The organism is Ruegeria sp. N4, from assembly GCF_056531425.1.
In genome coordinates this window covers 169,514-226,103 of record NZ_JBQFLT010000006.1, presented here as the reverse complement: position 1 = coordinate 226,103, position 56,590 = coordinate 169,514, and the positions used below count along the sequence as shown (strand labels likewise).

Sequence of the window (56,590 nt, the reverse complement as noted above, 5' to 3'; positions counted from 1 at the left end):
CTGTCGACAAGCTGGGCCATCCGACTGGACCGGCTGACCGCGATCATGCTGATTGTGGTGACGACGGTCTCGGCGCTCGTGCACCTCTATTCCTTTGGCTACATGGACCACGACCCGCAATGGCGTGAGGGTGAGAGCTATAAGCCGCGTTTCTTTGCCTATCTTTCCTTCTTCACCTTCGCCATGCTGATGCTGGTGACGGCGGACAATCTGGTGCAGATGTTCTTTGGTTGGGAGGGCGTGGGCGTCGCGTCCTACCTGCTGATCGGATTTTATTACCGCAAATCCAGCGCCAATGCGGCGGCGATGAAGGCGTTTATCGTCAACCGTGTCGGGGATTTCGGCTTTGCACTGGGCATCTTTGCGATCTTCTTCCTGACCGACAGCATCAATTTCTCGGACGTGTTTGCCTCGGCCCCGACGCTGGCTGAAACGCAACTGACCTTCCTGTGGGGGGAGTGGACGGCGATTGAGGTGATCTGCGTCCTGCTGTTCATCGGCGCGATGGGGAAATCGGCGCAGTTGATCCTGCACACCTGGTTGCCCGACGCGATGGAAGGCCCGACACCTGTCTCGGCCCTGATCCATGCCGCGACCATGGTGACGGCGGGCGTGTTCCTGGTCTGCCGCATGTCGCCGTTGATGGAGTTCGCGCCGGGCGCCACCGCGTTCATCACCTTCCTTGGGGCCTCGACCGCCTTCTTTGCGGCGACCGTGGGTCTGGTGCAAACCGATATCAAACGCGTCATCGCCTATTCGACCTGTTCGCAACTGGGCTATATGTTCGTGGCGGCGGGCGTCGGCATGTACTCGGCGGCGATGTTCCACCTGCTGACGCACGCCTTCTTCAAGGCGCTGTTGTTCCTTGGCGCGGGTTCGGTGATCCACGCCATGCATCATGAGCAGGAGATGACCGAATACGGCGGGCTGCGGAAAAAGATCCCCTATACCTTCTGGGCGATGATGATCGGCACGCTGGCGATCACCGGTGTGGGGATCCCGCTGACCACGTTCGGCTTTGCCGGGTTCCTGTCCAAGGACGCCATCATCGAAAGCGCCTTTGCCGGTGGAACGGGCTATGCCTTCTGGATGCTGGTGATTGCCGCTGTCTTTACCTCGTTCTACAGCTGGCGTCTGATCTTTCTGACCTTCTATGGTGAGCCGCGCGGTGACAAGCACACGCATGACCACGCCCATGAGAGTCCGATGACCATGCTGATCCCGCTTGGCGCGCTGTCTATAGGGGCCGTCTTTGCCGGGATGATCTGGTACAGCAACTTCTTTGGCCATACCGATAAGGTTGGCAAGTTCTATGGCATCCCCGTAGCCGAAGCATCCGAACACGCCGAAGGGCATGATGATGGGACTCATGCCGAGCACGTCGCCGACGGCACCGCTGATGCGCATCATGGGGACGAAGGCCACGCGGATGACGCACATGCAGATGAGAGTCATGCGGATGGCAGCCATGGAGAGAAAGACGCCCATGGCGGCGACCATCACTACGTGTTTGCGGGTGAGCCGGGCGAAGGCGCGCTGTATATAGCACCCGACAATACCGTGCTGGACGATGCCCATGCGGTTCCGAAATGGGTCAAGGTCTCGCCCTTCGTGGCAATGCTGCTGGGCTTTGTCGTGGCCTATTGGTTCTACATCGTGAACACCACGTTGCCCGCGCGCTTGGCTGCAAACCAGCGTCCGTTGTACCTGTTCCTGCTGAACAAATGGTACTTTGACGAGATCTATGACGCGGTCTTTGTCAAACCCACCGTGGCCCTTGGCCGGTTCCTGTGGAAACGTGGCGACGGCAATACAATCGACGGTTTCCTGAACGGAGTAGCCATGGGCGTTGTTCCCTTCTTCACCCGCCTCGCAGGCAAGGCGCAGACCGGGTACATCTTCACCTATGCCTTCTGGATGGTGCTGGGCATCGCAGCCCTTGTGACCTGGATGTCGATCGGCGGAGGGGCGCAGTAATGGACAATATCCTTTCCATCGTCACCTTCATCCCGGCCATCGCAGCGGGCATTCTGGCTCTTTTCCTGCACGGCAACGACGCAGCGGCGCAACGGAATGCCAAATGGGTCGCCCTGCTGGCAACCACGGTAACGTTCCTTGTCTCGATCGGCATCTACACCGGCTTTGACCCCAACGACACCGGCTTTCAGATGGTGGAAGAGGGTGAATGGCTGCTGGGCCTGAAATACAAGATGGGCGTGGACGGGATCAGCGTTCTGTTCGTGCTGCTGACCACATTCATCATGCCGCTGACCATTCTGGCCAGCTGGCAGGTGACAGATCGGGTCAAGGAATACATGGTGGCCTTCCTGCTGCTGGAAACGCTGATGCTGGGCGTGTTCATGGCGCTGGATCTGGTGCTGTTCTACCTGTTCTTCGAGGCAGGCCTGATCCCGATGTTCCTGATCATCGGCATCTGGGGCGGCAAGGACCGTATCTATGCCAGCTTCAAATTCTTCCTCTATACCTTCCTCGGCTCGGTGCTGATGCTGGTGGCGATGGTGGCGATGTATGCCGATGCGGGCACCACGGATATCGAGGCGCTGATGACCCATCAGTTCTCCTCCGAAGGGTTCAGCGTGTTGGGCGTCTATATCGTCGGCGGCATGCAGACGCTGATGTTCCTTGCTTTCTTTGCCTCGTTCGCGGTGAAGATGCCGATGTGGCCGGTCCACACCTGGCTGCCGGATGCGCACGTGCAGGCCCCGACGGCGGGTTCCGTGGTGCTGGCGGCGATCCTGTTGAAGATGGGCGGCTATGGCTTTCTGCGGTTCAGCCTGCCGATGTTTCCGGTTGGCTCGGCCGTGATGACCGATCTGGTGCTGTGGATGTCGGCGATTGCAGTGGTCTACACCTCGCTGGTCGCGCTGGTGCAGGAGGATATGAAGAAGCTGATTGCCTATTCCTCGGTCGCGCATATGGGCTTTGTCACCATGGGGATTTTTGCGGCGAACCAGCAGGGTATTGACGGCGCGATCTTCCAGATGCTCAGCCACGGGTTCATCTCCGCCGCGCTCTTCCTGTGCGTCGGCGTGATCTATGATCGGATGCACACCCGTGACATCGAGGCCTATGGCGGTCTCGTGATCCGAATGCCCGCCTATGCATTGGTCTTCATGCTGTTCACCATGGCCAATGTCGGCCTGCCGGGCACGTCAGGCTTCATCGGAGAGTTTCTGACCCTGATGGGCGCCTTCCAGGTCAACACGTGGGTGACGGCCGTGGCCGCGACCGGTGTGATCTTCTCGGCTGGCTATGCGCTGTGGCTGTACCGCCGGGTGGTGTTTGGCGATCTGATCAAGGAAAGCCTCAAGGCGATGACGGACATGAGCTCGCGCGAGCGGCTGATCTTTGCGCCACTGATCGTGATGACCATCCTGCTGGGCGTCTACCCATCGCTGGTCACGGATGTGATCGGCAACTCGACCGCCGCGCTGATTTCGAACTATGACACGGCTCTGGCCGCGGCTGAGGCTGCGACCCAGACGGCCGCCTCGCATTAAGGAGGCTTTGGAGACATGATCCAGGCTGATCTGACAATAATCCTGCCGGAAATCGTTCTGGCCGTATATGCGATGGTGGCTCTGATCGGGGCCGTCTATACGACGAAAGACGGGCTGGCCCCGGTTCTGGTCTGGACCACCGCTGGCCTGATGGCGCTGCTGGCGATCTGGATTGCCACCAACGGCGACGGCACCAACGTGGCCTTCAACGGCATGTTCGTCGATGACGGCTTTGCCCGCTTTGCCAAAGTCGCGATCTTGCTATCCGCCGCCGCCGTTCTGGTCATGAGCCAGGAATACATGGCCCGCCGGGGTCTGCTGCGCTTTGAGTATCCGTTGCTGGTGGCCCTGGCCGCTGTGGGCATGATGATGATGGTCAGCGCAGGCGATCTGATGTCGCTGTATATGGGGCTGGAGCTGCAGTCTCTGGCCCTTTACGTCGTGGCCGCGCTGCGCCGCGACAGTGCGAAATCGACCGAGGCCGGTTTGAAGTATTTCGTGCTGGGCGCGCTCAGCTCGGGCCTTCTGCTATATGGCGCGTCGCTGGTTTATGGCTTCACCGGAACCACCCTGTTTTCGGGCATCATCGCGACTGTACAGGCCGGAGATGTCTCGGTTGGCCTGCTGTTTGGTCTGATCTTCCTGATCTCGGGTTTGGCCTTCAAGGTCTCGGCGGTGCCGTTCCATATGTGGACGCCGGACGTGTACGAGGGCTCTCCGACCCCGATTACCGCGTTCTTTGCAACCGCGCCGAAAGTGGCGGCGATGGCCCTGTTCGCGCGGCTGCTGCATGACGCATTTGGCGGCATCGTGAAAGACTGGCAACAAGTGATCGTGCTGCTGTCTGTGCTGTCGATGCTGCTGGGTGCGGTCGCCGCCATTGGGCAGCGGGACATCAAGCGCCTGATGGCGTTCTCGTCGATTGCGCATATGGGCTATGCGCTGATCGGTCTGGCCGCAGGGACCGAGTTGGGCATCAAGGCGATGCTGATGTATCTGGCCATTTACGTGACCATGAATATCGGCACCTTCGCCTTCATCCTGATGATGGAACGTGATGGCAAACCCGTCACCGACATTGACGCCTTGCGCCAGTATTCCAGGCATGATCCGGGCAAGGCGCTGGCGGTTTTGATCCTGATGTTCAGCCTTGCGGGCGTGCCGCCGATGCTTGGGTTCTTCGCCAAGTTCGGAGTCTGGCAAGCGGGCGTCAGCGCGGGTCTGACGGGTCTGGTCATCGTCTCGGCCATCGCCTCGGTCATCGGTGCGTTCTATTACCTGCGGATCGTGTTCTACATGTATTTCGGGACCGACAACGAGGAACCAATTGAAACGCGGTCATCGCCCGTATTGTGGGTCGCCCTGATGGGATCGGCAGCCCTGATGCTGATCGGCGTATTCTATCAGTTCGGTGTCGAGGGCGCAGCGGCGGCTGCGGCGGCAACGCTTGTCAACTGATCGTCTTGAACACTGTGAAGGAGGGGCTCGGTCGCGCGACCGGGCCTTTTTGATATGACCAAATGGCCCCAAGGCTACGGCCTGCACGAAGTGCAGGAAGTCGATAGCACACTGAACGAAGCGACGCGCATCGCCCCAAACGCCAGCGGTCCGGTGTGGATCATGGCGCATCACCAAACGGCAGCGCGCGGACGGCGCGGGCGGGCCTGGGCGAACCCCATGGGCAATCTGGCCGCGACCTTGCTGATGCGTCCGCAAGGCGCGCCGGAACAATCGGCTTTGCGCAGCTTCGTGGCCGCGCTGGCCCTGTTTGACGCCTGTGTGGCTGTCACCGGGCGGGCGGACGGTCTGTCGCTGAAATGGCCCAATGACGTTCTGCTGAACGGCGGCAAGCTGGCGGGAATCCTGTTGGAAAGCACCGGGCAGGGGCGCGGCGTGGCCCATCTGGCCATCGGCATTGGCGTAAATCTGGCCTCGGCCCCCGACCCCGAGGCGGTGGAACCCGGTGCAATGCGCCCCGTCTCATTGCTGTCCGAAACCGGGGCCCATGTCACACCCGAGGATTTCCTGACCGAACTCGCCGCCGCCTATGCCCGTTACGAGACCCAGTTTGTCACCTATGGGTTCGAGCCAATCCGCACCGCCTGGCTGGCCCGCGCGGCGCGTCTGGGTGAGGTCATCACCGCCCGTACCGGAACGTCAGAGACGGTCGGCACCTTCGAAACGGTGGACGCGGGGGGCAACCTTGTCCTAAACACCGCGAAAGGTCGCGTGAGCATTCCCGCGGCGGATGTGTATTTCTGAAAGGGGCGCAGATGCTTCTGGCCATCGATTGCGGCAACACGAACACCGTATTCTCGATCTGGGATGGCGAAACCTTCCTGTGCACCCTACGCACGTCGACCCATCATTCGCGCACGGCGGACGCCTATTTCACCTGGTATTCGACGCTGGTGAAACATTACGGCATCGAGGCCGAGATCACGGATGTGATTATCGCCTCGACCGTGCCGCGCGTGGTGTTCAACCTTCGTATATTTGCGGATCGGTTCTTTGGCTGCCGGCCATGGGTGGTGGGTAAACCCGATTGCCTGTTGCCTGTGACGCCCCGCGTGGATGAAGGCACCGTGCCTGGCCCGGATCGTCTGGCCAACGCGGTCGGGGCGTTTGACCGGCATGGCGGCAATGTGGTGGTGGTGGATTTCGGCACCGCGACCAATTTCGACGTCGTGGCCGCCGATGGCGCTTATGTCGGCGGTATCATTGCGCCGGGGGTGAACCTCAGCCTGGAGGCTTTGCATCAGGGCGCTGCGGCGTTGCCGCATATCGACATTACGCGGCCGGACAAAGTGATTGGCACGAATACGGTTGGCTGTATCCAATCCGGCGTGTATTGGGGCTATTCCGGTCTGATCGAGGGGCTGATCGCCCGCATCAAGGCCGAATACGGAATGCCGATGAAAGTCGTTGGAACCGGAGGGCTCGCACCCTTGTTCGATCAGGCCGACGTGGGGTTCGACGCAATCGAAGATGATCTGACGATGCACGGCCTGACCGTGATCCATCGCTATAACAAGGAAAATGGCTCGACATGAGCAGCGAAAGACTGATCTACCTGCCGCTGGGCGGGGCCGGTGAAATCGGCATGAATGCCTATGTGTATGGCTATGGTGAGCCGGGCAAAGAACGCTTGATCCTCGTCGATCTTGGGGTGACGTTTCCGGATATGGATACCACGCCGGGGGTTGATCTGATCCACGCCGATATTTCATGGCTGCAGGACCGCGCCGACCGGCTTGAGGCGATCTTTATCACCCACGCGCACGAAGATCACGTGGGCGCCGTGGCCCATTGTTACGAAGCACTTGGCGCGCCGGTCTATGCACGTGCTTTCACCGCCAATATCGCCCGCCGCAAGATGGACGAACATGGCCACCCCGAAGACGCGGTGCGCACCGCCTCGGCCTGGCCCGAGCAGGTCTCGGCTGGTCCGTTCACCGTGGGTTTCCTGCCGGTCTCGCATTCGATCCCCGAAAGCGCGGCGCTGGTGATCGACACGCCTGCGGGCCGGATCGTGCATTCGGGCGATTTCAAACTGGACGCGAACCCGGTTGTGGGGGAACCGTTTGACCCGGACCTGTGGACCGAGGTTGCCAAATCGGGCGTCAAGGCGCTGGTCTGTGACAGCACCAATGTGTTTTCAGCCCATCCCGGACGATCGGAATCCGAAGTTGGGCCCGAGATCACAAAACTGGTTGAAAGCGCCCAAGGTATGGTTGTGGCGACCACCTTTGCGTCGAACGTGGCGCGGGTGAAGACATTGGCAGAGGCCGGGCAGCGCGCCGGGCGGTCGGTTGTTCTGCTGGGCCGCGCCATGCGCCGGATGATCGAGGCGGCGACGGAAACCGGCATCCTGTCGGACTTCCCCAAGGTGATCAGCGCCGAAGAGGCGGTGGACCTGCCGCGCCAGAACCTGATGCTGATCGTGACCGGCAGTCAGGGTGAACGCCGCGCCGCCAGCGCGCAACTGGCGCGTGGCAAGTATCGCGGGATCGAACTGAAAGAGGGCGATCTGTTCCTGTTTTCATCCAAGACCATTCCCGGAAACGAGCGCGGCGTGATCTTCATCATGAACCAGCTTAGCGAAAAGGGCGTGGATGTGGTCGATGACAGCTCGGGGCTGTATCACGTCTCGGGCCACGCCAACCGGCCTGATCTTGAGAAGGTGCATGCGCTGACTGACCCTCAGATGGTCATCCCGATGCACGGCGAACATCGCCACCTGCGCGAACATGCGAAACTGGCCGAGGCTGGCGGGCGGACCGGTATCCTTGCGGTCAACGGCACCATGTTGGACCTGACCGGCAATGCGCCCAAGGTTGTGGATTATGTCGAGACCGGACGCACCTATCTGGACGGCACCGTCAAGATCGGCGCGCTGGACGGCATTGTCCGCGACCGTATTCGCATGGCGCTGAACGGGCATGTCACGGTCACAGTCATTCTGGATGAAGAGGACGAGCCGCTGGGCGAACCCTGGTGCGATATGATGGGCCTACCGGAAACCGGAACCTCGCGGGCCGCTTTGGTCGAGGTGCTGGAGGAAGACCTGAACCAGTTCCTGATGCGGGCCGAGGCCAAGACCCTGCGCGACGATGACAAGCTGGAAGAGGCGATGCGCCGGATCGTGCGTCAGACCGCCAAGACCGAGATCGGCAAGAAGCCCGAAGTTACCGTTGTGATCAGCCGGATGAAGTAAGCCCGGCGTCAGTCGGCATCCGGCATCGGGTATCCGCGCAGGCGCAGAAACAGGCTGGCCTCATCCTGGTTCTGGTAGAAGGGAACCGATGCCGGTGGCGTCGGATCGGTCACGCGCGCTGCGATTTCGGCCAGAACAACTTCGGTGATGAAGGGCAGGTCCAGATCACGGGCGCGGTCCAGCTGGACCCATTGCAGATGCGACAGCTCGTCCGAGGCGCGGCTGAAATCGTCCAGATCGCCCTGAATCTCATCCGCATCGACCAGAAAGAACCGCGCATCAAACCGGCGTGGGCGGCCGGGCGGCGTGACCGCGCGAAAAACGAACTGTAAGCCTTTGGCGGATGGCAGAAATCCCATGTCGGCAAATTCCGCCCAATCCTCGGGCACGGTCGCGGACCAAGTGCCGGGCTGCCCCAGAACCAGTCCGGTTTCTTCCCACAATTCGCGTATCGCAGCGGCGGCCAGCGCGGTTTGCAGATCGGGCGCGGATTGTTCGGCAAGCCGGTCTTGACACAAACCGGGCAGCGGCGTGGCCAAAGGAACACTCCCGTCCGACGGGTCAACCGCGCCGCCGGGGAAAACAAACTTGTTGGGCATGAACACGGCATTGGTGCCGCGTTGCCCCATCAGAATCGACGGATCCGTCAGGCGATTGCGCAAGACAATGACTGTCGCCGCGTCCCGTATTGCTGTTTTGTCGATGCTCATGCGTGGCCGGTTCCGATGGATGACCTCATGAGGCTTTCTCGAACCCGTTCATCCGGCGTGCCCATTGATAGGCCACCATGGCCCCCTTCAGGCGGGGCAGCAGGTACAGCGACAGCGCCACACAGGCAATGGAAAAGCCGATTGCCATGGTCCACGGATCCGGCCGCCAATGCACGTACGAGACGTGCAGCGCGGGGGCCAGCAGGTGCCCGACCACCAGAATCGTCAGGTATGCCGGGCCATCATCGGCGCGGTGATGAAACAGCTCCTGCCCGCAGTTCGGGCAGTGGTCGTTCACCTTCAGATAGCTGTGCAGCAGCTTGCCCTCACCACATTTGGGGCACCGGCCACGAAAGCCTTTGACCAAAGCAGGCCATGTCGGGCGCTCATCTTCGGTCGGGGTCTCGATCGTCTGGTCCATAATATAACTCATGCGCTCATCTTTGCCGGATATTGCGCCTTGTGCCCGCGAGTTTAAAGGGGGGTGCGTCGCTTTGTGCCGATGCGGGCAACGACGCGCCCAAGCCAAATATCAAAAAAAGTTTGACCTTTGCGACGGAAACCCCGGCGCGCCCCGTTTGAATGGATATGAGCAGCGGTGATGAGGCCGCGTCAAACAAGGGAAACCAACCATGAAAAACTCAACTTTCATTGCGGGTATCGTACTTGCAGCAGTCGCCATCACAGGCACATCCGTTCTGGCGGCGGGGCCCAAAGATCGTGAGCCCGTTTCGTTTCAGGAACTGGACGCAAACGGAGATGGGCAGATCACCAAGGACGAGATGACCGCCCATCGCAATGCCCGGTTCACGACTGCAGATACTGACGGGGACGGCCAATTGAGCGTAGAAGAAATGCAGGCGGCGGCCCAGAAACGGTCGGACGAGCGTATCACCAAGATGTTCGAAGAGCATGATGCCAACGCCGATGGCTTTCTGAGCCAGGATGAGTTGCCGAAACCACGCCGGGCTGACAAGATGTTTGACCGGATCGATGCGGATGACAGCGGCAGCATCTCGGAACAGGAATTTGCCGATGCAAAAGACAAAATGGGCCGGCATCACAAAAAGCGTCACAAGGCGGGCGCCGACAATAACTGATGCGGGATGGAGGATCTGACCTCCCATCCAGATACAGGTTGCGGCGGCGATGCCGCTGCAACCGACCTTGGCGACGATGTGTTGCTAAGGCAGTTTGCCGACGGCGATGCCGGGGCCGCGCGGCTTTTGACCGACCGTCTGGGGCCGCGCAGCTATTCGGTGGCTTTGCGTATGCTGGGAAACCAGGCCGAGGCGGAAGACATCACGCAAGAGGCGATGATGCGGCTGTGGCAGATGGCACCGGACTGGGTGCCGGGGCAGGCCAAGGTCTCGACCTGGCTATACCGGGTGACGCTGAACCTGTGCGTGGATCTGCGGCGCAAGAAACGGCCTGAGGCCTTGTCCGATGTGCCCGAACCCGAGGACGACGGTGTCAGCGTGGTTGAACGCATGCAGCAAGAGGCGCGCAAGGATGCATTGCAGGCGGCCTTGTCACAATTGCCGGATCGGCAAAGACAGGCGGTTATCCTGCGTCATATCGAGGAATTGCCCAACCCCGAGATTGCCGGGATCATGGGGATATCGGTAGAAGCGGTCGAAAGTCTGACCGCGCGGGGAAAACGCAGCCTGGCTGCCAATCTGGCCAGACGACGGGATGAACTGGGGTATGAAAATGGCTGATGACGACATGGAACTGGATGATCTGTTTGCCCAGGCAAGGGCGCAGCGCGACGACCTGCCGGATGGTCTGGCCGTACGCATTCAGACCGATGCCGAGGCGGTTCGCCTGCAACGTCTGAATGCCCGGACGCCGGTCGGCCCCCGACCATGGGTCCGTTTTCTGGAACAGATCGGCGGCTGGCAGGGGTTTGGCGGCCTGATCGCGGCCAGTGCCGCGGGTGTCTGGATCGGGTTTTCCGCTCCTGCCTTTCTGCCCGACCCGGCCAGTTTGGTGACGTCACAGGACACGTCCTATTTGATAGCGGATTTGGGCTTTGACACGAGTTTTCTGGAGGCCACGGAATGAGCGCGGAAACCAAACCAAAACGGCGTTGGATGCCGATTGTTCTGGTCCTCTCACTGGCCCTGAACCTGTTGATTGTCGGGATTGCTGCGGGGACGGTTCTTCGGTTGAAAGGCGGTGACCACGCCAAGGGCCCACCGGGTTTTGGCCCCGCCTTGTATCGCGCTTTGCCGAAAGACGACCGCAAATCCCTGCGCGGGGAATTGTCGGGGTTGCACCGGGAACGTTCAGGCAACCGGGCGCGGGATTTTGCAGCGATCAGCCAGGCATTGCGCGCGGCACCGTTCGATCCGGCGGCTGTTGAGGCCCTGCTGCAGCAACAGGCGCAGGAGACGGCCCAGTTGCAAGCCGCGTTACAAACCCAATGGTTGGCACGTGTCTCGGCGATGTCGGATGCAGAACGTCAGGGTTATGCCGACCGGCTGGAAGAGGTTGTTCAGCGTGGCCACCGCAAGCACAAGAAGCACGATTGATTCATGCCGCGCTTTGGCGGATCCGAACCTGATTGCGGCCTGCTCTTTTCGCGGCATACAGCGCCTCATCCGCTGATTTCATCAGCCTGTCCACAGGCTCGGGCCGTGTATCTTGCGACGCATAGCCGGGCGAGGCGTGTTTGAGGCCGATGCTGATCGTAACCGGGATCGGGTCCTGTTTGTCGGATAGGTGAAAGGGTTGTTGGCAAATACTGTCACACAGCGCCTCTGCCAGTTTTACGGCCCGTGCGCGGGTCATGTTTGAGGCCCCGATCATGAACTCTTCACCGCCGATGCGGGCGACAAACCCGGTGTCCCCCAGAACCCGCTGCATCCGGGTCGCGGCCTGCGTCAGCACCATGTCGCCGCTGGCATGCCCAAAGCGGTCATTGATCGTTTTGAAATGGTCCAGATCGGCCAGCATGATCGCAAAGCCGCGCCCGGACCTCAGCGATTGGCGGGCGATCTGTTCCATCGCATGCATCCCGTAGCGTCGGTTGTGCAGCCCGGTCAGCGGGTCGATCCACGAGTCGGCGATCCCGCGTTTCAGCGAGGCGCGCATCTGATCGATACGTGTTTTCCGGGCAAGCTGGTTTGCCAGTCGCAACTGAATTTCCTGCGGGCAGAAGCCGCCAAGGCAAACGGCATCCGCGCCGCGATCCAAAGCCTCGGACGCCATGGCGGCATTGGTGTCGTCCAGCACCCCGATCAGAACTGTGTGGCGCGTCGCGCTGCGAGATCTGAGGTCGGCGAGAATATTCAAACCGCTCGGGCTGGCATCCAATTCGATCACGACGGCGTCCGGGGTCGGGCCGGACAAAAGCGACTGTAGATTGGATTGCGTGTGCCAGCCGACAATGTGCCGTGTCTGATGGGACAGGGCCTTGTTCCATATCGTGCCGGTTCGGTGTGTCAGCGACAGAATATCGACGCGCGCTGGCTTGTGTGGGGTGAGAAATGCCGTGGCTTGTTCCGCGAATCCAATGGTCTGAGGGGTGTCGTTGACGTGAAGATCCTGCGTGTCGGCCCGCGCCCGCAACAGGCTGCGAATGCGGGCCAGTAGCAGCGTATCCTTGAACGGATGGGTCATCACATCATCCAGCCCATCTTCCAGCGCGCGCAGGCGGGCGGCCTTGTCATTCTGCGGCGCAAGCGCCACCACGGGCACATCGCCCAGCTCGGGCTCATTCAGGATCAGCTTTTTGACGTCCGCGGCCGTCCCGTCTGGCAGGGTCTGCGCGGTCAGAACAAGATCGGGCCGCACCCGCCGCAGCAAAGCCCGCAGTCCCTTTAGCTTTTCCCCCTGAACCACGTGATACCATGCCGCCGTCAGCTGAACCTTCAGCATAATGCGGTTGGTTGATACCCCGTCGAGGACAAGGATGGTTCCCTGCACGGACATAGTCGCTCACCGTTGATTGCATGCGTCAACAAAGTGTTTATGAGTCTGGTTAACAAACCCTTTCCAAGACCGAATCCAGGGCCGGTTTATGTCACTTTCTGCCGATTCTGCCGAAACGCTTGCGCTGACCGCCCTGGGCTGGCTGGTCGGAAATGAAGAGCTTTTGCCTGTATTTCTTGGCTCAACCGGCGCTGCGTCTCAGGATTTGCGGATCAATGCGGGCGACCCTACGTTTTTGGCATCCGTTCTGGATTTCCTTCTGATGGATGATTCGTGGATCATCGCGTTTTGTGACGCGCATTCGGTCCCATATGCCCAACCCGCACAGGCCCGCGCGGTGCTGGCGGGCGGTGAAATGCACTGGACCTAACCCTATCTCAGCAGGAGCCTGCGATGCCCATTGATGCAATCGTCTTCGACAAGGACGGCACTCTGTTCGATTTCGCCAATACGTGGGGGGCATTCGGGCGGTCGCTGCTGATGCGCCTGAGCGACGGTGACCATTCCCGCGCCGCAGAGTTGGGGGGATTGATCGGTTATGACCTTGAACAGGGAAAATATACCGAAGACAGTATCGTCATCGCAGCCACGGTCGAAGAGATTGCCGAGTTTCTGCTGCCTCATGTCGAAGGCTATACGCTTGCCGAATTGGTCGAACTTATGAATACCGAGGCCGCGGCGGCCACTCAGGCCCCCGCAGTGCCGTTGGAACCGTTTCTGGATGGTCTGCGGAAATCCGGCCTCAAACTTGGCGTTGCAACAAATGACAGCGAACACCCCGCGCTTCGGCATCTGGAGTCGGTGGGCATTCGCGATCATTTCGACTTTATCGCCGGGTATGACAGCGGCCATGGATATAAGCCCGGACCGGGGCAGTTGCTGGCTTTTGCCGCCCATGTCGGTGTCGATCCGTCGCGTATTGCCATGGTGGGTGACAGCCTGCATGACCTGCAGGCCGGGCGTGCTGCCGGAATGGTGACCATTGGCGTTCTGACAGGCCTGGCCAAGGCCGAGGTACTGGCCCCGATGGCCGATGTGGTTCTGCCGGATATCGGGCATATCCCGGTCTGGCTGGCGCAGAACTGACCTCGCCGACCCGAAATTCGGCATATCGGAATAAGAAACCGACATTTTCTGTCGCAGACAGAGCGGCTGTTGGACGGTCTTCAAGGCTTGCTTGGGATAAGCAAAGCAGGAGGGGACGATGGCCGACACAAGTACTCGCAAACGGCGCGGCGGCGGCCGCGCCGGGGCCGCCGCCCGACGCGGAAGCGCCGTTATAGATCAGATGCCATGGAACCCGCCGGTCAACACCGACCGACCGACCGAACCGCTGGGTCCCGAAGGGATCGAGGCGATCCATGATGGCGCGATGCGTATTCTGGAAGAGATCGGTATCGAGTTCTACAATGACGAAGCCGTTGAGATCCTGCGCAAGGCCGGGTGCACGATAGAAGGCGACAACGTTCGGATGGGCCGCGATTTCGTGATGGAGATGGTGGCCAAGGCCCCCAGCAGTTTCACGATCACCCCCCGAAATCCTGAACGCACGATTGAAATCGGCGGCAAGAATATGGTGTTCGGGAACGTCTCGTCGCCACCAAATTACTGGGACATGGAGATCGGCAAGAAGGTTCCCGGCAACCGCCAGATGTGTCGCAACCTTCTGAAACTGACGCAATATTTCAACTGCATCCACTTTGCCGGGGGCTATCCGGTCGAACCCGTGGATCTGCATGCCAGCGTCCGGCATCTGGATGTGCTGTATGACAAGCTGACGCTGACGGATAAGGCGATGCACGCCTATTCGCTGGGCAAAGAGCGGGTCGAAGACGTGATGGAAATGGTGCGGATCGCAGGCGGCCTGACCCATGAGGAATTCGATGCAGCGCCTCGGATGTATACCAACATCAACTCGACCTCGCCCCTGAAACACGACTATCCGATGATCGACGGCTGTTTGCGTCTGGCCCGGCGGGGGCAGGCGATTGTGGTGACGCCATTCACCCTCGCTGGCGCGATGGCTCCGGTGACGATGGCGGGCGCGGTGGCGCAATCGCTGGCCGAGGCCCTGTGCGCGATTGCGCTGTTCCAATATGTCCGCCCCGGCACGCCCTGCGCAATCGGGACGTTTACGTCAAATGTCGACATGAAAACCGGCGCTCCGGCTTTTGGAACGCCGGAATACATGCGCTCGACCCAGATGACCGGGCAGATGGCGCGGTTCTATAATCTGCCGATGCGATCCTCGGGCGTTTGCGCAGCGAATGTACCGGACGGGCAATCGGTTTGGGAGACGTCAAACTCGCTTTGGGCGGCGGTACAGTCGGGCACGAACATGGTGTATCATGCGGCTGGCTGGCTGGAAGGCGGCCTGATCGCAAGCCCCGAGAAATTCATCATGGATTGCGAGGTTCTTCAGCAAATTCAACGATATATGGATCCTGAAATTGTCGCGACCGGCCCGGATGAGATCGCCGTGGACGCCATCCGTTCGGTCGGGAATGACGGCCATTTCTTTGGCATCCAACACACACAGGATCGGTACACAACAGCGTTTTATCAACCCTTCCTGAGCGACTGGAAAAACTATGAAGGCTGGGAGGTCGCAGGCGGTATCTGGACTGCCGAACGGGCGCATCACATGTTCAAAGAGATCATCACCAGTTTTGAGCCTCCGGCGATGGATGACGGAATTCGCGAGGAGCTGGCCGAGTTTGTTGAACGTCGCAAAGCAGAAGGTGGGGCACCCACGGATTTTTGACCTTAGACCGTCTTGCTTGAGCGGATTCTCGGCAAATCGGGCAGATTTTGGCTATTTGTTAAGGATTGTCAGACCACAGTAGGGTGAAACCAATCTGGGGCACCTTATGCATGGTCTGATCAATCGGGCGATCCAATCCTTTGTCTGTGCGACTTATGGTCAATCGTGCTGGCTGCGCGTGACTGAGGCGGCAGGGCTGCGGTTTCACGAGTTCGAGCCCATGTTGATCTATGGCGAAGACGTGCTGGCGCAGGTTCTTGACGCGTTGAGCCACGATCTGGGGCGTCCACAGCCCGAAATACTCGAAGACGTCGGCACCTATCTGGTCTCGCATCCCAATATGGAAGGCTTGCGACGATTGCTGAGGTTTGGCGGCGTCAGCTATGTCGAGTTTCTGCATTCGCTGGACGATCTTGCGGATCGCGTCCGTCTGGCCGTGTCGGACCTGACCTTGCCCGCCTTGGAGTTGCGGGAACGTTCTGCGACCGAATATCAATTGCTGTGTTATTCGGGGTTGCCGGGCTATTCCAGCGTGATGGTCGGGGTCCTGCGGGCCATGGCCGACGATTATGGCGCGCTGGTGATGCTGTCGCATGACGGACAACAGGACACGGTCGAGGTTATCTCGATCATGTTGGTGGAAAGCGCCTTCGCGGAAGGGCGGCATTTCGATTTGGGGGCGCGAAACGGATGACAGAACCCGAGGATCTGGCGCATTTGCTGGAAACCCTGTGCCCGATGTTTCTGCTGCTGGATGAAGGCGGGAGAATCGAACGGGCCGGGCCTACCCTGCAAAAGCTGCGCCCGGACATGCCTCTGATCGGAAAAAGTTTTTTGGACGTGTTCCAACTGATCCGCCCGCGCACCGTCACCACCATTCCGGCGCTGATGTCCATGGCCGGGGCGAAGCTGCATCTGAAGTTTCTTGATGAACCCCGAACCGCCCTGAAAGGGCTTGTTGCGCCGTTACCGAATGGGCGTGGGGCGGTGATCAACCTGTCATTTGGCATCTCGATCCTGGACGCGGTGCGGGATTACGCCCTGACCAGTGCCGATTTTTCGGGCACCGATCTGGCCATCGAACTTCTGTATCTGGTCGAGGCGAAATCCGCCGCGATGGAGGCATCGCGGTCCCTGAACCTGCGGTTGCAGGGCGCGATGCTGGCCGCCGAGGAGCAAGCCTATACCGACACCTTGACCGGCCTGAAAAACCGCCGCGCGATGGATCATATGCTGGGGCATCTGGTATCGGCCAACGCGTCGTTTGCGCTGATGCATCTGGATCTGGACTATTTCAAAGCCGTGAATGACCGATTGGGTCACGCCGCCGGGGACTATGTATTGCAGCAAGCCGCCCAGATCATGGTCGAGGAAACGCGGGGCGACGACACCGTTGCGCGTGTCGGCGGCGATGAGTTTGTGATTATTTTCAAGGGCCTGACCCGAGAGGATGTGTTGGCCTCCATCGCCGCGCGCCTGATCGCGCGATTGAATGAGCCGATGATGTTTCAACAACAGCCCTGCCGTATTTCCGCAAGCATCGGAACGGCGATCTCCACCCAGTTCGATGCGCCCAAAGCGGCAGAGATTCTTCATGCCGCCGATCTGGCGCTGTATCAGGCCAAGCGGGAAGGGCGATCCTGCCATCGACTGTACTCAACGCTGTTGCAAGCGCAGTCGTGAGTTGACCCTTGTCAGGCGGCCTCGAAGGCGGCGCTCAGTTTCCGGGCGATCTGGAGTTGTATGGGCGGAAGCTCTCCGACCACGGGCAACAGCTGCCCTTGGAACCCGGCGCGGTCCAGTTCTTGCGGGACGTCTTCCAACACGTGCCCGCCTGTGCAGGCAAAGAAGGGCAGGCATATGGATTTCTGACCCACGCTGCTCGCTGCATCGGCAATTGAAGGGGGTTCCTCAACAAAGCCCACGTGAATTGATTTGAAGGCAAGAATCTCACCCAGTGTCTTTGCAAAATCCTGCGTCACGATCGCAGGATTGCGGCTGCGCCCCGATCCGTGGGCGGCGATCACCAGATCTGTTTTTGACGCCAGCCATTGGTTCGCGACCAACGCATCCTGCAGGGCCGAGGCCGCCAGATTGGCCAATTCCGGGTCAACGCCCAACGGGTCCAGAATCTGCAGGCCACGATTTCCGACACGTTTCGGCAGGGCGCTGGTGACGAACCAGCCCTTGGCCATGAACAAAGGGTAAATCACTGCGTTACCGGGCAGGCTATCCATCATGGCCTCAAGCGATCCGGGGGCCGCGAGGGTGGCAGAGTGCACCGATACACCGGTCGCCACGGCGTCTACCTGCGCGGCAAACCGCGCCAAAGAGGCCTCGGCCGGATCGGGATCCGAGGGTTGACCATGGGCAACAATAATGGCGTGCGGCATATCGGCTCCTGTTCTTGGGCGATAGCTGTGTCGCCGGGCCTGCAAGTCAAGACAGGTGTTAACCCAAAACGGCCAGCCAAAGCCAGACGGTCAGGATCGAAACGCCCGTTCCGATCAGAACGGATGAAGCGGCGACCCGTTTGGCGCGGCCATACATATTGGCAAAGATATAGGCATTGAAACCCGGTGCCATGGCCGCGTTCAAAACGCCCGAGCGGAACAGGTCCTGCGGCAGTCCGGTGGATTTGCCGAAGATCCAGACAAGGCTTGGGTGCAGCATCAGTGAGATGCAGCACACATAGGCAATCGTGCGCAAATCGCCTTCGGGCTTGTATTTGACCAGCACGCCGCCCAGTGCAAACAACGCCCCGGGCAAGGCCGCGCGGGTCACAAGGCCAAGCGCTTCATCGACCACGCGGGGAATGACAAGGCCCGAGAGGTTGACGACAAACCCAAGCGCAATGCCCAGGATCAAAGCGTTCTTGAACATCGCAGACAGGACCGAGCGTGCCATCCGCGCGCCGCCATGGCCGCGATTTCGGACGATCTCCATCACCGTGATGCCGACGCCATAACAGAAGGGCGAATGGAACGCGATGATCGCGTAGTTTCCGGTCAGGTTTTCAGGCCCATAGGCACGCTCGGTTATCGGCAGGCCCAGCAGGACAGAGTTCGAAAACAGGCAGCAAAAGCCGATGGCGACGCAGTCTTCCCACTCGCGCCCAAAGATCAGCCGCGCGCCGAACAGCCCGGCGGTGAAGCAAAGCGCAGCGGCAGAGTAGAAGCTGGCCAACAGGCGCGGATCGAAACTGGCGCTGAGGTCCAGATGCGCGATGGCCAAAAACAGCAGGCAGGGGATGGCGAAGCCCTGCGTGAATTTCATCAGACCATCGACATGCACTTCTTTGAAATAGCCCGATCGTGTGGCGGCATAGCCCGCACCGATGACCAGAAAGACCGGCAGGATGACATCAATCAGGCTTTGAAGCATTTCGCCCCCCGGCTTGGCGGTATCCGGATTGCGCGGGGCAGGTCCTTACAGCGCCTGATGGATCACCATCCCGTCATAGGCGGGGGTGATGTGGTCGGCGGTCTCGGCCTCGACGGTCGCATAGTCCAGATCGATATGCATATTGGTCAGTACCGCCTGTTTCGGTTGCAGCTTTTCAATCCAGCCCAGCGTCTTTTCCAGATGCGCATGGGTCGGGTGCGGCGTGCGGCGCAGGGCGTCGATGACAAGGCAATCCAGCCCCTCCATCGCAGGCCACGCGTCGTCGTAGACCTCGGCCACGTCGGGAAGGTAGGCAAGGTTGCCCATGCGAAATCCCAGCGCGTCGATCGAGCCGTGATTGACCTTGAACGGTTGAAAGGGGATCGGGCCACCGGGACCGTCTACTTCGAAAGCGCCGTCAATGGATTTCAGATCGAGGATCGGCGGATAGGGTGAGCCTTCGGGTTGGATAAACGCATATCCAAACCGTCCAAGCAGGGCGTTTTGCGTATCGCCATCAGCCCAGACCGGCACGCGGGATTTCATGTTGAAGACAATCATCCTCAGATCGTCGATGCCATGCACGTGGTCAGCGTGAGAGTGGGTATAGACCACCCCGTCCAACCGACCGGTGCCGGTATCCAGCAACTGGCTGCGCATGTCCGGCGTTGTGTCGATCAGGACCGATGTGGTGCCATCTGGTCCGTCCCGCTCCACCAGCATCGAGCAGCGGCGGCGGATATTGCGCGGGTTCGTTGGGTCGCAATCGCCCCATTGCCCGCCAAGGCGCGGCACGCCGCCCGAGGACCCGCAGCCCAGAATGGTGCACCGCAGCTGATTCATGCAGCGGCCTTGTACAAAGCGGCCTTCGAGAACAGGCGGTCGAAATTGGCCTGCGTTTGCGCGGCAAATGCGGCGTAATCCATGCCGAACACCTCGGCCCCCTTGCGGGCTGTGTGCGCGGTATAGGCAGGCTCATTGCGTTTGCCGCGATAGGGCGGCGGGGCCAGGTAGGGCGCGTCGGTTTCGACCAGAATGCGGTCCACGGGCGCGGCGGCGAAGATGTCGCGCAACTCCTGACTTTTGGGGAAAGCAGCGATGCCGGACATGGACAGGTAGAACCCCAAATCCAGAGCAGCCTTGGCCAACTCGGCGGAGGACGAGAAGCAATGCATGACGCAGGAATAGGGCGCGTTGCGGTATTCCTCGGCCAGAATGCGGGCCATGTCGTCATCGGCGGCGCGGGCGTGGATGATCAATGGCAGGCCGGTGCGCTGGGCGGTTTCGATATGGATGCGCAGCGATTGTTTCTGCACCTCGGCGCTGTCGGCGGTGTAGTGGTAATCCAGTCCGGATTCGCCGATGCCCACGAATTTTGGGTGTTGCGCCAAAGCGACCAGTTCATCGACCGTTGCCATTGGCTCGTCTGCGGCACTCATCGGGTGGGTGCCCGCGGCGTAGAAGACCGGAGCGTAGGCCTCGGCGATGGCGCGGACGGAAGGCTCGTTGCGCAAACGGGTGCAGATCGTGACCATGCGGGTCACGCCTGCCTCGGCGGCGTTGGCGATGATATGGTCCAGTTGCCCCTCGAAATCGGGGAAGTCCAGATGGCAATGGCTGTCGGTGATTTGGGGGGTGTCGCTCATCTGCTCTGACCGGCGGTTTCCTGTATCTTGAACACCGTATCTAGAACCAAAGCGGCAGGGTCAAGGTTCACCGCCTGACCATGGCGTGCGCGGGCCGTGATTGTCGCGGCGACCTCGGCCCAGCGCCGCGCCTGATCGGGTGAGGCCGACAGGCGCGCGAGCGTCGCGGCCTCGTTCGGGGCGGCCTCGGGCGCGGGTGGGGTGCCGGTGGCGCCGGTCAAGGCAAGGCGGGACAGGGCGACGTCAATCAATGTCAGCAGCAATTCGAACCGATCTGCTGCGCCGCGCTGGGCGGCGGCTTCGGCAAGTGCCAGCGCGCGTTGGCGGTTCATGCGGGGCAGGGTGCCCAGAATGGCGATCAGTTCGGCATAAATCTCCAGCCCGCCAAGATTGATCAGACGCACGGCATCGCCGACCGACCCGGCAGCCAGCGCGGCCAGATGATCCGGCTGCGCAGGCGGTTCCGCCCCGGTCTGCGCCAGTGCGGCCTGCATGTCCTCGGGCCCCAGCGGCGACAAGCGCAGGGTCCGACACCGCGACCGTATCGTCGGCAACAGGCGCGAAGGTTGGTGCGAGATCAGCAACAGCGTGGTCCGCGCGGGCGGTTCCTCAAGCATTTTCAACAGCGCATTTGCGGCGCTGACGTTCAACTCATCCGCTGAATCGACGATGACCACACGCCGTCCGCCATCCGCCGAAGACAGGCCGAAGAACTTGCCCAGCTTTCGGATGTCATCCACGACAATCTCGCCGCGCAACCGCCCCTGATCGTTTAGCGAACGTGTAATGGCCGCCAAACCGGGCTCCGCCCCCGCCATGATACGGTGCGAGACCGGATGATCCGGATCAATATCCAGTGTTTCAGGGGGCGGAGGCGCGCCAAAAAGCCCACCGTCATCAGCAGGGGGTGTTGCCAGCAGGAACCGCGCGATCCGCCAGGCCAACGTTGCCTTCCCAACCCCGCGCGGGCCGGTCAGAAGCCAGCCATGGTGCAGCCGGTCCGAGGTGTAGGCGGTCAGAAACGCCTGTTCCGCCGCGTCCTGCCCGAACAGGCGGGCGGTTTCACGCGGATGCGGCGCGCCGGGCGCCTGATCTGGGGTTGGGGTGTCGTCGCTCATCGTCTATCGCAGGGCTGCCTCGACGATATCTCTCACATCCTGTGCGACGCTGTCCATGTCGCGATTGCCATCGACGACGCGGAACCGGTCAGAGAATTCATCCGCCAAGGCCAGAAACCCGGCGCGCATCTGTTTTTGCAGGGCTGGGCCGAAATCCTCGAACCGTTCCTCGGTGCCTTGACGGCCTTTGGCGCGGGACAGGCCGGTATCCGGGTCCATGTCGATTAACAGGGTCATGTCCGGTTCGCGCCCGATCATCAGATCATGCAACTGATCCACCAGCCCGCGCAGATTGCCGCGCGACAGGCCCTGATACATGCGTGTGCTGTCGGCAAAACGGTCGCAGATCACCACCATGCCATCGGCCAGAGCCGGTTCGATGGTCCGCTCCAGATGGTCGCGGCGGGCGGCGGTGAACAGCAACAACTCGGTTTCCGCCGACCAGCGATCGGGGTCGCCTTCCAGCACCAGCCGACGGATTTCCTCGGCCCCCGGCGAGCCGCCGGGTTCACGCGTCAACACCACCTGATGGCCATCGTCGCGCAGATACTCGGCCAGCATCCGGGCCTGAGTTGATTTGCCTGATCCGTCTATGCCTTCAAAGGTCAGGAATAACCCGCGTTGCGTCACATCGACTCCAGCGGGTTATTGATCACGTCTTTCAGGACAATGCCGCCCACTGTCATCATGCGCACCACGAACCCGCCCAGCGGTACATCTTCGGCCGCGACCAGAGGGCGGCGGATTTCGGGCAGACCTTCGGGTTTGATCACCAGTTCGGCCAGTTGCTGGCCCTTGGTGACGGGCGCGTTGATCGGACCCTCATAGACCACCTCGGCCTCGACATCCTGTGCACCCAAAACGGGGAACAATACGTTCAGATCACCCTCGGGCACCAGACCCACGGTCTTTTTTTCGCCCATCCACAGCTTGGCTTCGGCTATCGGCGCTTCTTCGGTGGCAACTGTCCTCTCGACAAAATTTCGAAACGACCAGTTAACCACGGCCTCAGCCTCCTCTGCCCGCTGCGCGGTACTGTCGAGACCCGATAGCACGAAGATCACCCTGCGGTCGCCCTGTTTGGCCGAGCCGACAAGGCCATAGCCCGCCTCTTGCGTGTGGCCGGTTTTCAGCCCGTCGGCCCCGATGTCCAGCCGCAGCAGGGGGTTCCGGTTGCGTTTGTTGGACGGTGCGCGCCCGTCAAATTCAAACTCTTCTTCGGCGAACAGGGGGTAGTATTCCGGGAAATCCGTGATCAGCCTGTCGGCCAGAACCGCCAGATCATGCACCGACATCATATGCCCGGCAGCGGGCCAGCCGTTCGAGTTGGCAAAGTTCGAATTGTCCATACCGATCTGCTTGGCGCGCTGGGTCATGTAGCGGGCAAACCCCGCCTCGGTGCCATCGGGGCTGAGCGCTTCGGCGATCACCACACAGGCGTCATTGCCCGAAAGCACGATGATCCCGCGCAGCAGGTCCTCGACCGTTACGCGATCCTGCGTGTTCAGGAACATGGTCGAGCCGCCATAGCTCATTGCATGTTCGGACACCGGCAGGGTTTCCTGCAGGGTCAACCGCCCGTCGCGCAGCGCTTCGAACGCGACATACAGCGTCATCAGCTTTGACATCGACGCCGGAGGCAAGGGTTGATCGGCGTCTTTCGACAGCAGGACCGTTCCGGTCGTCTGGTCCATCACATAAGCCGCGCGCGCCGAAGTATCGAACGCGTGCGCGGGCAGGGCCAGAACGGCCAGCCCAAGGGTGAATACGGATGTTCGCAATGCGGATAGCACGAGGGCGCCTCCTGTTATCAGTTGGACACGGTGAACGCGTCGGTAAAGCCCAGAGCCTTCACGTCGCTCTGGATAGCCTTGCGTTCCGCGCGGGTCGCGGCGGGGCCGACCAGAACCCGCCAGACCGTTTTGTCTTCGGTTTTCAGTTCGCGCACGTCGGCCGTCATGCCGTTCTTGCGAACCTTGTCCGCTGCGGTCTTGGCATTGGCCTCGACGCTGAACGTGCCGACCTGAACGAAGGGTTTCGACAGGTTCGAGGGGGCCGCCGCCGTGGCCGCCGCAGCGGCTGCCGGTGTCGGCTCGGCTGCTTCAATCGCGGCGGCTGCGCCTTCGATCGGGTCCAGCGGCGTCTGGGTGATTTCGTCAGGCTGCTTTTTTTGCCACCACTTGCGCTTGGCTGGCTTTTCGGGCGGCGGCGCGACCGGAGCATCGGACAGGCCCGGCGCGGCGGCTGCGCTGGCTTCCGGTGCAGCGGCATCGACCGCCGTCTCTGCCGCGTCCTCAGCTGCGGACCCTACTGCTGCGGCGGCGGCACCGGCTGCGCCTGCCGCGGCTGCGGGTTCCTTGCGTTGCCACCATTTCCGCTTGGCGGGCTTTTCCTCGGCCGCGGTATCCGGTGCGGTTTCGGCTGCCGCGACCTCGGTCTCTTCACTGGTTGTTTCCGCTTCGGGGGCGGGTTCCTCGGCAGGTGGCTTCTGTTCGACCTCTTCGCGGCGCAGGGCAACGACACTGACGCGGGTTGGGGCACCGGCCAGCATTCCCAATTCCTCTGCTGCCGCCGAGGATACCTGCAGCGCCGGACCCGGCAAATTGCGTTCCCGCCGGAACAGCGCGCCGGTGATGGTTTTGTTGTTGGCGGTGTTCTTGATCAGCACGCGTTCGGGCTGCTTGACGTCAGGATGTGCGACCCAGATACCGCCCAGCGATGGACGCCCGTCCCACAAACCTGCCTCGGTGACGGAAAACACATCCGGCGCCTCGACATCACGTTGCGAGGCGCTGGTGACCTGAGGCAGCAACTCGATCTTCGAGTCGTCCCCGGATTTTGCGCCATCTTCAGACGCGTTCTGTGATTGTAAAACTTCCTCACACCCGGACAAAACGGTCAAAGTCACAGCCAAAACAGCCAGTCCTCGCGATCTTGCGCGTGTCTGTGTTGCTCGCTTCATCTTTTCATCCCTTGCCTGAAAGGGCCTCGTTTTTCCGAGCCCCGCCGCAGGGCCGGTTCTGCGCGCCAGCCTGCTACGGTCTTACCGCCAGAGCATAACGCGGGCGAGGTGTCATGGAAAGACTGCTGCGCAGGCTTCGGCAAGATTTCCCGATTTCGACTTGCCTCTGATTTCAGTTGGCCTTAGACCCTGCCTTCGACGGGGAGGTGGCAGAGTGGTCGAATGCGGCGGTCTTGAAAACCGTTGAACGTGAGAGCGTTCCCAGGGTTCGAATCCCTGTCTCCCCGCCACTCATAATCCGTCTGGGCATTCCACCCATCGGCCCCCCGCCCAGCACAGCACCTTTCGGGTATTTTTGATAATCCCCGACGCTTTTCTGCACTAACCTAACTCCACTTTGTGGAGGTCAAGGCATAGAGAAGGCCAATAGGTCCAAAGCGGCTGAGTCGAACGCAGGTCACAGCGTGCGCGCCAACACTCCGGCAAAGTCTGCAACAGGGGCGCAACGCGAGGGACTCCATGACTGCTTCATCTATCGGAACGCCAGAGCAACTTCGTGATCCGAACTATTTTCCTGCCATATATCGTGCCGTGCCGTTGGGCATTCAGCATGTGCTGGCGATGTTTGTCTCGAACGTCACACCAGCGATTATCGTCGCCGGGGCCGCCGGTTTCGGCTTTGGCTCGAACAGCCCGGATTTCCCGGAACTGCTGTACCTGATCCAGATGTCGATGCTGTTTGCAGGCGTTGCCACGCTGTTGCAGACGGTCACCATCGGCCCGGTCGGGGCGGCCTTGCCCATCGTGCAGGGGACGTCCTTCGCCTTTATCCCGATCATGATCCCGCTGGTCGCCGGAAAAGGTGTCGACGGTCTGGCTGCTTTGTTCGGTGGTGTCATTATCGGCGGTCTTTTCCATGCCTTGCTGGGCACTGTGATCGGCAGAATCCGCTTTGCCCTGCCGCCTTTGGTCACAGGTCTTGTGGTTACCATGATCGGGCTTGCATTGGTGAAGGTCGGCATCGAATACGCCGCCGGTGGTGTTCCGGCCAAGGCTTCGGGGTCTGAAACCTACGGTTCATTGTCCAGCTGGGCCCCGGCGTTGATCGTTGTGTTTGTCACATTGGGGCTGAAATTCTTTGCCCGCGGGATGCTGTCTGTCTCGGCTGTGCTGATCGGCATTCTTGTCGGATATGTCTATTGCATACTCGTCGGGAAACTGCCGCTCGAGGCGATTTCGGGTTCGTGGGAACGTTCTGAGGCTTTCGCGCTGCCACAGCCATTCAAGTATGGGTTCGAGTTCTCTCTGGCCGCTGTGATCGGCTTTTGCCTTATGGCCTTCGTTTCAGCCGTAGAAACCGTCGGCGACGTATCAGGGATCACGAAAGGTGGCGCGGGGCGCGAAGCGACGGATAAGGAGATTCAGGGCGCGACTTTTGCCGACGGTTTCGGCACCGCCATTGCCGGTATCTTTGGCGGGTTTCCCAACACCTCGTTCAGCCAGAATGTGGGCCTTATCGCAATGACCGGGTTGATGAGCCGACATGTCGTGACCATCGGAGCCATATTCCTGATCATCTGCGGATTGGTCCCGAAAGTCGGTGGCATCATTCGCACCGTTCCGATCGAAGTACTGGGCGGCGGGGTCATCGTCATGTTCGGGATGGTTGTTGCAGCGGGTGTTTCGATGCTGTCCGACGTGGTCTGGAACCGCCGAAACATGGTGATCTTCGCGGTCTCGCTGTCGATAGGTCTGGGGCTTCAGCTAGAGGTCATGAACGTCGCGCCGGGGTCGGTCAACGCGTTGCAACACCTGCCGGATACGCTGCGAATTCTGGGTGCGTCGGGGATCTTACCTGCGGCCCTGATCGCCATTGTCCTGAACCTGATCCTGCCAGAGACATTGGCGGATGAAGCGACCGAGGAGGTTTCTGGCGGTATGTCAGGACATGGTCGAGGCGAGTTGGTGAAGGACGATCACGCCTGACATTTGACCGGCGGGCGATGGCTTTGTTCCTGTTAGGGAACCGGCTGTCGCCCAATCCCTCTCAGTCAAGGCGCGGGGACTGCGACGATTGGGTGTTAGGAACCCTGCAAGAATTCGGTGTCAAAGCTGATGCGTTTGCGTGTTCCGCAATCCCCCAAAACCTCCAGCCCGTCACCATGCAGGTTTATGGAGTGAAGCGGAGAACCCGCAGGCCAGGCAATCGCGCCGATTACGTGTTTGACAACGGCAGAGCGGGCCGGAGACAGCTGCAAAGCACCGGGCCCGGACAGTGCCTTTTTGCGATCAGGTCCCAAAACATGCCCGGCCGTGCCTTCCTCGATGCCCAGGCAGCCAAAATGACGGCCCGACCACGGCGGATAATCCCGCCCTCCGTTCGAGTGCCACAGCATCGTCATGGGCAGGTGTTCAGATCGCTTGAGCGAAAGGAACAGATCACCCTCGACCGGTCTGGTGACGGCTGTCCAGCCCAACCCGCCACCGGGTGCATCCAGCCCGGCAACAAAATCCTCATGCCTTTGGAACCAGGGATAGCACGTCAGATCACAGGTGCCGTCCTGCGACGGGAAACGCGTTGGATCGTCACTGGACGCAGGGTAAACCAACCCCGACCTGCCGCGTTTCGGGTCGGTTTCCTGTGGTGTCGCAGGCGTCATCCAGCAGGATTTGGCAGAGGTCCGGATAAAGCCACCATTTGGCAGAGAGATATTCGCATGATTGGCCACCGGGACCGACCCGGACCCGCCCACAAACGTATGTTTTTGATAAACAAAGGGGTGATCCGGGCGCAGTGAAAGCGCTTTGATGACTTCCGCATCGTTGACGCGGTGATCCAACCGGGCTGACAATTGGTCCGGCGACAGATCAATGATCGACCAGCATGCGTTTGCAGGCCAACCATGCAGGGGTGCCCCGTCTTTTTCTTGCCCAAACGGTGCGCAGAAAAAATCTCCTCCCAGCTTGTATAGATGGGGCGCTAGCCCATCGGGAAGGGCCTCGTCCATTCCGACCCAAGGCGCGCGGTGCAACGGGGATATCCCAGCGTCGCCGTCCATCACCGTGAAGCTTTTGATCATGCCGATGCTGGTGTCGAACGACAGTCGGATGCCATCTGCATTCAGGTTGATCGTGTCTTCGGACATGGGACCGCCTTGTGGTTTTGGGCGCTGTTCGTCTTGAGGGCTGCGCGTCCGGTGAGATTATTCTTCAAACCAAAACGAAAACTCTGCCACCTTCAATCTTCGTCTCATAAGTTCCAAGTTTTGCACAGGCAGGGGCGCGCAAGGCTTGGCCCGAACGGTAATCGAAAATCCCGTTATGTTTGGGGCACTCGATCTCGTAATCCATCACCAGGCCATCGGCCAGATGAACCTGTTCATGAGTGCATAAACCGTCTGTGCAAAAGAAATCTCCGTCTGGGCCACGGACAATTGCAAAAGTTCGACCGACGTGGTCCCAGCGAATGACGTCCTCTTCTTCAACGTCATCAATGGCGATTGCTTCGATCCAGGGCATTTTGGCCTCCTACCTTTTTAATCGTCACTGCTCCGGTCTGGCACATGGGAATGCAGATGTTCCTTATAGGGCTGCGCCGTTGGTGGCAGCGTTTTCCTTAGCGCATAGCCGGGGTCAGAGCGTTGACGCATCACGGCGCTCATCATCTCTTTGTAGCCATCCCAGATTGAGGTGTTGGGCGCGGGAAGGTCGTCCTTGATTTCCTGGTGCAGGGCAGGAAGCGCGTAATAGGGGACCATCGGGAACATGTGGTGTTCGACGTGATAGTTCATGTTCCAATACAGCCAGCGGCTGATCGGGTTCATGTAGACCGTGCGGGAGTTCAGCCGGTGGTCAATGACGTCCTCGGGCAAGCCGCCATGTTGCAACAGGCCGGTCATGACGAAATGCCAGCACCCGTAAACGCGGGGCCCTCCGATCAGCAGGATGGGGATTGTCGATTTCCAGCCCATGCCGTTTGCCAGCATAAACTCGGATACCAGCAACACGACCGCGTAGATGAGCATATGGATCCGCGCCCAGAACACGGCCTTTGGCCATTCGGATTGCGGGATGTAGTCCTTCTCGTCTGGCGACAAATACTCCAGCGCATTGCGGAACAGGACCTTGAGTGACAGCCAGGTGTCGTAGATGCCGACAAACGCCAGTGCCTTCAGCAACAGGTTGATCGGATGCATCCAGGCGATTTCCGGATCGCGGCCCACGATTAGCGTGTCGGTATGGTGACGCGCGTGGCTCCACCGCCAGTTCACAGGGTTCCTCATGATCTGAAAGGACGCGATGTGATACACAACATCGTTCATCCAGCGCGTTCGAAAGGCCGTCCCATGACCGCACTCGTGCCAACGGCTGTCGCAGGCCGAGCCGTAGACCACGCCATAGGCCAGCCAGAACGGGACCGAAAGCCAGCTCCCCCAGAAGAAGATGCCCCCGGCCGCGAGCAAAATGTGAAGCCCAACCCACAATGCCGTGTCGCGCAGGGCAGGGCCGTCGCGGCGTTTCATCAGGGATTTCATCGTCTTGCGGGGGACGGTGCTGTGATACCACTCTGCTGCCGCAAGCCCGATCTCTTGCGCTTTTTTGCCGGTCTCGCCAGTCAGGGAATAATCCCGAACTGTTTCGGGCAAGGGCCCGTGTTGAAGCGTGTCAGTCATCGGTTTACGCCGCTGTTATGGTTCTACCAAGTGCAGGCCGTGTTGAGCGATCAGACGGCCTGTCCGGTCCACTGATAGCTTTGGCACATCACCCTGTCGCATCAAGTGCCATGCCCATCAGATTACATCAGCTATTTTAGGGTCATATCGCGCTAGGGCACAGCAGAGGCGTAATTTAGAAAAACAACACCGCCAAATTGATGTAATTTGATGCCTCAAAACAAGACGAGCGGCTTTTATCGTGCCAGTATGGTCCGCGACAAAGCAATCGATTGAGGTCTTTAAGGGCATGATGCGCGCCACAATTGCCGACATATCCAAACGGGCCGGGGTCTCGACGGCGACCGTGGACCGGGCGCTGAACGGGCGCAAGGGCGTCAGCGCCGCCAACCGGCAGCGTGTGATGCGGGCGGCCCGGCTTTTGGGGTATCTCCCGTCCGAGGGTATTCTGGCGCTGCCTTCGCGACCTGCGCGTCTGAGCTTTCTCATCCCGACTGGCGGCAATACGTTCCTGCAGGATATGGCCGGGGCCATCACGCGGTTCGCGGACGCTCAGCCCTTGGTCGAAAGTTGCAGAATACATGTCCTGGACGGCATCGGCCCAGACCCGCTGATCGAGGCTTTGGACAACCTGCCGCCAGACACCGACGGGATCGGTGTCGTGGCAACAGACGACCCGCGCAGCCGGGATGCCCTGCGCCGGATGTGTGAATCCGGTATTCGTGTGGTCACTTTAGCCTCGGATGTGCTGGCAACGCCGCGCTCAGGGTATGTCGGTGTTAACAACATGGTCGCCGGGCGCACGGCGGCTCAGATACTGGGTATGTCCGCCAGCGACCGCACCGGAGATGTCGCGGTTTTCTTTGGAACGCATGCGTATCACGGACACAGCGAGCGGGAATTGGGGTTTCGGTCCTGCCTGTCCGCGTATTGCCCGACGCTTACCGCTTTGCCATCAGTCGAGACCGGTGAGAATGGAGAGCGTTTGTATCGCGAATTGACACGGCTTTATCGTTCCGGCGCGCGTCTGGTTGGGGTCTATTGCGTGGGGGCGGGGCGGAAGGGTCTGGTGCAGGCGCTTGAAACCATCCCACAAGCCGAACGGCCCCTTGTCGTCATGCACGACCTGACAGAGGACACGCGGCGCTGGTTGGCCGAAGGGTTGATCCATGCGGTGATCGACCAGAACGCTCATCTTATCGGGGAACAAGCTGTCATTCGCCTGCTTGGGGCAATTGCGTCGGGGCCTGTCCAATTGCCGATGGAGCATATCGAGCCGAGGATCATTCTAAGGGAAAATATTCCAGCCGGTCGGGTGTCGGCATGAGTATCCGGCTGCAAGATATGGCGCTTGTCGTCACCGGAGCCGCCAAAGGCATCGGCCGGGCGATCGCATGCCGGGCCGCTGCGCAGGGCGTTCGTCAGATTTTGGCGACGGACAGAGATCAGGCCGGTCTTCTAAGCCTTGCAGATGAATTGTCGGGCGTTGCCCGGACCCAGACCTTTGTCGCGGATCTTGCCGAAGCTGGCGCTTGTGCGGATGTTGCAGCAGCGGCGCGGGCCGCTTTTGGTCGGATTGATGGCCTTGTGAATGCTGCGGGACTTACGAACCGTGCCAGTTTTCTTGACGGAAAAGCGCAGGATTTCGACAAGATTTTCTCAGTCAACGCCCGCGCGCCTTTTCTGCTGATGGGGGAAGCGATCCGGGACATGCAAGCGCGTGGGTCTGGCGGAGGGATCATGAACATTCAATCCATGAATGCCCATTGCGGCGCGGCGGATCTGGCAATCTATGCGGCGTCGAAAGGGGCGTTGCAGACATTGACCAAGAATGCGGCCAACGCGCATCTGCACGATGGTATTCGCGTAAACGGGATCAATCTGGGTTGGGCGCTGACTGAGTCCGAGCATGAAACGCAAACCGGTGCTTTGGGCCAAGCGCAGGATTGGGCAGAGCAGGCAGGGCAGGGGCTTCCGCTGGGCCGGTTGCTGATGCCCGACGAAGCGGCTCGGTTGGCCGTATTCCTTCTAAGCCCTGACTCTTTCCCGATGACCGGGGTATGCGTCGATCTGGAACAGTCGGTTCTGGGCGCGCCGCGCTAGGTTACCTACCGCCTGTTTTGGGCGGCGCGGTGCTGGCCCGTTCGATCAGTTCAACAGGAACCGGGGCTTCCGGTTCATTTGCGCCAAGCCCCGACGAGAGCCGACCAAGCAGCAGTTTTGCGGCCCGTTGACCCAAAAAGTGCCGGTTCTGACGGATCGTGGTCAGTGCGGGCACATAGTATTCCGACATCTCAATATCGTCGAAACCCACAACAGACATGTCCTCGGGCACCCGAACACCACCAGCCTGAAGCCCGGCGATCAGCCCAAATGCCACCATATCGGCCGAGCAGAATACAGCTGTGGGCCTGTCCTCCATCGCCAGAATGCGCGCGGCGGCCTCGTGTCCGGATTCGAGCGAGAAATCACCGCGGATGATCCACTCGGTCGGGGCAGGTAGGCCAAGACGTGCGCGCTCAGACACCATACCCTCCCGACGTGCGCTTGTCAGAACATTGCCCTGCGGCCCGGTGACATGAGCGATTTTTTCGTGGCCGAGGCCGTGCAGATGGCGGATTGCCAGCCGGGCCCCCTCGACATTGTCGCTTTTGACCACTGGAAAAGACTGGTCTTCGACCCATTCGCACAGGAACACGATTTTATCTCGGGCTCCGGCCTGAATGCACCTGTTCAGCACTGTATCCGACAACTGACCATCCAGCGAAATCGCGCCGTCTATACGCCCGTCCAGAAAATACTCGGCCAGAGTAGAATCGTGGATCGGATTGCTTTCCGTATCCGTAATCAGAACTGCATAACCGGTGCCGGAAAACGCCTCGCTGATGCCCGCCAGAATGCCGGAATAGAAGGGCTTGCCCAAATTCGGGACAAGGACCAGAACCGCATTCGCGCGCTGCATCCTGAGGTTTCTGGCCGCCTGGTTTGCCCTGTATCCCGTGCTCTGGATCGCCTGCATGACCGCATCTTTGGTGGATTTCTTGACAACATCAGGGTTGGACAGAACCCGGCTGACGGTGGCCGTGGACACCCTTGCTGCGCGGGCGACATCTTGGATGGTTGCGGGTTTCTGGATCATGGGTCCTGGTTGCAAAGTGAGATTTCGGTTGACTCGAATCCCTGACGCTGTCGATTATGTAATCGATTTCAAGGATTGAAAAGGGCGAATTTCTGCAAATGTAATCGTTTGCAGGTTCATAATTCGCAATCGGGGGAATGTAATGATCCGTGCTGCCAAAGCTGGCAACAACGACCTGTGGACCGAGGTGGCGATTTGACTGCCGCGGCTCGGTTCGACTTCTCCGGCGCGCAGGTCGCCGTGATCGGTGCCAGCCGGGGTGGCATTGGGGCGGCCATTGCCCGCGCTTTCAACGACGCCGGTGCCGAGGTCGAAATCACAGGGGCCGAGCCAGAGTGCCTTCCTGAGGATGCCGCCCGGTTCCCCTATACCCAGCTCGACGTCGTGGACACTGACGCGGTCGAAGCATTTGGCCGCAACCGCCTTGAATTGGATGTGCTGGTGAATTGCGCAGCGATCACGCGGCGGGGCGAGGAAATGGAGCCTGGATTCTTCAACCATGTGCTGGATGTGAATCTGGTCGGAACGATGCGATGCGCGCGGGCGTTGCATACCGCGCTTCTGGCCCGAAAGGGTCGGGTGATCAATATCGCGTCGATGTATGCCCGCTTTGGATCACCGCAAAACCCGGCCTATGGCTCGTCCAAAGCGGGGGTCGAGCAATTGACCAAATCCCTGGCGGTCGCATGGGCCGCAGACGGTATTCGCGTGAACGCCATCGCGCCGGGGTTCATCGTGACCGAACAATCCGCAAGGGCCAGACAGGATCCGAAATTCGTCGACGCAGTCGAGGCGCGAACGCCGATGTCCCGATGGGGAATGCCCGCCGATATTGTCGGCGCGGCGTTGTTCCTGGCCTCGGACGCAGCCGCATTTGTAACCGGCATCTGCATGCCCGTGGACGGAGGATACTCGGTTGTCTGAAGGAGGTGATAATGTCTGATGTCTCGGCCATCCGGGCCGCAGTGATTGGAACCGGCTTCATCGGAACGGTTCATGTGCAGGCCCTGCGCCGTCTTGGAGTGCAGGTTGTTGGCGTGCTCGGGTCGTCAGCGGAACGGGGATCGGCGCGGGCTGCTGAGATTGGTGTCCATCAAGCGTATCCTTCGTTGGAGGTCTTGCTGGCAGATGACAGTGTTGATGTGGTCCACGTCACGTCCCCGAACCACGCCCATTTCCCGCAGGTCATGGCGATCCTGAAAGCCGGAAAGCACGTGATCTGTGAAAAGCCACTGGCAATGACCAGCGCGCAATCGGCTGAGATGGTGGAGATGGCCGCCGCGTCGGGGAAGGTTTGCGCGGTATGTTACAACATCCGCTTTTACCCCCTGAACCAGCAAGCCCATGGAATGGTCGCTCAGGGAGAGTTGGGGCGCATCCGCTTTGTGACCGGCCACTATCATCAGGACTGGCTGGCAAAGCCAACGGACTGGAACTGGCGGTTGCAGGCTGACAAAGGGGGCGTGTTGCGCTCGGTCGGGGATATCGGGACGCATTGGGTTGATCTGACGAGTTTTGTCACAGGGCTGAAAGCTAAATCCGTATTTGCCGACCTGACGACCTTTCTGCCCGAACGGCAGCGGCCGACCGGCCCGGTTGAAACATTCTCCAGCGCCGAAGGGACAACCGAAACTGTGGCCGTCGATACCGATGATGCCTCGGCGATCATGATCCGGTACGAGGACGGCGCGAAGGGCGTAATGACCACCTCTCAGATCAATATCGGGCGCAAGAACTCATTGGTTTGGGATATTGCAGGTAGCGCGGCCAGTGCGGCGTGGAACAGCGAAACGCCGGATCACCTGTTCATCGGGCATCGCGACGACGCCAATCAGATATTGATGCGGGATTTTACGCTGATGAATGCCACGGGCACCCGCGCCGCGACCTTGCCGCCCGGTCATGTCGAAGGGTTTGCGGACAGTTTCTTCAACTTCTTCCGTGCCGTTTACACTGACGTCTGCGCAGGCAAGCGCGGGCCGGACAGCACCTGGGCGACGTTTGAGGACGGCCATTATGAAATGCGGTTCTGCGATGCCGTGGTGAAATCGGCCCGCGAAGATCGCTGGGTCGATCTGGACGAGGTTTAAGGGGGGCAACATGAAACTGGGACTGCTGACCGCGCCATTTGAAGATACGGACCTGATGGACGTTGCCACATGGGCGTCTGGCAACGGGTTTTCAGCGCTCGAGATCGCATGCTGGCCGTCCTCCGGCGGTGAAAAGCGGCGCTATGCGGGCACGAGCCACATCAATGTCGATGGGCTGACGGCCGCGCAGGGCAAGGAGATCGTGGATGCGCTGACCGGAATGGGTATCGAAATCTCGGGCCTTGGATATTACCCCAACCCTTTGCATGCGGACACGTCGCACCGGGACGAGGTGATCGAACACCTGAAAAAGGTAATTTCTACCGCAGGCACGATGGGCCTGTCGGTGGTCAACACCTTTGTCGGCGGCGACAGAACCCTGAATGTGGACCAGAACTGGGCGCGGGCGCAGCAGATCATCTCACCCATCGTCGATCATGCCCGGGGGCAGGGTGTTCGCCTGTGCTTTGAAAACTGCCCGATGATCTTCAGCTATGATGAATGGCCCGGCGGTCATAACATCGCCTATTCGCCGAAGATCTGGCGCAGGATTTTCGAGGAATGGGGCGAGGATGTCGGGATGAATTTCGACCCGTCCCACCTGATCTGGCAGTTCATCGATCAGACCCGGTTCATCAAGGAATTCGGCCCCAATATCGCGCATGTCCACGCCAAAGACCTGATGGTGGATCACGACGGGCTTTATGAACACGGGATCATGTCGGCGGGCATGGGGTGGCAGGTGCCACGCCTTTGCGGTCTGGGCGATGTCGACTGGTCCGACTTTTTCTCGGGCCTATACCGGGTCGGATACGATGGTCCCGTCATCATCGAGCATGAGGACAGGCTGTTTGAAGGGACCGACGAAAAGGTAAAGCGCGGGTTCTTGCTGGCACGCGACGTGCTGCAACCGTTCATCAAATAGAAGGGCGAAAAGCCCCGGACATATCACTGAGTGTTCAAATGGGAGGTACTACAATGAAAAAGCTACTTACAGGTGCGGCGGCCATAGCTGTTGCTGCGGCGTTCACACCGGCGGCGTTTGCTGCCGATTACACGATCGGTGTGTCCAACACCGTGCAGGGCAACGGCTGGCGCGAACAGATGATCTGCGCCATGCGGGCTCAGGCCCTGGTCGAAGAGGATGTGTCGAACCTGATCGTGGCGCATCGCAACACGGATTCAGCCGGACAGTTGGAGGATATCAACAACCTGATCGAAGCGGGTGTGGATGCGATTGTTCTGAACCCGTCAAACCCGGACGCGTTGAATTCGGCGCTGGATGCGGCGATGGAGAAGGGCATTGTCGTGGTCGCCGTGGATGCGGGCGTGACGGCGGATGGCGCGTACATCCTGTCGAACAATCAGGAAGAATACGCTTATCTGGGCGCGAAATGGCTGTTCGAGCAATTGGGCGGCTCGGGTGACGTCGTCTATATGCGCGGCATCGCGGGGGTGTCTGCCGATACCGACCGCGACAACGGGTTCAAGCGTGCCTTGGCCGAATATGACGGCATCAATGTGGTGCACGAGGTGTTTACCGGCTGGCAGCAGGATCAGGGCAAACAGCAGATGTTTGACTTTCTGGCCACGGGCATTCCGTTCAACGGTGTGTGGACCAGCGGAATTGACAACGTGATCGTAGATGCCTTTGTGGAATCCGGCGCGCCGTTGGTGCCGATTGTCGGCGCGGACAATGCCGGGTTCGTGCAGTACCTGACCGAAGTTGACGGTCTGCAAGGGGCCGCGGTGACCAATCCCGGATCTGTTGGCGGTGCAGGGATCGCTCTGGCTGTCGATATTCTGAACGGCAACGCGCCTGACGACAAAACCGTTCTGGTGGACCCGGTGCTCTGGGAAAACGCCACGGATGACGGCGTTGCAACCATCACTGCGGCGCAAAACCCCAACCTTGATCCCGAATGGCCCGTTTCGGTCACGGTTCCCGGTTGGACGGACTATTCGATGGAACAGATCATCGAATGCAAAGGGCCGGGCGACAGCTAAAAGCGGTCTGGCCTTGTGTGAATTCCCCCTGCCCGGATCGGGCAGGGGGCAACCAAGTTGGAATAGTGGGCACCGATGACCGAAACACACCTTCTCGACGCGTCCGGGATTGCCAAGAACTTTGGTGCTGTCCGTGCTTTGACCGATGCCAATCTGAGCGTCTCCAAGGGCGAGGTGGTCGCCCTGATGGGGGCAAACGGCGCCGGGAAATCCACCTTCGTGAAAATCATCACCGGCGCCTTGAGGCCGGATAGCGGCAAGGTGCTGATCCGGGGACAGGTGGCCCGCGTTGGCAGCCCGGCAGAGGCGCGCAAATCGGGCCTTGTTCCGGTTTATCAGGAACCCTCACTAATCCCCGATCTGGATGTGGCCGATAACCTTCGGCTGACCGATACACCGCTTGCGCCGTTCAGGCATTGGGTCAGTGAGCTTGGGATTGAACAGCTGAACCTCTCGGACCTGATCGCAGACCTGCCGCTTGCCACTTTGCGTATTCTGGACCTCGCGCGCGCCTTGGCGTCCGAGCCGGATGTGGTTTTGCTGGATGAGATGACAGCCGCGCTGCCAACCGATCTGGTTGAGCGGGTTCTGACGGTTGTGCGCGAGCAGGCAAATCAGGGCATGGGCGTCATCTACGTGTCGCACCGGTTCAGCGAAATCTCTGAGCTGTGCGACCGGGCCTCGGTTCTGCGCGACGGGATGACTGTTGGTGATCTGAGGATTGAGCCGGGCGTCGAAGAACGGGCCGTGGAACTGATGTTGGGTCAGAAACTGGACCTTGGGGATCGCGAAAACAACGGCGCGTGTTCTGTCGCGCAAGGCAATCCGCGCCTGTCTGTTCGAAACTTGGCGATTGCGCCGAAGGTGTCGAATATCTCGTTCGACCTTCATCCGGGCGAGGTGCTTGGCGTTGTCGCGCTTGAAGGGCAGGGGCAGGATGAGATGTTCGACTGTTTGGCTGGCTTTCTGCCTCCGACTGCCGGGGTGATCGAGGTGAACGGATCGCAGGTTGGGTTCAGGCACCCTGCCGATGCGATCTCGGCCGGGTTGACCTTTGTACCGGGTGACCGGGCCGATGCGCTGCTGGCGCAACGATCGGTCAAAGAGAACATCGCCCTGCCGTTCTCGGCGCGCCTGCGGGATTGGGGCCAACTGAACCTGCGGCAAGAGCGTGAGCGGGTCGATTACGCCATCGAGAAGCTACAGATCGATACACGCGCGCAGGGTGAGGTGCAGCGCCTGTCAGGCGGGAACCAGCAGAAGGTGACCATTGGCAGATGGCTCGCCACAGGGGTCGAGACGCTGTTGCTGTTTGATCCGACGCGCGGGATCGATGTGCGGACCAAACGCCAGATTTACCCTCTGGTGCGCGAACTGGCGCAAAACGGTGCCTCGGTCCTGTTCTATACCTCGGAACTAGAGGAGGTGCCGCTGGCCTGCGATCGCGCGCTGGTCATTTTCAATGGCCGTGTTGTGGACGTCATCGACGCCAAAGACGCAGATGAACAAACCCTGCTGCGCGCGGCTTATGGGCTAACTGAAAACGAGAGCGCAGCGTGACCAAGACCCTGCGCAAACACTCCTGGCTTCTGGGTCTTGTCGCGTTGCTGCTGGTTTTGCTGGCCGTCACCAAACTCATACAGCCCTCTTTTGGTGCGTCCGGGCTGGAAAGTGTTGCCCGCGCCGCATTGCCCTTTGCTTTCGCAACGGCGGGCATGGCGGTGGTGGTGATCGTCGGCGGGATCGATCTGTCAGTTGCATCGATGATGGCGGTGTGCGCCGTCTCCGCCGCTGTGCTGATGGAGCGGATGTCCGGACTACCGGCCATCGTGATCGTGCTTGGCATCGGATTGGCGATGGGGCTGATCAACGGAGCGCTCATCGTTCTGACCCGAGTGCCTGATATCGTGGTCACGCTGGCGATGCTTTTTGTCTGGGAAGGCGTCGCGCTCTTGATCCTGGAAACGCCGGGCGGGTCAACCACCGATTGGGTCCAGCAGAGCATTCGCGGCAGTGTCATTCCCGGAATACCCAGCGCCTTGGCCATCATGGTCGGATGCATTGCGGTGGTATGGCTGCCCCTTCGGCGATCCAAGCTTGGTATCTCGATCTATGCAACCGGATCAGACGAACGCGCTGCCTTTCGATCGGGGGTGTTCGTCGGGCGCGTCAAAATCGCAGCTTACGGAATTTGTGGGCTTTTCTGTGCTTTCGGCGGGCTCAGCCTTGCGGCGCTGACTGGCATTGGTGAGCCGGTGCCCGGACCCTATTTGTTGGCCTCGGTCGCCGCTGTTGTTTTGGGCGGCGTGGTTCTGGGGGGCGGGCGCGGCGGGCTGCTTGGGCCGATTGTCGCTGTGTTCATCCTGCGCATCGTGCGCACGATCCTGACATTTCTGGCCGTGGACCCCAATGTCACGACAATCATCGAAGGGACGATCATGGTGGCCGTCGTATTGCTTGGCACCGCAGCCACCGCGCGAGGAGCAAGACGATGAGCATGGCCGTGAATGACCCACCCGTCGTCCGCTTTGGACGGTATCTGCGGGATAATCCTGTGATACCGCTTTTGATCTTTCTGGTCTTGCTGATCGCTGTGCTGGAGTTCATGCGGCCCGGTATTGTCACGCCGTTCAGGGCGGGGCGCGACGGGGTGATCTCGACCTTCTGGGTCGGTAACCTGATCAAGTTTGCAATACCGCTTGCGATGCTGGCCGCTTGTCAGGTGTTGACGATGCTGACCGCCGGGATCGACCTGTCGGCGGGCATTGTCGCAACCGTCGCGGCCTTTGTCTGCGCCACCCTGACCTCGATCTGGGGCGTGACGCCTGCGTTGCTGGTCGCCTTGACCTCCGGTCTGGTTGTCGGGGTCGTCAACGGCCTTGGCGTCGGGTTGGTGCGGGTGCATCCGTTGATCATGACCCTTGGAACCGGCCTGATCGCCACGGGCTGTCTGCAGGTCTATCAGCGGATGGTGATCAATGCCGGGTCCGAGATCCCGGCCTTTCTGGCGTGGCTTGGAACCGGGCGTACCTTGTCCATGCCCAACGGGTTGTTTCTGTTCATACCCTTCGCCTTGTTCATCTTCTGGCTGATGCGGTTCACCGGCTTTGGCAGGTTGCTGTTCGCGCTGGGCTCGAACGAAAACGCGGCCAAGCTCTCGGGCGTGAAATCCTGGCAGGTCTATCTGGCGCTCTACGCGTTGTCGGGGGTGATCGCGGCGGTCGCGGGGTTGCTGTATCTTGGTATGATCCGGCAAACCTCGCTAAGCCTTGCCAATCCGCTGCTGTTGCCCTCGGTCGCGGCTGCGGTGATTGGCGGAACCTCGATCTTTGGCGGGCGTGGCAGTTTTGCGGGTGCCATTGTGGGCGCTTTGATCATCAGGGTTCTGGATACAATGCTGACGCTGATGCAAATGCCCGAAGGCGCAAGAACGGCGCTGTTCGGCCTGATCATCCTGGCGGTGACGGCCATCTATGTCAGGATCACGGGAAACCGGTAAAGCGGAGGACGCCCATGTTTCGGATTGTTGGAATAAGCTTTGACCACATGCATATGGGCGATCTGCTTCGCATGGTGCATGAACACCCTGAAGCGGAAATCGCCGGTATCTATGATCCCGACAGGCAGAAAATGGCTTCGGCGGTCCAGAATTTCGATATTCCGCCAGACCGGGTTTTTACCGATTTCGATGCCTGCATGGCCGCGGGAACCTATGACATGGCCGTTTTATGCGTCGCCACGGCAGACCACGCCGATTACACTGAAAAACTGGCAGCGCATGGCGTGCATGTCTTCGTCGAAAAACCATTCGCTGCGTCCTCGGATGACGCGCGCCGCATGATCGCGGCCATGGACGGGACCGGGAAACAACTGATCATCAACTGGCCTTTGCGGTGGGTGGAAAGCCACGTTACCGCCAAGCGCCTGATCGATGAAGGACTGATCGGCGAGTTGCGAGAGGTGCATTTCTACGACGGCAATCGCGGCCCGCTTTTTCACCTTGCCGACAAGGTCGAGGTCAGCCCGGAAGAGGTTGAACAGGAAAAGCCAACCTCTTGGTGGTACAAGAAATCCTCGGGCGGCGGGTCGTTGCTGGACTACCTCGGATACGGCGCGACACTGGGGACGTGGTACATGGACGGGGAAGCCCCGATTGAGGTGACATGCACCGTCGACGAAACACCCGGTATCGAAGTCGATCAACATGCCATTGCTGTCTGCCGCTATGCGTGCGGTTTGTCCAAGATGGAAACCCGTTGGGGAACGTTTACTGATCCGTGGACCACTCAGCCGCAGCCTACCTGTGGGTTTGTCTTTGTCGGCACGGATGGAACAATCTCGTCGCCCGACTATGCCGACCACGTGACCGTCCAAACCCGCGCCCGGCCAGAGCGGCATGAAATCCCTGCTGATCCGCTGCCCAAAGGCCAGACAAACGCAATCGAGTACGTTCTGGGCTGCATCAGCCGCGGCGAAGCGGTGGCCGGTCCGCTGAATCCGCAATTGTGCCTGACGGCGCAGAGGATCGTGGACACAGCCGTTCAATCCGCCGCCGAAAAACGCACATTGGAACTGCTGCCATGAGCGACGATGCCGCCGACACAGACACCTACGCGCTGAAATCCAAGGACTTGCCGCAGATCAACGCGCCCGAGGTCGATTACCTTCCACCAAACCCCCGAACCTATCGCCCTCGGATCGGCATGATCGGAACGGGAGGTATTTCGAACAGCCATCTGGATGCATACCGCACTGCGGGTTGGGATGTCGTGGCGCTATGGAACCGAAGCCGTGCAAAAGCGGAAGGCAAAGCGGCAGAGTTCTTTCCTGATGCCCGCATTGTTGAACGCTATCAAGACCTTTTGGAAGACCGCGAAATAGACATCATCGACATAACTCTGCCCACCGACATACGTGCGCCAGTAATCGAGGCTGCTCTGAATGCGGGAAAGCATGTTCTAAGCCAGAAACCCTTTGTATCCGATCTGACAACCGGAAAAACGCTGGTAGAACTGGCCGACAAACAAGGCGTGAAGCTTGCGGTTAACCAGAATGGACGATGGTCGCCGCACATGGCCTGGATGCGCGAAGCGTGTCGCGCTGGGCATATCGGAGATGTCCAGTCCGTCCACACCTCCATTCACTGGAACCATGGTTGGACCGCAGGCACGCCGTTCGACGAAATCGAGGATTTGATCCTGTATGACTTCGGGATTCACTGGTTCGATTTCGTGTCTTCTATTGTTGGCAACCGGGCGAAATCGGTGTTCGCCAGCGCCTCTCACGCGCGGGGGCAGGATAACAAGGTGCCGTTATTGGCGCAGGCCGTGGTCAGTCTGGAACAGGGGCAGGCCAGTCTGGTTTTCGACGGCAGCACGCAACACGGGCCACTGGACACGACCTATATCTCCGGCACCAAGGGAAGCATATCCTCAACCGGAGCAGACCTAGGGCAGCAAACGATCACCCTGACGACTGCAGATGGGTATAGCCGGCCCCCGTTGCAGGGCGCCTGGTTCAATGACGGGTTTCAAGGCGCAATGGGCGAGTTGCTTTGCGCCATCGAAGAAGATCGCTCACCGGACAATTCCGCCCGGAGCAATCTGAAATCTCTGGCGCTGACATTTGCTGCAATCAAATCCCAGCGCAGCGGCCAACCTGTCGAGTTTGAACCGCCGATGTAACCATCAGGGTGCACCTATCCCTCGATTTGAGGGGAAATCGACGGGACTATGTGACACCATCGTTCGAAGTGCGGCCCAGCGAGGATGCCAGTTCGCTCCGGTACCGGTCCAGAACGCTGTCGCGCAACGTGACAAGAACCAGTTTGCGCTGCATCGTGGCTTTGGCATCCAGCACAACCAGGTCCGGCGCGCGGTAGCGTTCGACGTCAGGGACAGGCAGCAGCGTAAAGCCTAACCCGGCCGAGACGCATTCCATGATGGCCTCAAGATTATCCAGTACGACGGTCCTGGACTGAGCAGGGCGTTCATGGCTGACCATCACCCGCGCGATCAGCTTCCCGATCCCGGTATCCGGCATGAAGTGGAAGAACACGCCTTCGGACAACAAACTGGGCAAACCTTGATCGAGAAGGTCTTTGCGGGCTGCAAATACAAATGGCTCCTGCCGCAAAACTTCGGATGCCAGTTGGCTGGGCAGACCATCTGCGTCGGTGATGATCGCCGCATCCAGCAGCCCGGAGACCACCTTTTGCTGCAAGCTGGCAGACAAACCGGTTTCGAACTCGAACGAGGCCTGCGGCAATTCCCGACTGGCGGTCTGAAGAAATCCGGGCAGCAGGCGCACCGCCGCCGTGGTGACAAACCCCAAGCGAAACTTGCCTGCCAGCCCTCCGCCTTGTCGGCATATCTCGATCAGATTGTCTTCGTGCCGCAGCAAAGGAACCGCCTCTTCGACGATTGCGCGCGCAACTGGCGTAAGGCGCGGTGGTCTGACCGAGCGGTCGAATAGCTCGGTGCCCAAGGCTTCTTCCAATGATTTCATCTGCATAGACAGCGCAGGTAACGTCATTCCAAGCTGTTCAGCCGCGTCGCTGAAAGACTGAACGTGAGAGATCTTAACAAGACTTTTTAGTGAACGGGTCTGCATAAATTCAGTGTACCTGAATTAGATGTCAAATTTAAGTTCGTTTTGCTGAATTACTGCATCTGTTACCCTTGCATTATCACGCATTCGTGAAGTGCCACACAGGAGTCCCAGCGATGACTCATCGATTTGTCGAAGCAGCCAAAGACCTCGCGCCCGTGTTCGACGCGCGGGCCGCCCATTGGGACAAAACCCGCAGCTATTGCTGGAGCAATGTCACCGCCCTGACAGAGGCCGGGATCATGGGAATGACGATCCCAACGGCGTTTGGCGGTCAGGGGGCAAGTTTCCTCGACGTCGTGGAAGTGGTCGAAGAGATCGCAAAAGTGTGCACGTTGACCGCCCGCGTTGTGGTCGAGGCCAATATGGGCGGCATCAGTGCGGTCATGGCCTACGGGAGCGAACAGCAAAAGGCGTTCTGTGCGTCTCATGTTCTGGCAGGGGACAAACCGGCGATTTGTATTACCGAGCCGGACGCAGGCAGTGCGGCGACCGATATGCAGACAACGGCCCGGAAACTGGGCGGCACCTATGTCATAAATGGCCGGAAACATTGGATCACGGGTGGCGGCGTTTCAAAGCTGCACCTGATTTTTGCCCGTGTGTTCGATGAGGCGGGCGATGAGCTGGGCATCGGTGGCTTTATTGTGTTTGCCGATCCGATGAACGCGGACTTGCCTGAGGGGTTTGAGATCACTGGCCGCGAAAACACCCTGGGTCTATGTGGTATGCCCGAGGCGGAGTTGAAGTTCTCCAATCTCAAGGTGCATGAGGATTGGCTTTTGAAGCCCCCCTCCGGGTTAAGGCGCGGGTTCGCCGATTTGATGCAGGCGTATAATTCGCAAAGGGTTGGTGCGGGCACGATTGCGATGGGCGTGGCAGCCGGAGCGTTGGAACGGGCGAAACGCTATCTGCTGGACCGCCGGCAATTCGGACGACCCCTGGCAGAGTTTCAGGGGCTGCAATGGATGGTGGCTGACATGGACATGCAGGTCCACGCGGCGCGTCTGATGTTGCAAGACGCTGCGAGACCACGGGCCGGTGCCCAAGGCCAGTTTCCAGATATGGTCAAAGCGGCGCGGGCGAAACTCTTCGCGTCGGAAATGGCGATCAAGGTCGTGAACGATGCGCTACAGATGTTCGGAGCGCGCGGCTATAGCGACCGCGAGCCGCTGGAGCGCATGTACCGGGATGTCCGGATGTTCACGATCGGCGGCGGAACCGCGCAGATTTTGCGCAATCAGATCGCCAGCTCTGCTTTGGGCATCAAATGCCCGCAAACGCGCGATGGGTATCTGGAACAGGACCTCTCGATGCAAAACCTCGCCGCCGAATAAGGCTTGTGATGTATTAAACCACGCGCTGCGGATCCAAATGGCCGCGTCAGTCGTGTGCGGGGCCGAGTTCGTTCTGATAGCCGAACAGGGCAGGCAGCCCTCCGGTATGGATCATCACCACCTTTTGCCCTGGCTTGATCTGTTGTTGTTCGACCAGATCAATCAGTCCTGCAAAAGTCTTGGCCGTATAGACGGGGTCGAGGAACACCCCCTCGGTCTGCGCCATCAGGTCCAGCGCGGCACGGGATTTTGGCCCCAGCCTGCCATAGCCAGGGGCCAGCGCGGTGTCCGATGTTCGGACGTCGCCCGCCACACTTGCCGGATCAATGCCCAGAAGGTCCGACAGCAGTTCAAGGACCGTCACCAACCGGTCCTGTTGCAGCGTGCTGTTTCGGCGAACGCAGATGCCATAAACCGGCGCGGACACGCCGCTGGTTCTGATGCCCGTCAGCAACCCGCCATGGGTCGCACCACTGCCGGAAGGGACAATAACAGCGTCAAAATCCTGTATTTGCTGGCACAACTCCTGTCCGGCGGCAACATAGCCTAGCGCGCCCAATGGCGGATGATGCAGGCCCAGATGGATGACATAGGGTTTGCGCCCCTGCGCCCGCAGTTCCTCGGCCCGGGCGTGCAGGGCGGCGTCTGCCCCGGCTTCGTCTTCACCAACGGGATAGCGCATGTGTTCGGCCCCAAGGATCTGGGCCAGCAACACGTTGCCGGATTGATAATAATCCGGGCCCATATCCGGAACACGCTCTTCCAGTTGCAGGACGGATGTCATGCCAAGCCGCGCCGCCGCTGCCGCGGCCGAGCGGACATAGTTGGACTGAACCGCCCCGGTAATCAGAACAGTATCCGCGCCCTGTGCCTGAGCGTCGCCAAAGTAGAACTCAAGCTGCCGGGTTTTGTTGCCGCCAAAACCTAGCCCGGTCAGGTCATCGCGTTTCAGCCAGAGGTCGATCCCCAGCTTTTCCGACATCCGGCCCAGACGCTCAACCGGCGTCGCACCGGTCATGAAGCGGACCCTTGGAAATTTTGAGAGAAGATCCTGTGTCATCGGGTTCGACCTGTAAAGTTCATGCGACAAGATACGTGCGTTGGAAAAGAACATAGCAGGCCAAAAGCGAGATGGCCCGGATCGCGGTACTGACAAGGGGTTGGGGCAGGCGCGATCTGACCACGCGTCCGACCAGACTGCCGAGAATTGCGATGGCCACGAAAGCCCACAGCCGGGGGCCGAATGGTATCGATTGCGAGTCGGAAAGGCCATGCAGCAGAAACGCCGCGCCATAGGCGACCAGCGCGATGGGTTGTACCAGCAGGACCACCGCCCGGGCCTCAAAACCCCGTGCGATCAGCCCGAACACCATCAATGGCCCGGGTGTCGCCGCCCAGACGGTCGCCAAACCGGATAGCCCGGACACGGCAGCAAAGCCGGTCGCGCCAATTGCGTTCCGCATCGGAAGCAGGGTCGTGACAACGCCGATCAGCAACAGCAATCCGGTCAGGGCCAGCACGAAGGCCTCGCTGAGCCATGGATAGACCATCAAACCCGCAACCACGCCGATCAGGCAGCCGAAAATCGCCGTTGTGATTGTGCGTCGTTCAGCCGTGACGATGCGCCAGTCCGTGGCGACCACCGAAACGATTGTGTTAAGCAGCAACAGCGCTGGAACCGCCGTTGCCGTCCCCAGCAGGATCATCATGGGCGGACCGGCCAGAATGCTAAACCCGATGCCGATGCCAACCTGAAGCAACGCGCCCAGAAATACGGCGATCATCAACAGGGACAGTTCCAGAGAAACCTCAAACACCTTTTGCCACGCTCATCGCCTTATCGATCCACGTTAACGTCTAGTTCGGAGGCGGTCCAAAAGCGAGCGTCAGGGTAGCAACGAATGATTAAGCCCAAGGCATAACGCCAGAATACGCAGATCGCACCGAAACCGCGTGCGCCATCTGCGCCAGCGTCGTCAGGTCAAAGACCGGCAGCTTCAGCGCGTCCTGTATTTGCGCGGCGTAGGGCGGCAAGTCGGTGCACTCCAGCACCACAGACCGGATACCCGGCGTTTCGCGTTGCAGGTCACGGGCGGCTTGCAGAACTTCGGCCTCGATCAGGTCGGTATCCATGCGTGTCCGCGTGTTCCGCAGGATCACTTGGGCAAATTCTTCGGTGTCTTGCAGCCCTTTTACGGCGACGGGGATGTTTGCGGCTCCGACGCCTTCGAAATGGCGGAGCGTCAGGGCCCGGGCATCTGCGGTCAACACGCCAACAGGCGCTTTGGCCCCGGTCATGTGGAACGCCAGCGGCACTTGTATCAGGCTTGAGGCAAACACGGGGACCGAGACGCAGGCGGCCAGTTCCTTTTGAAACAAGGCAAGGAACCCACAACTGCCGGTGATTGCGCGCACGCCTTCGGCCTCGAGCCGCTGTGCGCCTTTGATGAACGGGTCCAACAATTCGGGTCTGGGGTCATTCAACAGGTCCGGCACGGTGACGCCGTCGATCATTTCATAAAGCACAGGAAAGGGCAGGCTGGACGGATTCTTGATATGGCCGGGCGGCTTGGGGAAATAGCTTTCCAGACACAGCACGCCAATGGACGCGCCGCAGATATTTTGTCCGCCATTGTAAACCGGCATGGGTGTTCCTTTCTGTAGTCAAGCGGCGGCGCGGGCAGGGTGCTTAAAACCGCCCCAGTGAATACGGATCGAGATCGATGTTGAGCCGCCGACCGGACAAAAGATCGGCCACCAGCTCTCCGGTCTTTGGGGCCATCATCAATCCGTAATGCGAATGCCCGAAGGCGGCATAGATGCCCGATTTGCCGTTCACCTGGCCAATGGCCGGAAGGCTGTCGGGAAAGGACGGACGCCGCCCCATCCAAAACCGCGCACCCTGCGGGTTCAGGTCCGGCATCATCGCCTGCGCCTGTTGGGTCAGCAGTGCCTTTTTGCGCGGGTCCGGGGGGGCGTCGATCTGGGCAAACTCGGCCGTTCCCGCAACCCTCAGGCCGTCCTGCATGGAACTGGCAACAATCTTTGCGTCCACGTCCATCACCGAATGGTTGAGCGTGCTGTGGGCGTCCGGAAACTCGATATGATACCCGCGCTCGGCCACCAGCGGTAGCTTGATGCCCAACGGTTTCAGCAGGTCTGCCGACCACACCCCTGCGGCCATGACGATGTGGCGGACTTGTATCGTTTCGCCCGAGGTCGTCAGGTCCCAGCGCCCATCAGGGGCCTGCGAGATTGCCTTGATTTCGGTTCTGACAAACTCGGCACCCTGAGTGCGGGCTTTCTCGGCCAGCACCCCGCCAATGCGGCCCGGAGACAGCGCCCGCGCCTGTCCCTTGATCAACACGGCGGCTTTGAAATCCCGCGACAAGGCCGGTTCAATACGCCGAAGCTCGGCCCCGTCGACCCGCTCGATCTGCCCGCCTTTTTCCTTGCGGATACGATAATCCAGACCGTTCAAGTTGGCATCTTCCGCGCGGCGAAACGCATGCACATAGTAGCTGTCGGCGATCAGGTCTTCGTGGCCTGTTCCATTCAGATGCCTGCGGTAGAGGTCGATTGACGGGCGGCACAGCAGTTCCATCGCCTCTGACGTGCTGCGCACTTTGCTTTCGGTCGAATTGCCAAGAAACCGCAGGCCCCAAGGGATCATCTTTGGCCAGAAACTCGGGCGCACTGACAAGGCGCTTTTGGGGTTCAGCAGCATCCGGGGCAGTTGCTTCCACACCCCGGGCATGGCCTGAGGGATGATCGACCAGGGCGAGACCACGCCCGCATTCCCGAACGAGGTCTCCTGCCCCGGTTCCCCCCGGTCGATCAGGCGCACCGGAATGCCGCGTTCCTGAAGCGAAAGGGCGCAACAAATGCCGACGATCCCTGCGCCGATGATGGTCACCTGTTCTGTCATCGCATCAGGCCGGGGAATGGCTGCGGTTGCGCGCGATCAGTTGGGTGACGATGACCGGAGCGGCCACGGCCAGCGCGATCAGATCGGCGGTCAGGCTTGGCGCGACAAAGATCACCCCGGCGATGGCCATCAGGATGCGTGACACCATGTTCAACGGCTTAAGCCAATAGCCCACCACCGCCGCCGACAGGGCCACGACCCCGGCGATGCAACTGGTTGCGGTATAGCTGAACTCCCACAGATTGAACCCGGTCGAGGACACGAACAGCAGGACCGGCGCATAGACGAATGCCATGGGCGCGATGACCTTGCCCAGCCCAAGGGTGAAAGCCGACAATCCGGTTCGGAACGGGTTCGAGTTGGCAATCGCCGCCGCCGCATAGGCGGATGTGCAGACAGGCGGCGTGATCTCGGACACTACGCCGTAATACAGCACGAACAGGTGGCTGGCGATCGGCGGGACGCCAAGCTGGGCCAGCGCGGGCTGCGCGACCGAGACCAGCATGATGTAAAGCGCGGTGGTCGGGATGCCTGCGCCCATCAGGATGCAAACGATGGCAATGAATACCAGCGAGATGAACAATTGCAGGTCTTCCATGGCAAACAGCTGGAAACTGCCGAACGAGATCATGTTGTAGAGATCCGCCGCCAAATTGCCCGCGCCCTGCGTCACCATGAAACCAATGCGGAAACCGATGCCGGTGGTGTTGATCACACCCACCACGATGCCGACAGCGGCAGCGGCGGCCCCCACGGCCAGCGAGTATTTCACGCCCAGTTCGACCGCGGCCAGCATCTCGGGCACTTCGATCCGTTTCTGGGGGTTGAGGGTCGCGATCAGCGACAGGCCACACAGAATGGCCGTCATGGTCAGGTCGAACCCGCCATCCGAGAATTTCCATAGCACAAAGGCCAGAAACGCCGCCGCGTAAATCAGTGTCGGAGGGTGTCTTAGACGCGACATGCCCGCAATCACCGCCAGCGATATGCCGCAGAAGGCGGACATGAACGGGGTGTAGCCCGTAAACAGCACGACCAGCAGACCGATCAGCGGCACGATATTGGCCCAGCCCTCGGCCCAGACGGCCTTGAGCTGAGGCAGTTGCTCTTTCGCCAAGCCTTTCAGGTTCAGCTTGCGCGCCATCAGGTGCACCACGGCAAAGACGCCGACATAATGCAGGATCGCCGGGAAGATCGCGGCGATGACGATGGTGGTATAGGGGACCTCTAGGAACTCGGCCATGATGAAGGCAGCGGCCCCCATGATCGGCGGGGTAATCTGACCCCCGGCCGAGGACGCGGCCTCGACCCCGCCCGCAAAATGGCCGGGGTATCCAAGGCGCTTCATGTTGGGAATGGTCAGCGCGCCGGTTGACACGGTGTTGGCCACCGAAGACCCCGAGATCGTGCCGAAAAACGCCGAGGATACCACCGACACCTTGGCCGGACCGCCGGTATAACGGCCCGCCAAAATCGTTGCGTTGTCGATGAAAAGCTGCCCCAATCCGGTGCGCTGTGCGATGACGCCGAACAGGACAAAGTGGAAGACGATGGTCGAAACCACCCACAGTGTGACGCCATAGATGCCTTCCTGTGGGAAATACATCGACGACACGAAGGTTTTGAAATTCACGCCGGGATGTTGCAGCAGGCCGGGGAAATACGGCCCCAGCAGCGCGTATGAGATGAAGACACAGATGATCAGCGGCAGCACCCAGCCCAGCGTGCGGCGGGCGATGTCCAGCACCAGCAGGATGATGACGACGCCAAGGAACACGTCATAGCCATTCGGGTTGCCCATGCGAAAGGTTTGTTCCTCGATCCCCAGAAAGGGGATGCCGCGCCAGGCAACGCCCACATACAGCGCGGCGACGATGCCGAACCCCATGAAAACCAGATCATAAAGGGGGATGTTGCCGATCCGAAAGCGGCTGATCTTGAGGGCATAAAGGCTTTTGGCGCCCACAATCGGGATGGTGGCGTAGACCAGAATGAACAGCAGGGCCAGATAGATACCCATATGCCAGTGATCGGCGGGCAGGCCGAAGCCTGCGGTGAAAAATTCGTAAAACGCAAAGATCAGGGCAACGACGCGCAGCACCTTGCCCATTGCGGGCGTGACCTGACGGACGGCGGCACCTTCGTCGAACTGTTCCTCGATGGCCGCCAGTTCCTCGGCTGTCAGTTCGTGGTCATCAAGTTTCTGGGTCTCGGACATGATGGCCCCCTGATTTCGCATAATTCCAGAATGCGGTGCCCCGCATAAGGGGCACCGGCGACAGGTTTCAGTCGGTTGCGATTACTGAAGCAGACCGGCTTCTTTATAGAACTTCTCGGCCCCCGGATGCAGCGGAACACCCAAAGCCTCGACACCGTCCAGCGCGGTTTCAGCCGTGATCTGCTTGCCTTTCGCGTGGCCATTGTCCAGCAGCTTGCGGGTGTTGTCGTTCCACAGCGCCTTGGTCAGGCCGTAGACCAGTTCGTCGGACAATTCCGAGGACACAACCAGCATCGCGCTGACCGCAGGGGTCTTGGTCTCACCGTCGATGCCTTCATAAACCCCACCCGGAATGGTCGAGGGGATATAGGCCGGGATGATCTCATTGATCTTGGCCATGTCTTCGTCGGTGAAGGAATGCAGGTTCATCCCCTTGGTCGAGGACAGCTGCACCATCGCGGCAACCGGCCAGCCTGCGGCGTAGAAATAGGCGTCAAGTTGACCATCGGCCAGACGCTCGGCGCTTTGGCTGTTGTTCAGCTCGGCCTCGTCCATGTTGTCGCGATTGACGCCCCAGGCGTCCAGCATCTGCAACACGGCAACCTGCGTGCCGGAACCGGCCTGCGCGATACCCACGCGCTTGCCTTCCAGATCGCTCAGATCGTTGATCGTTTGACCGGCTGGCAGCACCAGATGCAGGTCCTCGGGGAACAGGTTTGCGACGATGCGCAGGTTGGGGTGGGGCTTGCCTTCGAACTTACCCTCGCCCAGATACATCGAGCGGGTCACGTCGGCTGCGGCCAGACCGGCCTCAAGCTCGCCATTCTGGACGGCGGCGTTGTTGAACACCGACGCTGTGGTGGATTGCGCGATGGCAATCAGACCGGGCACGCCGCATTGGCCGCCTTCCTCGCAGGGGCGCGAGCCCGGAGGGGCAGAGATACCGTTTGCGATGGTGCCGCCAATGGGGAAATAGGTTCCACCGGCCCCGCCGGTGCCGATACGGAAAAAGGTCGGATCCTGCGCCAGCGCTGGGGCGGCCAGCGCGCCAGCCAAAGCCAGACCTGTCAGGCATTTCACGAGTTTCATCGTCGTCTCCGTTGTTGGTTCGTGGGATTCGGTTTGACCGAACCTCGATCCCAAAAGCGTAAAGACAAATGGCATAAATACAAATTTGTTATATTTCACAAAACTAAAGTTTGGCTTATACGACAGGAATGAACCTGACGCAGCTCACAGTCTTTCGCGAGGTGATGGAAACCGGCTCCATCTCTCAGACCGCCAGAAAACTGAACCGCACCCAGCCCGCGATCAGCCTGGCCCTGAAGAACCTGGAACAAACCCTTGGCCTGACCTTGTTCGAGCGTAAGGGCAGGCGGCTGGTTCCGGTTCCCGAGGCGCACTACCTGCTGGCCGAAACCACCGGCATTCTGGACCGTCTCGCCGCAATCTCCAGCACGATGGAGGGGTTGATCAAGGGCCATTCCGGTAGCCTGAACATCGCCACGATGCCGGGGCCTTCGGCCTTTCTGTTCCCGCGTTTCATCAGCCAGTCGGTCGGAGAAAACCCGGAGATCCGCATCACGCTGTCCACCCGCAGTTCTCCCCAGATCATGGAGCTTGCCGGGACGCAGAATATCGACTTTGGCTTTGCCGATTTCGAACACGCGACTGGGAAAGAGCCGCAATATTCAGCCGAGCTGATCCGGGCCGATTGTTTCTGTGCCATTGACCGGGACAACCCGCTGGCTGCGCGCGGCAGTATCTCGATCTCGGACCTCGACGGGGTTCCGATGGGTGGGCTGCACGCAACGCACCCGTTCCAGCACAAGATTCGCAGCAAGTTTCAGGAGGTATCAGCCCGCTACAACTCGACAGTGACCTGCCAGTATTTTCTGCCCCTTATCCCGTTTGTAAGCTCGGGCCAATGCTGCACAATCGTGGACCCTTTGACCGTCGCGACGGAACAGGAACTGGGCCTGTCTGCCGGAAAGGTTGTGTTCCTGCCGTTCGCAAACCCCCTTCGGTATGAATACGCAATTCTGGAACCGGAACACCGCCCGCCGTCGCAACTGGCCCTGAAGATCAAGGCAGGTTGGAAAGCCGAAGTTATCAGAATGCTTGACGACGTGGGGGCCAAGCCAACTGCCAAAATGATTTCTGAGCAGAGTGGCGAATGAAGTCGCCAGCTTTTCAAGCTTAGTAAATCAAGTTCAGCATCAACATCGAAACCACCAAAAACAGTATCGTCATCACGCCGCCGGATCGCACAAAGTCCATGACCTTGTAGCCGGCAGGCCCCATGATCAGGGCGTTCACTTGGTGCGTCGGAATGATGAAGCTGTTTGAGGTGGAAATGGCCACCGTAAGGGCGAAAACAGCCGGGTTTCCTCCGGCGGCAACTGCAATGGACACGGCCAGCGGCACAAGCAATACGGTGGCCCCGACATTTGACATCACAAGCGAAAACGCTGTGGCCAGTATCGCGACACCGGCCTGCAGCGCCCAGATCGGCCAGCCATTCAAAAGAACCATGATCTGTTGGGCGATCCACGCCGCCGTGCCAGTATTTTGCACCGCCTGACCCAAGGGGATCAGACAGGCCAGCAGGAAAACGGTGTTCCATCCCACGGCGCGATACGCCTCATCCACGCTCAGCACGCGGGTCAGCATCATTCCGGCGGCACCGGTCAGCAGGCACAGCGACAGCCGCACGTCGGTGAACAAAATCAACGACAGGGAAATCGCAAAGAAGGCCAGCGCCCAGCCAACCTTTTGCGGGCGCAACTCTTCCTGAGGGAAATCGGATGTGACCACGACAAAGTCAGGATCCTGCGTGATCCGCATCAGGTTGTCCCATCTGGTATGTGCCACCAGCATGTCACCTGCTTTGAAGGTTTCGAGACCGATCTGCGTGGACTCGTGCGTGTCCGTTTCGACATGGCTGAGTGTCTCTTCGCCCCGGTGGATGGCCAGCAGGGACATTCCGTAGGTCTTGCGGAACAACAACTCGCGGGGGCATTTCCCGATCAGTTTGCTGTCGGGTGTCACGACCACTTCGGCAATACCGGCATTTGTGGGTGCGAATTCTTCGACGAAAATGTCCAACTCGGGCAGGACCTTCAGTCCAAACTTCTGGGCAAATTCCTCTACCACCCAGCGGCGCCCGATGATGGCCAACCGACATGGCGCGGCAATTTCGGCCGTCAGAACCTGCACCATCGATGTTTTGCCGCGATAGAAGGTCGAGATGATATACAGGTGGTTTTCGTGGTTGATGTCAGCCAACACCTGACCGACTAAGGGGCTGTCTGCGGGGACCACAACCTCGAAAACATCTGCTTTCAGGCCGTAGACCCGTTGCAGATATTCCTGCGTGCCTTGGCTGGTGCCGGTATTGTCGGATCCGGTGTCGCCGGGCAGTACCCATCGGCCAAGCAGTAGAAAATACGCGATCCCGGTCAGGATCAGCGCCGCGCCAATCGGAGTGACCGAGAACAGGCCAAACGGCTGAATTTTCTGATCGTCCGGCAGCCCCTCATTCGCGGTCACAACCAGATCGTTCAGCAAAATCAGCGGCGATGACCCGACCATTGTCATCGTGCCGCCCAAGATGGCGCAAAAGCCCATCGGCATCAGCAGACGCGAAAGCGGTATACCAGACCGTGAGGATATGCGGCTGACCACAGGAAGGAACAGCGCCGCCGCGCCCACGTTTTGCATGAAGGATGAGATGACGCCGACCGTGCCCGAAACGATTGGCAACACCCGGTTTTCAGCAGTACCGCCGTATTTCAGAATGACAGCCGCGACCTTGTTCATGATGCCGGTCTTGTCCAACCCGGCACCCACGATCATAACCGCTATGATCGAGATTACGGCGTTTGACGCAAACCCATCGAAAAGGTGAGAGACATCCGCCAGGTTCTCAAGACCCGGTGCATAACTCAGCAGGCCAACCAGAACGAGCACCAATATGGCCGAAAGATCAATCCTGACGATTTCTGAAACAAACAGGAACACGGTAAACGCCAACAGCGCGCAAACGACTCCCATCTCGAACGTAAAAACAACCTGTTCCACAGAGTTCTCGGTAACTTTGTCTTCTTTTCGTTTTAAGTGAACACCTAAACGATCATGATGGCCTTGTCATGTTGTTTCGATTTCACGGGCGATAACGTAATTTAATTTCAAGCCGGGTTGGGTCGCTGGTCGTTCAAGTTAACCGGTCACCAGGTAGTCCAGCAAAATGCCGTTAAAAAGCGCGGGCTTCTCCATATGTACCGCATGCGCGCATCCGGGGATCACGGACAGGCTGGCGTTGGGAATACTGGACCAAAGCAGATGCGTCTGGTCCCACGAATAGGTTCGGTCCCGGTCGCCACAGATTACCAGCGCCTCCTGTTGCAGGTCTTGCAGGTGTTCTGCTCCGGACCAATCTTGCATTGCATCCAGACCGGCGAGAATGGCGTCTTTCGTGGCCATTCGGGCCACGGTTTCGCAATCCTTGAAACGGGGCGCGGCCTCGGTTTCCCCAAACCACGTTGCCGCGATCCGGCTTGCGGTGGCTGCGACGCCGTCTTGTTCAACGCGGGCTTTGCTTTCGTCGATGGTTTCAAACCGTCCGGGCAGGACGCCAATTGCACCGGTCGCGTACAGGATCAGCTTTTGCACGCCGCTTGGATCAGCGCGAGCGATCTCTTGCGCCACCATACCGCCCATCGAGTGGCCCAGAAGGTGGTACCTGTCTATTCCGCGCGCGTGCAGATGCGCGGTCACCCAGTCGGCCAGACCATCAATGCGGCCTATCGCGGGAAGATGCGCGTTCTTGCCAAAGCCGGGCAGGTCAAGGGCGACGACCTCGAAATGGTCTGAAAGGGCCTTGTATTGCAAGTTCCACTGCGGGCTGCCGCCCATTAGGCCATGCACCAGAACAAGGGGCGTCACTTGCGCTGGCCCTGAACAATGCGATCCAGGATCATTGCGCAGAACAGGATGGCGAACCCTGCAAGGATACCTTGTCCGACATTGGCGTATTGCAGGGCCTCCAGAACATCCTCACCCAACCCCTTGGCACCGATCAGCGAGGCGACAACCACCATCGCCAGCGACAGCATGATGGTCTGGTTGATTCCCGCCCGGATCGACGGGCTGGCCAATGGCAGATCGACCTTGGTCAGCAGATACCATTTGTTGGCCCCAAAGCTGATCGCCGCCTCGCGCACGCTTTCGGGGACGCCGCGCAGACCAAGAACGGTCAGGCGTACCACCGGGGTGCCGCCAAAAATCATCGTTGTTACGACGGCAGCGGGTTTGCCTGTTCCGAAGAACGCAATTACCGGGATCATGAATACGAAGGCGGGCATGGTTTGCATGAAATCCATGATCGGTTGAATGAAAGCATAGAACCGGGGACGGCGTGCCGCGAACATGCCCAGTGGGATTCCGATGACGATGGACAGACACGCCGCCGTTCCAAGCAAAGCAAGCGTTGTCATGGCTTTTTCCCAAAACCCAAGCAGGCCCATATAGGCCAGAAACGCTCCGGAATAGATCGCCATTCGCACACCGGCCGTCAGCCAGGTCAGCAATATTATCAGCGACGCAATCACGATCCACGGGGTGCTGACAAAAACCAGTTCCAGCGCGTCCAGCACCAGACGGATGGCATAGGTGATCCCGTCGAACAGCGCCTCGCCGTTCAGAACGGCCCAATTGAAGAATGCCTCGACCCCGTCGATGCTGAGCAACCGGAATTCCGGGTCCGTCGGAAAATCGCTGAGGATCGTGAAACGCCCCGGAAAGCTGTAGTTGATCATGGCGACCGT

Annotated in this window: 54 protein-coding genes and 1 tRNA gene (2 of these 55 cut by a window edge); 30 read left to right on the top strand and 25 right to left on the bottom strand. The window is 59.9% G+C overall.

The features are described 5' to 3' along the window. The 6 genes in view from nuoL to ACR0LW_RS11775 are tightly spaced (at most 54 nt apart) and all read left to right on the top strand, a layout consistent with a single transcriptional unit that may run on beyond the window. Window positions 1-1,977: the 3' portion of an NADH-quinone oxidoreductase subunit L gene (gene nuoL / locus ACR0LW_RS11800; RefSeq protein WP_480882763.1), read on the top strand. It extends 201 nt beyond the left edge of the window; the window shows 1,977 of its 2,178 coding nt (coding positions 202-2,178); its start codon lies beyond the left edge, outside the window; its stop codon occupies window positions 1,975-1,977. Then, window positions 1,977-3,521: an NADH-quinone oxidoreductase subunit M gene (locus tag ACR0LW_RS11795; protein ID WP_170451917.1), complete on the top strand. Its 1,545-nt coding sequence runs from the start codon at window positions 1,977-1,979 to the stop codon at window positions 3,519-3,521. Before nuoL ends, ACR0LW_RS11795 begins: the two co-directional genes overlap by 1 nt. Before the next feature lie 15 nt (window positions 3,522-3,536). After that, entirely contained in the window at window positions 3,537-4,979 is a 1,443-nt protein-coding gene (gene nuoN, locus ACR0LW_RS11790) for an NADH-quinone oxidoreductase subunit NuoN (RefSeq protein WP_480882762.1), read from the top strand. Between the two features lie 54 nt (window positions 4,980-5,033). Then, window positions 5,034-5,783: a biotin--[acetyl-CoA-carboxylase] ligase gene (locus tag ACR0LW_RS11785; RefSeq protein WP_480882761.1), complete on the top strand. Its 750-nt coding sequence runs from the start codon at window positions 5,034-5,036 to the stop codon at window positions 5,781-5,783. 11 nt (window positions 5,784-5,794) lie between these two features. Further along, entirely contained in the window at window positions 5,795-6,574 is a 780-nt protein-coding gene (locus ACR0LW_RS11780; RefSeq protein ID WP_170523570.1) for a type III pantothenate kinase, read from the top strand. Continuing rightward, on the top strand, window positions 6,571-8,238 hold the full coding sequence (locus tag ACR0LW_RS11775) for a ribonuclease J (protein ID WP_480882760.1): 1,668 nt from the start codon (window positions 6,571-6,573) through the stop codon (window positions 8,236-8,238). The genes ACR0LW_RS11780 and ACR0LW_RS11775 overlap by 4 nt, the downstream gene beginning before the upstream one ends. Before the next feature lie 8 nt (window positions 8,239-8,246). Here the strand turns inward: ACR0LW_RS11775 and ACR0LW_RS11770 are convergent, their stop codons facing one another. Both ACR0LW_RS11770 and ACR0LW_RS11765 read right to left on the bottom strand, forming a co-directional pair. Continuing rightward, the gene (locus ACR0LW_RS11770) at window positions 8,247-8,948 is read right to left on the bottom strand and encodes an NUDIX hydrolase (protein WP_170451906.1); all 702 of its coding nucleotides are present in this window, start codon (window positions 8,946-8,948) and stop codon (window positions 8,247-8,249) included. Between the two features lie 25 nt (window positions 8,949-8,973). Continuing rightward, window positions 8,974-9,381, bottom strand: coding sequence for a DUF983 domain-containing protein (locus ACR0LW_RS11765; RefSeq protein WP_480582104.1), 408 nt, complete (start codon window positions 9,379-9,381; stop codon window positions 8,974-8,976). Between the two features lie 199 nt (window positions 9,382-9,580). Here ACR0LW_RS11765 and ACR0LW_RS11760 point away from each other — a divergent pair, with 199 nt between their 5' ends. From ACR0LW_RS11760 to ACR0LW_RS11745, 4 genes are read left to right on the top strand one after another with little or no spacing between them, the layout of a single operon-like run. Next, complete coding sequence (locus ACR0LW_RS11760; protein WP_170630449.1) at window positions 9,581-10,048, top strand: EF-hand domain-containing protein; 468 nt, start codon at window positions 9,581-9,583, stop codon at window positions 10,046-10,048. Between the two features lie 6 nt (window positions 10,049-10,054). Continuing rightward, window positions 10,055-10,669 (top strand): RNA polymerase sigma factor, encoded by a 615-nt coding sequence (locus ACR0LW_RS11755; protein ID WP_480882759.1) that lies wholly within the window; start codon window positions 10,055-10,057, stop codon window positions 10,667-10,669. After that, window positions 10,662-11,015 (top strand): hypothetical protein, encoded by a 354-nt coding sequence (locus ACR0LW_RS11750; RefSeq protein WP_170451900.1) that lies wholly within the window; start codon window positions 10,662-10,664, stop codon window positions 11,013-11,015. The genes ACR0LW_RS11755 and ACR0LW_RS11750 overlap by 8 nt, the downstream gene beginning before the upstream one ends. Continuing rightward, on the top strand, window positions 11,012-11,485 hold the full coding sequence (locus tag ACR0LW_RS11745; protein WP_480882758.1) for a periplasmic heavy metal sensor: 474 nt from the start codon (window positions 11,012-11,014) through the stop codon (window positions 11,483-11,485). Before ACR0LW_RS11750 ends, ACR0LW_RS11745 begins: the two co-directional genes overlap by 4 nt. Window position 11,486: 1 nt before the next feature. Here the strand turns inward: ACR0LW_RS11745 and ACR0LW_RS11740 are convergent, their stop codons facing one another. Continuing rightward, window positions 11,487-12,887: a diguanylate cyclase gene (locus tag ACR0LW_RS11740; protein ID WP_480882757.1), complete on the bottom strand. Its 1,401-nt coding sequence runs from the start codon at window positions 12,885-12,887 to the stop codon at window positions 11,487-11,489. Between the two features lie 88 nt (window positions 12,888-12,975). On the opposite strand from ACR0LW_RS11740, the gene ACR0LW_RS11735 reads away from it, so the two are divergent. The 5 genes from ACR0LW_RS11735 (at window position 12,976) to ACR0LW_RS11715 (ending at window position 17,334) form a co-directional block, all read left to right on the top strand. Continuing rightward, a complete protein-coding gene (locus tag ACR0LW_RS11735) occupies window positions 12,976-13,257 on the top strand; it encodes a DUF3572 domain-containing protein (RefSeq protein ID WP_480882756.1) in 282 nt (93 codons plus the stop codon). Window positions 13,258-13,280: 23 nt separating this feature from the next. Continuing rightward, window positions 13,281-13,973, top strand: coding sequence for an HAD family hydrolase (locus tag ACR0LW_RS11730; RefSeq protein ID WP_170734389.1), 693 nt, complete (start codon window positions 13,281-13,283; stop codon window positions 13,971-13,973). A 118-nt stretch (window positions 13,974-14,091) separates the two neighbouring features. Next, window positions 14,092-15,651 carry a trimethylamine methyltransferase family protein gene (locus ACR0LW_RS11725; protein ID WP_480882755.1) on the top strand — a complete coding sequence of 520 codons (1,560 nt, stop codon included), beginning with the start codon at window positions 14,092-14,094 and terminating at the stop codon, window positions 15,649-15,651. Window positions 15,652-15,757: 106 nt separating this feature from the next. Continuing rightward, the gene (locus ACR0LW_RS11720) at window positions 15,758-16,345 is read left to right on the top strand and encodes a heme NO-binding domain-containing protein (RefSeq protein WP_480882754.1); all 588 of its coding nucleotides are present in this window, start codon (window positions 15,758-15,760) and stop codon (window positions 16,343-16,345) included. Beyond that, the gene (locus tag ACR0LW_RS11715; RefSeq protein WP_170451877.1) at window positions 16,342-17,334 is read left to right on the top strand and encodes a diguanylate cyclase domain-containing protein; all 993 of its coding nucleotides are present in this window, start codon (window positions 16,342-16,344) and stop codon (window positions 17,332-17,334) included. The genes ACR0LW_RS11720 and ACR0LW_RS11715 overlap by 4 nt, the downstream gene beginning before the upstream one ends. An 11-nt stretch (window positions 17,335-17,345) precedes the next feature. Here ACR0LW_RS11715 and ACR0LW_RS11710 read toward each other — a convergent pair whose 3' ends face one another. The 8 genes from ACR0LW_RS11710 to ACR0LW_RS11675 are packed head-to-tail and all read right to left on the bottom strand — an operon-like array spanning window position 17,346 to window position 24,707. After that, a complete protein-coding gene (locus ACR0LW_RS11710) occupies window positions 17,346-18,044 on the bottom strand; it encodes a CbiX/SirB N-terminal domain-containing protein (protein ID WP_480582079.1) in 699 nt (232 codons plus the stop codon). 58 nt (window positions 18,045-18,102) lie between these two features. Next, complete coding sequence (locus ACR0LW_RS11705) at window positions 18,103-19,035, bottom strand: AEC family transporter (protein WP_170451866.1); 933 nt, start codon at window positions 19,033-19,035, stop codon at window positions 18,103-18,105. 45 nt (window positions 19,036-19,080) lie between these two features. Further along, entirely contained in the window at window positions 19,081-19,878 is a 798-nt protein-coding gene (locus ACR0LW_RS11700; protein WP_170451864.1) for an MBL fold metallo-hydrolase, read from the bottom strand. Further along, window positions 19,875-20,681, bottom strand: a complete 807-nt coding sequence (locus ACR0LW_RS11695; RefSeq protein WP_170451862.1) for a TatD family hydrolase — start codon at window positions 20,679-20,681, stop codon at window positions 19,875-19,877. Before ACR0LW_RS11695 ends, ACR0LW_RS11700 begins: the two co-directional genes overlap by 4 nt. After that, on the bottom strand, window positions 20,678-21,799 hold the full coding sequence (locus ACR0LW_RS11690; protein WP_480882750.1) for a DNA polymerase III subunit delta': 1,122 nt from the start codon (window positions 21,797-21,799) through the stop codon (window positions 20,678-20,680). Before ACR0LW_RS11690 ends, ACR0LW_RS11695 begins: the two co-directional genes overlap by 4 nt. Window positions 21,800-21,802: 3 nt before the next feature. Next, on the bottom strand, window positions 21,803-22,429 hold the full coding sequence (tmk, locus tag ACR0LW_RS11685; protein WP_170451857.1) for a dTMP kinase: 627 nt from the start codon (window positions 22,427-22,429) through the stop codon (window positions 21,803-21,805). Then, window positions 22,426-23,592, bottom strand: a complete 1,167-nt coding sequence (locus tag ACR0LW_RS11680; protein WP_170451855.1) for a D-alanyl-D-alanine carboxypeptidase family protein — start codon at window positions 23,590-23,592, stop codon at window positions 22,426-22,428. The genes tmk and ACR0LW_RS11680 overlap by 4 nt, the downstream gene beginning before the upstream one ends. Window positions 23,593-23,609: 17 nt before the next feature. After that, window positions 23,610-24,707: an SPOR domain-containing protein gene (locus tag ACR0LW_RS11675; protein WP_480882783.1), complete on the bottom strand. Its 1,098-nt coding sequence runs from the start codon at window positions 24,705-24,707 to the stop codon at window positions 23,610-23,612. A gap of 254 nt (window positions 24,708-24,961) precedes the next feature. Between ACR0LW_RS11675 and ACR0LW_RS11670 the strand changes: the two genes are divergently transcribed. Continuing rightward, window positions 24,962-25,051: transfer RNA gene (locus ACR0LW_RS11670), tRNA-Ser, on the top strand. 229 nt (window positions 25,052-25,280) lie between these two features. Beyond that, on the top strand, window positions 25,281-26,747 hold the full coding sequence (locus ACR0LW_RS11665; protein ID WP_480581959.1) for a uracil-xanthine permease family protein: 1,467 nt from the start codon (window positions 25,281-25,283) through the stop codon (window positions 26,745-26,747). A 95-nt stretch (window positions 26,748-26,842) separates the two neighbouring features. Here ACR0LW_RS11665 and ACR0LW_RS11660 read toward each other — a convergent pair whose 3' ends face one another. The 3 genes from ACR0LW_RS11660 to ACR0LW_RS11650 all read right to left on the bottom strand — a co-directional run bounded on the left by ACR0LW_RS11660 (window position 26,843) and on the right by ACR0LW_RS11650 (window position 29,434). Beyond that, window positions 26,843-27,907: a hypothetical protein gene (locus tag ACR0LW_RS11660; protein ID WP_480882748.1), complete on the bottom strand. Its 1,065-nt coding sequence runs from the start codon at window positions 27,905-27,907 to the stop codon at window positions 26,843-26,845. Between the two features lie 64 nt (window positions 27,908-27,971). Beyond that, complete coding sequence (locus ACR0LW_RS11655; protein ID WP_170734401.1) at window positions 27,972-28,280, bottom strand: MocE family 2Fe-2S type ferredoxin; 309 nt, start codon at window positions 28,278-28,280, stop codon at window positions 27,972-27,974. A gap of 17 nt (window positions 28,281-28,297) precedes the next feature. Continuing rightward, window positions 28,298-29,434: a fatty acid desaturase family protein gene (locus ACR0LW_RS11650; RefSeq protein WP_480882747.1), complete on the bottom strand. Its 1,137-nt coding sequence runs from the start codon at window positions 29,432-29,434 to the stop codon at window positions 28,298-28,300. A gap of 241 nt (window positions 29,435-29,675) precedes the next feature. On the opposite strand from ACR0LW_RS11650, the gene ACR0LW_RS11645 reads away from it, so the two are divergent. Beyond that, window positions 29,676-30,761 carry a LacI family DNA-binding transcriptional regulator gene (locus tag ACR0LW_RS11645; protein ID WP_480882745.1) on the top strand — a complete coding sequence of 362 codons (1,086 nt, stop codon included), beginning with the start codon at window positions 29,676-29,678 and terminating at the stop codon, window positions 30,759-30,761. Next, on the top strand, window positions 30,758-31,537 hold the full coding sequence (locus ACR0LW_RS11640) for an oxidoreductase (RefSeq protein WP_480882743.1): 780 nt from the start codon (window positions 30,758-30,760) through the stop codon (window positions 31,535-31,537). The genes ACR0LW_RS11645 and ACR0LW_RS11640 overlap by 4 nt, the downstream gene beginning before the upstream one ends. Window position 31,538: 1 nt before the next feature. Here ACR0LW_RS11640 and ACR0LW_RS11635 read toward each other — a convergent pair whose 3' ends face one another. Then, window positions 31,539-32,573 (bottom strand): LacI family DNA-binding transcriptional regulator, encoded by a 1,035-nt coding sequence (locus tag ACR0LW_RS11635; RefSeq protein ID WP_170451838.1) that lies wholly within the window; start codon window positions 32,571-32,573, stop codon window positions 31,539-31,541. Window positions 32,574-32,768: 195 nt separating this feature from the next. On the opposite strand from ACR0LW_RS11635, the gene ACR0LW_RS11630 reads away from it, so the two are divergent. From ACR0LW_RS11630 to ACR0LW_RS11590, 9 genes are all read left to right on the top strand, one after another. Continuing rightward, the gene (locus ACR0LW_RS11630; protein ID WP_480581940.1) at window positions 32,769-33,497 is read left to right on the top strand and encodes an SDR family NAD(P)-dependent oxidoreductase; all 729 of its coding nucleotides are present in this window, start codon (window positions 32,769-32,771) and stop codon (window positions 33,495-33,497) included. Between the two features lie 11 nt (window positions 33,498-33,508). Further along, window positions 33,509-34,663 carry a Gfo/Idh/MocA family protein gene (locus ACR0LW_RS11625; protein WP_480882741.1) on the top strand — a complete coding sequence of 385 codons (1,155 nt, stop codon included), beginning with the start codon at window positions 33,509-33,511 and terminating at the stop codon, window positions 34,661-34,663. 10 nt (window positions 34,664-34,673) lie between these two features. Then, the gene (locus ACR0LW_RS11620; RefSeq protein WP_480882739.1) at window positions 34,674-35,588 is read left to right on the top strand and encodes a sugar phosphate isomerase/epimerase family protein; all 915 of its coding nucleotides are present in this window, start codon (window positions 34,674-34,676) and stop codon (window positions 35,586-35,588) included. Between the two features lie 53 nt (window positions 35,589-35,641). After that, entirely contained in the window at window positions 35,642-36,670 is a 1,029-nt protein-coding gene (locus tag ACR0LW_RS11615; RefSeq protein WP_170451830.1) for an ABC transporter substrate-binding protein, read from the top strand. Window positions 36,671-36,745: 75 nt separating this feature from the next. Continuing rightward, a complete protein-coding gene (locus ACR0LW_RS11610) occupies window positions 36,746-38,230 on the top strand; it encodes a sugar ABC transporter ATP-binding protein (protein ID WP_480882738.1) in 1,485 nt (494 codons plus the stop codon). Beyond that, the gene (locus tag ACR0LW_RS11605; RefSeq protein WP_480882737.1) at window positions 38,227-39,165 is read left to right on the top strand and encodes an ABC transporter permease; all 939 of its coding nucleotides are present in this window, start codon (window positions 38,227-38,229) and stop codon (window positions 39,163-39,165) included. The genes ACR0LW_RS11610 and ACR0LW_RS11605 overlap by 4 nt, the downstream gene beginning before the upstream one ends. Beyond that, window positions 39,162-40,169 (top strand): ABC transporter permease, encoded by a 1,008-nt coding sequence (locus ACR0LW_RS11600; RefSeq protein WP_480882736.1) that lies wholly within the window; start codon window positions 39,162-39,164, stop codon window positions 40,167-40,169. Before ACR0LW_RS11605 ends, ACR0LW_RS11600 begins: the two co-directional genes overlap by 4 nt. Window positions 40,170-40,183: 14 nt before the next feature. Then, entirely contained in the window at window positions 40,184-41,254 is a 1,071-nt protein-coding gene (locus ACR0LW_RS11595; RefSeq protein ID WP_170517436.1) for a Gfo/Idh/MocA family protein, read from the top strand. After that, on the top strand, window positions 41,251-42,354 hold the full coding sequence (locus ACR0LW_RS11590) for a Gfo/Idh/MocA family protein (protein ID WP_170734410.1): 1,104 nt from the start codon (window positions 41,251-41,253) through the stop codon (window positions 42,352-42,354). The genes ACR0LW_RS11595 and ACR0LW_RS11590 overlap by 4 nt, the downstream gene beginning before the upstream one ends. A gap of 46 nt (window positions 42,355-42,400) precedes the next feature. Here ACR0LW_RS11590 and ACR0LW_RS11585 read toward each other — a convergent pair whose 3' ends face one another. Beyond that, the gene (locus ACR0LW_RS11585) at window positions 42,401-43,282 is read right to left on the bottom strand and encodes a LysR family transcriptional regulator (RefSeq protein WP_480882735.1); all 882 of its coding nucleotides are present in this window, start codon (window positions 43,280-43,282) and stop codon (window positions 42,401-42,403) included. Between the two features lie 113 nt (window positions 43,283-43,395). Between ACR0LW_RS11585 and acdA the strand changes: the two genes are divergently transcribed. Then, window positions 43,396-44,616, top strand: a complete 1,221-nt coding sequence (acdA, locus tag ACR0LW_RS11580) for a 3-sulfinopropanoyl-CoA desulfinase (protein ID WP_480882734.1) — start codon at window positions 43,396-43,398, stop codon at window positions 44,614-44,616. Window positions 44,617-44,662: 46 nt separating this feature from the next. On the opposite strand, the gene ACR0LW_RS11575 is transcribed toward acdA, so the two are convergent. The 6 genes from ACR0LW_RS11575 to ACR0LW_RS11550 all read right to left on the bottom strand — a co-directional run bounded on the left by ACR0LW_RS11575 (window position 44,663) and on the right by ACR0LW_RS11550 (window position 51,851). Next, window positions 44,663-45,676, bottom strand: a complete 1,014-nt coding sequence (locus ACR0LW_RS11575) for a D-cysteine desulfhydrase family protein (RefSeq protein ID WP_480882733.1) — start codon at window positions 45,674-45,676, stop codon at window positions 44,663-44,665. Window positions 45,677-45,695: 19 nt separating this feature from the next. Continuing rightward, window positions 45,696-46,433: a TSUP family transporter gene (locus ACR0LW_RS11570; protein ID WP_480882732.1), complete on the bottom strand. Its 738-nt coding sequence runs from the start codon at window positions 46,431-46,433 to the stop codon at window positions 45,696-45,698. Window positions 46,434-46,521: 88 nt separating this feature from the next. Next, window positions 46,522-47,262: an aspartate/glutamate racemase family protein gene (locus tag ACR0LW_RS11565; RefSeq protein WP_480882731.1), complete on the bottom strand. Its 741-nt coding sequence runs from the start codon at window positions 47,260-47,262 to the stop codon at window positions 46,522-46,524. A 43-nt stretch (window positions 47,263-47,305) separates the two neighbouring features. Further along, the gene (locus ACR0LW_RS11560) at window positions 47,306-48,544 is read right to left on the bottom strand and encodes an NAD(P)/FAD-dependent oxidoreductase (RefSeq protein WP_480882730.1); all 1,239 of its coding nucleotides are present in this window, start codon (window positions 48,542-48,544) and stop codon (window positions 47,306-47,308) included. 4 nt (window positions 48,545-48,548) lie between these two features. Further along, window positions 48,549-50,762, bottom strand: a complete 2,214-nt coding sequence (locus tag ACR0LW_RS11555; RefSeq protein WP_480882729.1) for a TRAP transporter permease — start codon at window positions 50,760-50,762, stop codon at window positions 48,549-48,551. Between the two features lie 81 nt (window positions 50,763-50,843). Further along, window positions 50,844-51,851, bottom strand: coding sequence for a TAXI family TRAP transporter solute-binding subunit (locus ACR0LW_RS11550; protein ID WP_170451802.1), 1,008 nt, complete (start codon window positions 51,849-51,851; stop codon window positions 50,844-50,846). Between the two features lie 128 nt (window positions 51,852-51,979). Here ACR0LW_RS11550 and ACR0LW_RS11545 point away from each other — a divergent pair, with 128 nt between their 5' ends. Continuing rightward, window positions 51,980-52,942 (top strand): LysR family transcriptional regulator, encoded by a 963-nt coding sequence (locus tag ACR0LW_RS11545; protein ID WP_480882728.1) that lies wholly within the window; start codon window positions 51,980-51,982, stop codon window positions 52,940-52,942. A 19-nt stretch (window positions 52,943-52,961) separates the two neighbouring features. On the opposite strand, the gene ACR0LW_RS11540 is transcribed toward ACR0LW_RS11545, so the two are convergent. The 3 genes from ACR0LW_RS11540 to ACR0LW_RS11530 form a co-directional block, all read right to left on the bottom strand. Beyond that, entirely contained in the window at window positions 52,962-54,845 is a 1,884-nt protein-coding gene (locus ACR0LW_RS11540; protein WP_480625770.1) for an SLC13 family permease, read from the bottom strand. Window positions 54,846-54,983: 138 nt separating this feature from the next. Next, the gene (locus ACR0LW_RS11535; protein WP_480882727.1) at window positions 54,984-55,709 is read right to left on the bottom strand and encodes an alpha/beta fold hydrolase; all 726 of its coding nucleotides are present in this window, start codon (window positions 55,707-55,709) and stop codon (window positions 54,984-54,986) included. Next, a protein-coding gene (locus tag ACR0LW_RS11530; RefSeq protein WP_170517472.1) for an ABC transporter permease subunit crosses the window boundary here: on the bottom strand, window positions 55,706-56,590 show its 3' portion. Its footprint extends 657 nt past the window's final position; the window shows 885 of its 1,542 coding nt (coding positions 658-1,542); its start codon lies beyond the right edge, outside the window — the gene reads right to left on this strand; it ends in the stop codon at window positions 55,706-55,708. The genes ACR0LW_RS11535 and ACR0LW_RS11530 overlap by 4 nt, the downstream gene beginning before the upstream one ends.

Bases quoted from the DNA above. Each gene is read 5' to 3' on its own strand.
- ACR0LW_RS11795 (WP_170451917.1), top strand. From the start codon at position 1,977: ATGGACAATATCCTTTCCATCGTCACCTTCATCCCGGCCATCGCAGCG.
- nuoN (WP_480882762.1), top strand. From the start codon at position 3,537: ATGATCCAGGCTGATCTGACAATAATCCTGCCGGAAATCGTTCTGGCC.
- ACR0LW_RS11785 (WP_480882761.1), top strand. From the start codon at position 5,034: ATGACCAAATGGCCCCAAGGCTACGGCCTGCACGAAGTGCAGGAAGTC.
- ACR0LW_RS11780 (WP_170523570.1), top strand. From the start codon at position 5,795: ATGCTTCTGGCCATCGATTGCGGCAACACGAACACCGTATTCTCGATC.
- ACR0LW_RS11775 (WP_480882760.1), top strand. From the start codon at position 6,571: ATGAGCAGCGAAAGACTGATCTACCTGCCGCTGGGCGGGGCCGGTGAA.
- ACR0LW_RS11770 (WP_170451906.1), bottom strand. From the start codon at position 8,948: ATGAGCATCGACAAAACAGCAATACGGGACGCGGCGACAGTCATTGTC.
- ACR0LW_RS11765 (WP_480582104.1), bottom strand. From the start codon at position 9,381: ATGAGTTATATTATGGACCAGACGATCGAGACCCCGACCGAAGATGAG.
- ACR0LW_RS11760 (WP_170630449.1), top strand. From the start codon at position 9,581: ATGAAAAACTCAACTTTCATTGCGGGTATCGTACTTGCAGCAGTCGCC.
- ACR0LW_RS11755 (WP_480882759.1), top strand. From the start codon at position 10,055: ATGGAGGATCTGACCTCCCATCCAGATACAGGTTGCGGCGGCGATGCC.
- ACR0LW_RS11750 (WP_170451900.1), top strand. From the start codon at position 10,662: ATGGCTGATGACGACATGGAACTGGATGATCTGTTTGCCCAGGCAAGG.
- ACR0LW_RS11745 (WP_480882758.1), top strand. From the start codon at position 11,012: ATGAGCGCGGAAACCAAACCAAAACGGCGTTGGATGCCGATTGTTCTG.
- ACR0LW_RS11740 (WP_480882757.1), bottom strand. From the start codon at position 12,887: ATGTCCGTGCAGGGAACCATCCTTGTCCTCGACGGGGTATCAACCAAC.
- ACR0LW_RS11735 (WP_480882756.1), top strand. From the start codon at position 12,976: ATGTCACTTTCTGCCGATTCTGCCGAAACGCTTGCGCTGACCGCCCTG.
- ACR0LW_RS11730 (WP_170734389.1), top strand. From the start codon at position 13,281: ATGCCCATTGATGCAATCGTCTTCGACAAGGACGGCACTCTGTTCGAT.
- ACR0LW_RS11725 (WP_480882755.1), top strand. From the start codon at position 14,092: ATGGCCGACACAAGTACTCGCAAACGGCGCGGCGGCGGCCGCGCCGGG.
- ACR0LW_RS11720 (WP_480882754.1), top strand. From the start codon at position 15,758: ATGCATGGTCTGATCAATCGGGCGATCCAATCCTTTGTCTGTGCGACT.
- ACR0LW_RS11715 (WP_170451877.1), top strand. From the start codon at position 16,342: ATGACAGAACCCGAGGATCTGGCGCATTTGCTGGAAACCCTGTGCCCG.
- ACR0LW_RS11710 (WP_480582079.1), bottom strand. From the start codon at position 18,044: ATGCCGCACGCCATTATTGTTGCCCATGGTCAACCCTCGGATCCCGAT.
- ACR0LW_RS11705 (WP_170451866.1), bottom strand. From the start codon at position 19,035: ATGCTTCAAAGCCTGATTGATGTCATCCTGCCGGTCTTTCTGGTCATC.
- ACR0LW_RS11700 (WP_170451864.1), bottom strand. From the start codon at position 19,878: ATGAATCAGCTGCGGTGCACCATTCTGGGCTGCGGGTCCTCGGGCGGC.
- ACR0LW_RS11695 (WP_170451862.1), bottom strand. From the start codon at position 20,681: ATGAGCGACACCCCCCAAATCACCGACAGCCATTGCCATCTGGACTTC.
- ACR0LW_RS11690 (WP_480882750.1), bottom strand. From the start codon at position 21,799: ATGAGCGACGACACCCCAACCCCAGATCAGGCGCCCGGCGCGCCGCAT.
- ACR0LW_RS11665 (WP_480581959.1), top strand. From the start codon at position 25,281: ATGACTGCTTCATCTATCGGAACGCCAGAGCAACTTCGTGATCCGAAC.
- ACR0LW_RS11660 (WP_480882748.1), bottom strand. From the start codon at position 27,907: ATGTCCGAAGACACGATCAACCTGAATGCAGATGGCATCCGACTGTCG.
- ACR0LW_RS11655 (WP_170734401.1), bottom strand. From the start codon at position 28,280: ATGCCCTGGATCGAAGCAATCGCCATTGATGACGTTGAAGAAGAGGAC.
- ACR0LW_RS11650 (WP_480882747.1), bottom strand. From the start codon at position 29,434: ATGACTGACACGCTTCAACACGGGCCCTTGCCCGAAACAGTTCGGGAT.
- ACR0LW_RS11640 (WP_480882743.1), top strand. From the start codon at position 30,758: ATGAGTATCCGGCTGCAAGATATGGCGCTTGTCGTCACCGGAGCCGCC.
- ACR0LW_RS11635 (WP_170451838.1), bottom strand. From the start codon at position 32,573: ATGATCCAGAAACCCGCAACCATCCAAGATGTCGCCCGCGCAGCAAGG.
- ACR0LW_RS11625 (WP_480882741.1), top strand. From the start codon at position 33,509: ATGTCTGATGTCTCGGCCATCCGGGCCGCAGTGATTGGAACCGGCTTC.
- ACR0LW_RS11620 (WP_480882739.1), top strand. From the start codon at position 34,674: ATGAAACTGGGACTGCTGACCGCGCCATTTGAAGATACGGACCTGATG.
- ACR0LW_RS11615 (WP_170451830.1), top strand. From the start codon at position 35,642: ATGAAAAAGCTACTTACAGGTGCGGCGGCCATAGCTGTTGCTGCGGCG.
- ACR0LW_RS11610 (WP_480882738.1), top strand. From the start codon at position 36,746: ATGACCGAAACACACCTTCTCGACGCGTCCGGGATTGCCAAGAACTTT.
- ACR0LW_RS11600 (WP_480882736.1), top strand. From the start codon at position 39,162: ATGAGCATGGCCGTGAATGACCCACCCGTCGTCCGCTTTGGACGGTAT.
- ACR0LW_RS11595 (WP_170517436.1), top strand. From the start codon at position 40,184: ATGTTTCGGATTGTTGGAATAAGCTTTGACCACATGCATATGGGCGAT.
- ACR0LW_RS11590 (WP_170734410.1), top strand. From the start codon at position 41,251: ATGAGCGACGATGCCGCCGACACAGACACCTACGCGCTGAAATCCAAG.
- ACR0LW_RS11585 (WP_480882735.1), bottom strand. From the start codon at position 43,282: ATGCAGACCCGTTCACTAAAAAGTCTTGTTAAGATCTCTCACGTTCAG.
- acdA (WP_480882734.1), top strand. From the start codon at position 43,396: ATGACTCATCGATTTGTCGAAGCAGCCAAAGACCTCGCGCCCGTGTTC.
- ACR0LW_RS11575 (WP_480882733.1), bottom strand. From the start codon at position 45,676: ATGACACAGGATCTTCTCTCAAAATTTCCAAGGGTCCGCTTCATGACC.
- ACR0LW_RS11565 (WP_480882731.1), bottom strand. From the start codon at position 47,262: ATGCCGGTTTACAATGGCGGACAAAATATCTGCGGCGCGTCCATTGGC.
- ACR0LW_RS11560 (WP_480882730.1), bottom strand. From the start codon at position 48,544: ATGACAGAACAGGTGACCATCATCGGCGCAGGGATCGTCGGCATTTGT.
- ACR0LW_RS11555 (WP_480882729.1), bottom strand. From the start codon at position 50,762: ATGTCCGAGACCCAGAAACTTGATGACCACGAACTGACAGCCGAGGAA.
- ACR0LW_RS11550 (WP_170451802.1), bottom strand. From the start codon at position 51,851: ATGAAACTCGTGAAATGCCTGACAGGTCTGGCTTTGGCTGGCGCGCTG.
- ACR0LW_RS11545 (WP_480882728.1), top strand. From the start codon at position 51,980: ATGAACCTGACGCAGCTCACAGTCTTTCGCGAGGTGATGGAAACCGGC.